The organism is Nocardioides taihuensis (genome assembly GCF_042657275.1).
Taxonomy (GTDB): domain Bacteria; phylum Actinomycetota; class Actinomycetes; order Propionibacteriales; family Nocardioidaceae; genus Nocardioides; species Nocardioides taihuensis.
This window is the reverse complement of the sequence record NZ_JBHSKD010000027.1, coordinates 848123-903751: the sequence shown is the minus strand read 5'-3', so window position 1 is coordinate 903751 and position 55629 is coordinate 848123. Positions and strand designations below refer to the sequence as shown.

52 protein-coding genes, 2 tRNA genes and 4 pseudogenes (1 of these 58 running past the window's edge) are annotated in these 55629 nt (G+C 70.2%); 35 read left to right on the top strand and 23 right to left on the bottom strand.

Annotated features, from left to right (window positions below; all coding sequences use genetic code 11):
* Positions 1-1163 precede the first annotated feature (1163 nt).
* The 3 genes from ACFPGP_RS22325 to ACFPGP_RS22315 all read left to right on the top strand — a co-directional run bounded on the left by ACFPGP_RS22325 (position 1164) and on the right by ACFPGP_RS22315 (position 2811).
* Positions 1164-1583, top strand: a complete 420-nt coding sequence (locus tag ACFPGP_RS22325; protein WP_378593548.1) for a hypothetical protein — start codon at positions 1164-1166, stop codon at positions 1581-1583.
* An 86-nt stretch (positions 1584-1669) separates the two neighbouring features.
* On the top strand, positions 1670-2401 hold the full coding sequence (locus ACFPGP_RS22320; RefSeq protein WP_378593546.1) for a hypothetical protein: 732 nt from the start codon (positions 1670-1672) through the stop codon (positions 2399-2401).
* Positions 2402-2535: 134 nt separating this feature from the next.
* Positions 2536-2811, top strand: a complete 276-nt coding sequence (locus ACFPGP_RS22315) for a hypothetical protein (protein WP_378593544.1) — start codon at positions 2536-2538, stop codon at positions 2809-2811.
* Between the two features lie 256 nt (positions 2812-3067).
* Here ACFPGP_RS22315 and ACFPGP_RS22310 read toward each other — a convergent pair whose 3' ends face one another.
* Positions 3068-3754: a hypothetical protein gene (locus tag ACFPGP_RS22310; protein WP_378593542.1), complete on the bottom strand. Its 687-nt coding sequence runs from the start codon at positions 3752-3754 to the stop codon at positions 3068-3070.
* Between the two features lie 78 nt (positions 3755-3832).
* Between ACFPGP_RS22310 and ACFPGP_RS22305 the strand changes: the two genes are divergently transcribed.
* Both ACFPGP_RS22305 and ACFPGP_RS22300 read left to right on the top strand, forming a co-directional pair.
* Positions 3833-4099 (top strand): hypothetical protein, encoded by a 267-nt coding sequence (locus ACFPGP_RS22305; RefSeq protein ID WP_378593540.1) that lies wholly within the window; start codon positions 3833-3835, stop codon positions 4097-4099.
* 234 nt (positions 4100-4333) lie between these two features.
* A complete protein-coding gene (locus ACFPGP_RS22300; RefSeq protein WP_378593537.1) occupies positions 4334-5017 on the top strand; it encodes a hypothetical protein in 684 nt (227 codons plus the stop codon).
* 33 nt (positions 5018-5050) lie between these two features.
* Here ACFPGP_RS22300 and ACFPGP_RS22295 read toward each other — a convergent pair whose 3' ends face one another.
* The 3 genes from ACFPGP_RS22295 to ACFPGP_RS22285 all read right to left on the bottom strand — a co-directional run bounded on the left by ACFPGP_RS22295 (position 5051) and on the right by ACFPGP_RS22285 (position 8083).
* Positions 5051-5788, bottom strand: a complete 738-nt coding sequence (locus ACFPGP_RS22295) for a DUF5677 domain-containing protein (RefSeq protein ID WP_378593535.1) — start codon at positions 5786-5788, stop codon at positions 5051-5053.
* The gene (locus tag ACFPGP_RS22290; RefSeq protein WP_378593533.1) at positions 5785-7176 is read right to left on the bottom strand and encodes a hypothetical protein; all 1392 of its coding nucleotides are present in this window, start codon (positions 7174-7176) and stop codon (positions 5785-5787) included. Before ACFPGP_RS22290 ends, ACFPGP_RS22295 begins: the two co-directional genes overlap by 4 nt.
* A gap of 313 nt (positions 7177-7489) precedes the next feature.
* Positions 7490-8083, bottom strand: coding sequence for a hypothetical protein (locus tag ACFPGP_RS22285; RefSeq protein ID WP_378593532.1), 594 nt, complete (start codon positions 8081-8083; stop codon positions 7490-7492).
* Between the two features lie 1323 nt (positions 8084-9406).
* Between ACFPGP_RS22285 and ACFPGP_RS22280 the strand changes: the two genes are divergently transcribed.
* From ACFPGP_RS22280 to ACFPGP_RS22265, 4 genes and pseudogenes are all read left to right on the top strand, one after another.
* Entirely contained in the window at positions 9407-11101 is a 1695-nt protein-coding gene (locus tag ACFPGP_RS22280) for an ELWxxDGT repeat protein (RefSeq protein WP_378593530.1), read from the top strand.
* A 94-nt stretch (positions 11102-11195) separates the two neighbouring features.
* Positions 11196-12239 carry a TIGR03032 family protein gene (locus ACFPGP_RS22275; RefSeq protein WP_378593528.1) on the top strand — a complete coding sequence of 348 codons (1044 nt, stop codon included), beginning with the start codon at positions 11196-11198 and terminating at the stop codon, positions 12237-12239.
* A gap of 256 nt (positions 12240-12495) precedes the next feature.
* On the top strand, positions 12496-13179 hold the full coding sequence (locus ACFPGP_RS22270; RefSeq protein WP_378593526.1) for a nuclease-related domain-containing protein: 684 nt from the start codon (positions 12496-12498) through the stop codon (positions 13177-13179).
* Positions 13079-13339, top strand: a pseudogene (locus ACFPGP_RS22265) (helix-turn-helix domain-containing protein); the annotation flags it as partial. The gene ACFPGP_RS22270 and the pseudogene ACFPGP_RS22265, both read left to right, overlap by 101 nt.
* 42 nt (positions 13340-13381) lie before the next feature.
* Here ACFPGP_RS22265 and ACFPGP_RS22260 read toward each other — a convergent pair.
* Positions 13382-14437, bottom strand: a complete 1056-nt coding sequence (locus tag ACFPGP_RS22260; RefSeq protein ID WP_378593524.1) for a LacI family DNA-binding transcriptional regulator — start codon at positions 14435-14437, stop codon at positions 13382-13384.
* 131 nt (positions 14438-14568) lie between these two features.
* On the opposite strand from ACFPGP_RS22260, the gene ACFPGP_RS22255 reads away from it, so the two are divergent.
* The 9 genes from ACFPGP_RS22255 to ACFPGP_RS22215 are packed head-to-tail and all read left to right on the top strand — an operon-like array spanning position 14569 to position 22808.
* A complete protein-coding gene (locus ACFPGP_RS22255) occupies positions 14569-15696 on the top strand; it encodes an ABC transporter substrate-binding protein (protein ID WP_378593522.1) in 1128 nt (375 codons plus the stop codon).
* Positions 15672-16547, top strand: a complete 876-nt coding sequence (locus ACFPGP_RS22250; protein ID WP_378593520.1) for an ABC transporter permease — start codon at positions 15672-15674, stop codon at positions 16545-16547. Before ACFPGP_RS22255 ends, ACFPGP_RS22250 begins: the two co-directional genes overlap by 25 nt.
* Positions 16544-17371, top strand: a complete 828-nt coding sequence (locus ACFPGP_RS22245; RefSeq protein ID WP_378593518.1) for an ABC transporter permease — start codon at positions 16544-16546, stop codon at positions 17369-17371. The genes ACFPGP_RS22250 and ACFPGP_RS22245 overlap by 4 nt, the downstream gene beginning before the upstream one ends.
* Positions 17364-18497 carry an ABC transporter ATP-binding protein gene (locus tag ACFPGP_RS22240; RefSeq protein WP_378593516.1) on the top strand — a complete coding sequence of 378 codons (1134 nt, stop codon included), beginning with the start codon at positions 17364-17366 and terminating at the stop codon, positions 18495-18497. Before ACFPGP_RS22245 ends, ACFPGP_RS22240 begins: the two co-directional genes overlap by 8 nt.
* A gap of 11 nt (positions 18498-18508) precedes the next feature.
* Positions 18509-18925, top strand: coding sequence for a VOC family protein (locus ACFPGP_RS22235; RefSeq protein ID WP_378593515.1), 417 nt, complete (start codon positions 18509-18511; stop codon positions 18923-18925).
* A 42-nt stretch (positions 18926-18967) separates the two neighbouring features.
* A complete protein-coding gene (locus tag ACFPGP_RS22230; protein ID WP_378593514.1) occupies positions 18968-19753 on the top strand; it encodes an SDR family NAD(P)-dependent oxidoreductase in 786 nt (261 codons plus the stop codon).
* Between the two features lie 3 nt (positions 19754-19756).
* Positions 19757-20557, top strand: coding sequence for a polysaccharide deacetylase family protein (locus ACFPGP_RS22225; RefSeq protein ID WP_378593513.1), 801 nt, complete (start codon positions 19757-19759; stop codon positions 20555-20557).
* A complete protein-coding gene (locus tag ACFPGP_RS22220; protein ID WP_378593512.1) occupies positions 20554-21747 on the top strand; it encodes a C45 family autoproteolytic acyltransferase/hydolase in 1194 nt (397 codons plus the stop codon). The genes ACFPGP_RS22225 and ACFPGP_RS22220 overlap by 4 nt, the downstream gene beginning before the upstream one ends.
* The gene (locus ACFPGP_RS22215) at positions 21744-22808 is read left to right on the top strand and encodes a tartrate dehydrogenase (protein ID WP_378593511.1); all 1065 of its coding nucleotides are present in this window, start codon (positions 21744-21746) and stop codon (positions 22806-22808) included. Before ACFPGP_RS22220 ends, ACFPGP_RS22215 begins: the two co-directional genes overlap by 4 nt.
* A 525-nt stretch (positions 22809-23333) precedes the next feature.
* Here the strand turns inward: ACFPGP_RS22215 and ACFPGP_RS22210 are convergent.
* Entirely contained in the window at positions 23334-23627 is a 294-nt protein-coding gene (locus ACFPGP_RS22210; protein WP_378593510.1) for a hypothetical protein, read from the bottom strand.
* A 253-nt stretch (positions 23628-23880) separates the two neighbouring features.
* Between ACFPGP_RS22210 and ACFPGP_RS22205 the strand changes: the two genes are divergently transcribed.
* From ACFPGP_RS22205 to ACFPGP_RS22185, 5 genes and pseudogenes are all read left to right on the top strand, one after another.
* A complete protein-coding gene (locus ACFPGP_RS22205; protein ID WP_378593508.1) occupies positions 23881-25287 on the top strand; it encodes a hypothetical protein in 1407 nt (468 codons plus the stop codon).
* 200 nt (positions 25288-25487) lie between these two features.
* Positions 25488-25715 (top strand): annotated as a pseudogene (locus ACFPGP_RS22200) (tyrosine-type recombinase/integrase); the annotation flags it as partial.
* 9 nt (positions 25716-25724) lie between these two features.
* Positions 25725-26540 carry a tyrosine-type recombinase/integrase gene (locus tag ACFPGP_RS22195; protein WP_378593587.1) on the top strand — a complete coding sequence of 272 codons (816 nt, stop codon included), beginning with the start codon at positions 25725-25727 and terminating at the stop codon, positions 26538-26540.
* Entirely contained in the window at positions 26540-26812 is a 273-nt protein-coding gene (locus ACFPGP_RS22190) for a hypothetical protein (protein ID WP_378593506.1), read from the top strand. Before ACFPGP_RS22195 ends, ACFPGP_RS22190 begins: the two co-directional genes overlap by 1 nt.
* 77 nt (positions 26813-26889) lie before the next feature.
* Entirely contained in the window at positions 26890-27948 is a 1059-nt protein-coding gene (locus ACFPGP_RS22185; protein ID WP_378593504.1) for a DUF932 domain-containing protein, read from the top strand.
* Positions 27949-28235: 287 nt separating this feature from the next.
* On the opposite strand, the gene ACFPGP_RS22180 is transcribed toward ACFPGP_RS22185, so the two are convergent.
* Positions 28236-28880, bottom strand: a complete 645-nt coding sequence (locus ACFPGP_RS22180) for a hypothetical protein (RefSeq protein ID WP_378593503.1) — start codon at positions 28878-28880, stop codon at positions 28236-28238.
* Entirely contained in the window at positions 28877-29146 is a 270-nt protein-coding gene (locus ACFPGP_RS22175; protein WP_378593501.1) for a hypothetical protein, read from the bottom strand. The genes ACFPGP_RS22180 and ACFPGP_RS22175 overlap by 4 nt, the downstream gene beginning before the upstream one ends.
* A 284-nt stretch (positions 29147-29430) precedes the next feature.
* On the opposite strand from ACFPGP_RS22175, the pseudogene ACFPGP_RS22170 reads away from it, so the two are divergent.
* A pseudogene (locus tag ACFPGP_RS22170) lies at positions 29431-30039 on the top strand (PGN_0703 family putative restriction endonuclease); the annotation flags it as partial.
* Positions 30040-30166: 127 nt separating this feature from the next.
* Here ACFPGP_RS22170 and ACFPGP_RS22165 read toward each other — a convergent pair.
* The 4 genes from ACFPGP_RS22165 to ACFPGP_RS22150 all read right to left on the bottom strand — a co-directional run bounded on the left by ACFPGP_RS22165 (position 30167) and on the right by ACFPGP_RS22150 (position 33237).
* Complete coding sequence (locus tag ACFPGP_RS22165; protein WP_378593499.1) at positions 30167-30745, bottom strand: hypothetical protein; 579 nt, start codon at positions 30743-30745, stop codon at positions 30167-30169.
* A gap of 66 nt (positions 30746-30811) precedes the next feature.
* Positions 30812-31408 carry an SHOCT domain-containing protein gene (locus tag ACFPGP_RS22160; protein ID WP_378593497.1) on the bottom strand — a complete coding sequence of 199 codons (597 nt, stop codon included), beginning with the start codon at positions 31406-31408 and terminating at the stop codon, positions 30812-30814.
* A 154-nt stretch (positions 31409-31562) separates the two neighbouring features.
* A complete protein-coding gene (locus tag ACFPGP_RS22155) occupies positions 31563-33077 on the bottom strand; it encodes a hypothetical protein (RefSeq protein ID WP_378593495.1) in 1515 nt (504 codons plus the stop codon).
* On the bottom strand, positions 33067-33237 hold the full coding sequence (locus ACFPGP_RS22150; protein WP_378593493.1) for a helix-turn-helix transcriptional regulator: 171 nt from the start codon (positions 33235-33237) through the stop codon (positions 33067-33069). The genes ACFPGP_RS22155 and ACFPGP_RS22150 overlap by 11 nt, the downstream gene beginning before the upstream one ends.
* 190 nt (positions 33238-33427) lie before the next feature.
* Here ACFPGP_RS22150 and ACFPGP_RS22145 point away from each other — a divergent pair, with 190 nt between their 5' ends.
* On the top strand, positions 33428-34033 hold the full coding sequence (locus ACFPGP_RS22145; RefSeq protein WP_378593491.1) for a helix-turn-helix domain-containing protein: 606 nt from the start codon (positions 33428-33430) through the stop codon (positions 34031-34033).
* Positions 34030-35130, top strand: a pseudogene (locus ACFPGP_RS22140) (site-specific integrase); the annotation flags it as partial. The gene ACFPGP_RS22145 and the pseudogene ACFPGP_RS22140, both read left to right, overlap by 4 nt.
* Positions 35131-35336: 206 nt before the next feature.
* Here ACFPGP_RS22140 and ACFPGP_RS22135 read toward each other — a convergent pair.
* Together ACFPGP_RS22135 and ACFPGP_RS22130 are read right to left on the bottom strand one after the other, a co-directional pair.
* A tRNA-Lys gene (locus tag ACFPGP_RS22135) sits at positions 35337-35412 on the bottom strand.
* Positions 35413-35477: 65 nt separating this feature from the next.
* A complete protein-coding gene (locus ACFPGP_RS22130) occupies positions 35478-36971 on the bottom strand; it encodes a phytoene desaturase family protein (protein ID WP_378593489.1) in 1494 nt (497 codons plus the stop codon).
* 118 nt (positions 36972-37089) lie between these two features.
* Here ACFPGP_RS22130 and ACFPGP_RS22125 point away from each other — a divergent pair, with 118 nt between their 5' ends.
* Both ACFPGP_RS22125 and ACFPGP_RS22120 read left to right on the top strand, forming a co-directional pair.
* Positions 37090-39060 (top strand): ATP-binding protein, encoded by a 1971-nt coding sequence (locus tag ACFPGP_RS22125; protein WP_378593487.1) that lies wholly within the window; start codon positions 37090-37092, stop codon positions 39058-39060.
* 55 nt (positions 39061-39115) lie between these two features.
* Entirely contained in the window at positions 39116-40063 is a 948-nt protein-coding gene (locus tag ACFPGP_RS22120) for a pirin family protein (RefSeq protein WP_378593485.1), read from the top strand.
* Between the two features lie 25 nt (positions 40064-40088).
* On the opposite strand, the gene ACFPGP_RS22115 is transcribed toward ACFPGP_RS22120, so the two are convergent.
* From ACFPGP_RS22115 to orn, 4 genes are all read right to left on the bottom strand, one after another.
* Positions 40089-40601, bottom strand: a complete 513-nt coding sequence (locus ACFPGP_RS22115; protein WP_378593483.1) for a GNAT family N-acetyltransferase — start codon at positions 40599-40601, stop codon at positions 40089-40091.
* 49 nt (positions 40602-40650) lie between these two features.
* Entirely contained in the window at positions 40651-40884 is a 234-nt protein-coding gene (locus ACFPGP_RS22110; protein ID WP_378593481.1) for a hypothetical protein, read from the bottom strand.
* A 103-nt stretch (positions 40885-40987) separates the two neighbouring features.
* Positions 40988-41063 (bottom strand) — tRNA-His (locus ACFPGP_RS22105).
* A 47-nt stretch (positions 41064-41110) separates the two neighbouring features.
* Entirely contained in the window at positions 41111-41752 is a 642-nt protein-coding gene (gene orn, locus ACFPGP_RS22100; protein ID WP_378593479.1) for an oligoribonuclease, read from the bottom strand.
* 124 nt (positions 41753-41876) lie between these two features.
* Here orn and ACFPGP_RS22095 point away from each other — a divergent pair, with 124 nt between their 5' ends.
* From ACFPGP_RS22095 to ACFPGP_RS22085, 3 genes are read left to right on the top strand one after another with little or no spacing between them, the layout of a single operon-like run.
* Entirely contained in the window at positions 41877-42386 is a 510-nt protein-coding gene (locus ACFPGP_RS22095) for a MauE/DoxX family redox-associated membrane protein (RefSeq protein WP_378593478.1), read from the top strand.
* Entirely contained in the window at positions 42367-43119 is a 753-nt protein-coding gene (locus ACFPGP_RS22090; protein ID WP_378593476.1) for a DsbA family protein, read from the top strand. Before ACFPGP_RS22095 ends, ACFPGP_RS22090 begins: the two co-directional genes overlap by 20 nt.
* A 44-nt stretch (positions 43120-43163) precedes the next feature.
* Positions 43164-44228: an adenosine deaminase gene (locus ACFPGP_RS22085; RefSeq protein ID WP_378593474.1), complete on the top strand. Its 1065-nt coding sequence runs from the start codon at positions 43164-43166 to the stop codon at positions 44226-44228.
* Between the two features lie 115 nt (positions 44229-44343).
* On the opposite strand, the gene ACFPGP_RS22080 is transcribed toward ACFPGP_RS22085, so the two are convergent.
* Positions 44344-47076 carry a cation-translocating P-type ATPase gene (locus ACFPGP_RS22080; protein ID WP_378593472.1) on the bottom strand — a complete coding sequence of 911 codons (2733 nt, stop codon included), beginning with the start codon at positions 47074-47076 and terminating at the stop codon, positions 44344-44346.
* A gap of 6 nt (positions 47077-47082) precedes the next feature.
* Positions 47083-48165, bottom strand: coding sequence for a DUF2157 domain-containing protein (locus tag ACFPGP_RS22075; RefSeq protein ID WP_378593470.1), 1083 nt, complete (start codon positions 48163-48165; stop codon positions 47083-47085).
* A gap of 137 nt (positions 48166-48302) precedes the next feature.
* Between ACFPGP_RS22075 and ACFPGP_RS22070 the strand changes: the two genes are divergently transcribed.
* A complete protein-coding gene (locus tag ACFPGP_RS22070; protein ID WP_378593468.1) occupies positions 48303-50807 on the top strand; it encodes a cation-translocating P-type ATPase in 2505 nt (834 codons plus the stop codon).
* Here ACFPGP_RS22070 and ACFPGP_RS22065 read toward each other — a convergent pair.
* Complete coding sequence (locus ACFPGP_RS22065; RefSeq protein ID WP_378593466.1) at positions 50770-51807, bottom strand: zinc-dependent alcohol dehydrogenase family protein; 1038 nt, start codon at positions 51805-51807, stop codon at positions 50770-50772. The two genes, ACFPGP_RS22070 and ACFPGP_RS22065, sit on opposite strands and share 38 nt — an antisense overlap.
* A gap of 132 nt (positions 51808-51939) precedes the next feature.
* Here ACFPGP_RS22065 and ACFPGP_RS22060 point away from each other — a divergent pair, with 132 nt between their 5' ends.
* Entirely contained in the window at positions 51940-52191 is a 252-nt protein-coding gene (locus ACFPGP_RS22060) for a dsRBD fold-containing protein (RefSeq protein WP_378593464.1), read from the top strand.
* An 89-nt stretch (positions 52192-52280) separates the two neighbouring features.
* Here the strand turns inward: ACFPGP_RS22060 and ACFPGP_RS22055 are convergent, their stop codons facing one another.
* Positions 52281-53141: a class I SAM-dependent methyltransferase gene (locus ACFPGP_RS22055; RefSeq protein ID WP_378593462.1), complete on the bottom strand. Its 861-nt coding sequence runs from the start codon at positions 53139-53141 to the stop codon at positions 52281-52283.
* Between the two features lie 136 nt (positions 53142-53277).
* A complete protein-coding gene (locus tag ACFPGP_RS22050; protein ID WP_378593460.1) occupies positions 53278-54387 on the bottom strand; it encodes an alpha/beta fold hydrolase in 1110 nt (369 codons plus the stop codon).
* Between the two features lie 106 nt (positions 54388-54493).
* On the opposite strand from ACFPGP_RS22050, the gene ACFPGP_RS22045 reads away from it, so the two are divergent.
* Together ACFPGP_RS22045 and ACFPGP_RS22040 are read left to right on the top strand one after the other, a co-directional pair.
* Complete coding sequence (locus ACFPGP_RS22045) at positions 54494-55282, top strand: UbiA family prenyltransferase (protein ID WP_378593458.1); 789 nt, start codon at positions 54494-54496, stop codon at positions 55280-55282.
* A gap of 271 nt (positions 55283-55553) precedes the next feature.
* On the top strand, positions 55554-55629 hold the start of the coding sequence (locus tag ACFPGP_RS22040) for a geranylgeranyl reductase family protein (protein WP_378593456.1). Its footprint extends 851 nt past the window's final position; 76 of the gene's 927 nt are visible here — the first part of the coding sequence; it begins with the start codon at positions 55554-55556; its stop codon lies off the right edge, out of view.

The window sequence follows — 55629 nt, the reverse complement described above, 5'->3', positions numbered from 1 at the left end:
GCGCACTCGGAGGCAAGCCACCAATCAGTCGACTGCAACCAACCTGACGGCCGGGTACAGCTAGGCGCCTCTTAGTCGTCGGTGCAGACGTAAGGGCGCCAGTCGCTCGGGCCGGTCCCGGCTGGGCCAGCCATCACCGTGAACTCCTTGGGGCCCGTCTGTTCTGCGTCAGACCACCTGAGGTGTGTCTTCTTGCCGGACCGAAGGTCGAAGTCCCAAACATCAACTACCTCGCCCCCTTGCACCGTGGCGGCCGGACCCGGGAGGGCGAGAGGATTGCCTTCGGAGCAGCCGTAGTCACCGTCTTGAAGTGGCCTCCCTGGCTGCCCCATCGCCCACCAGCCCAAGACCACCATCCCCGCGAGGCCGATCCCAATGAACCAGGCATGGAGATTCGGCGTCCGCGCCTCGGTGCTACGGCGAGAGGAAGCTGATGGCCCGGTCTCCGGCAGGGGAGGAAGTATCCGGGCGGTCGAGTCATGTGCCTGCGACGCGATCCGCAAGCCACACGCCTTGCAGAAAACTGCGTCGGCATCGTTCACGTGACCTTGCTGACAGAGCATGGCCCTCCCTCTGGGCCTCGGTGCGGCCTCTAGCGGGAGCACGCTACAACCCGTGACGCGCGGGAAGGTCGAGATCGGCACGACTCGCCGGGCACGCCAACGTCTGCTGGACCTTGTGCTCGCCCGGTCGTTGCCCCACCACGAGCAGACCGAGGGCGCCCTCATGGTTGGGCGTAGTCGAGCCATCGGCGCAGCCCACAGGGGTGGCTGGACGGCATCGTTCCCATGGGATCAAGACGCACTCGAAGTCTGAGTGGAGCCTTCGCCCCGCCGGTGTCCAGGAGCGCCGCACCGGCAGAGCGGGAGAGACAACCCGCCGAGTCGACAGACGGAGACGAAGGACGTGGCCCGCGCTAGGTCCTGGGGAGAATCCAGGCTCGGCAACTGAGCACGATGTTGGTAGAGATTCCGACCGTCAGCGAGTGGTCGTCGCAGGACGCGATACCGAAGCCGACTCGTGCGCAAGGAGGTGCGAGACCTCCCCGCAAACCAAGGCGGAGCCGCTGTAGTCCCTATCGAACGGGTAGGGCGCAGTGTGCCCGCTTCACCAAGCCCCACAAGCGCGAGCTTGAAGACCAACAGCAAGTTGAGGAGGCGAGTGTGAAGCCGAAAGCGCAGGCGAGACTGAAGCGTCTTCGAGCCGTTGAACTGCTAGCGGAGGGAAAGTCCTACGACGAGATCGCGACCGAGGTCGGGTTCGCACACCGGGGTTCGGCTCACCGAGCCGTACACAAGGCGCTGTCCGAACGCGAGATCGAGAACATCGACCTGTGGCGGACGCTGGAGTCGGAGCGCTTGGACAGCCTGCTGAACGCCTTCTGGGAGGACGCCCTGCACGGTGACCCGACAGCAGCCAGGACGGTTCTCCGGGTGATCGACCAGCGGTGCCGACTCCTTGGTCTGCACCCAGACTCGTCGAGGAAGAAGACCGACGACGGTCCGGCCTATCTCGTGGTCGGTCCCGTCGATGCCGAGGAGCTAGTTCGACGAGATGATCAGCATGAACTCGACCCCCCGTAGGCAACCCAGGGGAAGCAACCGGCCTCGTCGGCCTAACCTCCAAGCAGGTCCCCGGCTCGGCCTCACAGATGCCGCACAATGCAGTCATGGACGAGATGACCAACAGCTCAGTGGTGGGTCGGCTGCTGGAGGAGATCTCGTGGGAGGGGAACGCGCGCAGGTACAGGGAGGGTGGGCGTGGGCGCGAGAACGTGCTGACTGCCGAGGTGTTGATGCCCCTGGCGTACCTGCCCCGTAATCGCTTCCTGGGTGAGCTGTTTCGGCGTGCCCATGGCGCCGACGCCGCACGGGGAGTTGTCGCTGACGAGGTGGAGAAGGCTGAGTTCACCCTGCTTCCCGGCGATGTCTTCGTCGGCCCCGAGGGCGCTGTCCAGGTCCAACCCGATGGCTATCTCAGCTCGGAGTCGGCGCTGGTGCTGGTGGAGGCGAAGCGGATCCGGTCGGCGTCGTTTCAGCAGAAGCAGTTGGCCAAGGAGCTGCTGGCGGTGGTGCAGGAGGCGGGGGAGCGCACGCCACTTCTCCTGCTGATCCTTGGCTCGCCGCCACCGGTCCGGGTGAAGCGCACGGGTCCGGTGGAGCTGCTCGAAGCCGTGGTCGGCGACCTGGAGGCAGTGGCCGAACGAGCCGACTGGACCGGCCCGCCGGTCGCGGACCTGGTGGAACGAGTGCCCGAGATCGTCGCCTGGCTCACGTGGGAGGAGATCCGCAACCTGGTCACCGAGCAGCGTAGGGCCGGTCCCGAGCTGCCCCCCGAGATGGAAGGGACTGTCGAGCGTCTGTGCGAGGCGGTCACCAGCGCCATCGACTGGCACTCCTGACCCCATGCCGGAGCTGGTGAAGATCAGCAGGTGTGCGATCACCCCAGTCGAGAACCCCTGGGCCCTCCCGCTGCGAGAGCAATCGACTTAGGCTCTGATCACCGCCCTGCACTGCGCTTGGACAGGAGACGCCGGTGGAATCAGACGAAACCATGACGGACGAACCGGCCGCGCAGAGGGAGCCCAGACACCTGCGGCGGATTGCCTGTCCCGTCCAGCGCTGCGATTGGACTGGAAGCCACTTCGCCCACCACATGCGCGAGAGCCACTACAACCTGACCTTGCAGATCCTTTGGGCGTGGGCTGACCTCGCGCATCAGGAAGGCACCGGCGGCGCGCTCGCTAGAGCCATGACTTCGTACACAGACGAGCGGCTCGATCTCATCCCTGCCGCGCCCGAGCCGAATTAGCCCCGATCCGAAGGCGCGTGCGGGACATCGAGAGTTGACGCTCCCGCGCCGCGACCCAGACGCCGGTGGCCGCGACCCTCACGTGCGCGAACCGCCACCGCACAGATGCTCCGTCACGCGAATCAGTATCAGATGATCGAGGTCAGATCCCCACTGACCGGCGCGTCCTTGGGCGCCCCGGCGGCGAGGTCGTCTTGGACATCGAACGAGTGGCCTCGCCTGCTGCCGTGGTCACACCAAGAGGTGGAGGGGGGTCCTAGTAGGGAGGCTCATCCAAGTCGGGAGGCTCGTCCTCAGGCACCTCATGCCACCATGGGACTTCTTGCCCCAGGCGACCCGGGTCGCGGGCGGCTTCCCGGAGACGGGCAGACTCTGCAAGCAAGTCTTCGAGCCGTGGAGCACCGTCCCAGGTGACCCCTCTACGCAATGCCTCCGCTTGATTGCATAGCTTGTGGGCCGGACCGAGGTAGTCGTAGCGGCCGCCCGTTGAGTGGTCGTGCGCCAAGTCCCAAGTGTCCCAAGCCGCTCCCGCTTCTATTCGACGGGACGGCATGAGGCAGTCGTGCTCCAGGCACTCTGCGCCATGTAGGCGGATGATGTCCTTCCACGCGGCGCGCAGCTTCTTGTGGGCCTCTCCGTATCGGTCACCGGTCCTGTCCTCGATCGTGCCGCGATGCGGCTTCGGTCTTCGGCGGGCGTCATCGGCGCCGTCATCGTCTTCGGGCCATCCGTCGACCGGCTCGTAGGTGTACTTGTATCCGAACTGCTGGCCGAACTTCCCCGGCCATTCCATCCGGCGTCGCACGTATCCGCGGCGGCGCATCTCGCGCTTCTCGCGCCAAGATTCGATGCCGTCCATGATCCCCACGATGAACGGCGTGAGGGAGAACAGCACGAGGGCAACCAGCAGCAAGGTGAAGATCGCCTGGCCGATGAACTCCATGGGCCGATTATCCGGCGCGGCGAGTGTCATGTCGCCGTCTTGTCGAACGCTGCCGACCAGAAGAACTAACGTGTGATCGTGCGCGAGGTCGCTGATCAGGACAAGGTGTGGGTCCGCTACAAGGACCGCTGGTATCCCGGCGTCCTAGAGACGTGGAACCGGGAGAAGGGCGCCCTGCGCTGCTGGGTCAGCTACGCGGTCCCAATCAACGGTTGGCCGGGAGGCTGGTACCAGTTCGGCGAGGTCCTGCATGATCTGGACGGCGATCCCAACGACGAGGCCCAAGGCTGGGTCGCTCGGGTAGAGGCAGCGGCGAGGCGCACACCGACCCCATCGAGCGACTGAGGACCTCGAAGCCTTGATTAACATCATCCAGATCACGATCTGCTGCTGCCACTGCCTCTGGCAGGACGCGGGGATGCCGTGATCGAGGTCGATCTGCCGGGGACGCGCAGGCGCCGAGCACGATTACGCCGCTACTTGGAGAAGAGCCTCCTCCGGGACGACGAATTCCTTTGCTCGACCTTCAGCGAGTGCTTTAGCTCCCGTCGCGATGGGGACACCTTCCGGGAGGGGACCATGAGCCACGTCGGCCACCGCTACGACCTCGTGCTCGACGACAAAGCGCTGCGTGTTGTCGTGGTCGGCCAGGAGTCGGGCTGGCCAAAGAACCCGCGCTTTGCCCAGCGGGTCTCGCTGGCTGATCGCTATCAGCAGGTCCACGGAGTGAGCGGCCTCGCGCGCCACTACTACACCGATCCCGGCTACCCGGGACGTAACCCTCACATGCGCGGCACCACGTCCGCGCTGAGGATCATCTTCGGCCTGGGGCTCGGCACCGATCACGAGGCCGAGTTCGTCAACCCCGTCAACGGGAAGCCCTTCCACCTCTTCGACGGGTTCGCGCTCGTGAACCGCCTCCTCTGCTCTTCCAGCTCACCAGAGAGCAGCAAGGGCCGCCCCACGCGGACGATGTGGCAGAACTGCGGCACCCACTTCCGGGCCACGATGAAGATCTTGGAGCCAACCCTCGTCGTCGTGCAGGGCCACTCGGTGGCCAAGGCCGTGAACAGGGACCTCCCAGTCAGTAGGCAGCTCGGCGATCACCTGTACGAATCAGACACCGATCTCGGCCGCATCCTCGTGGCCACCTTCTCGCATCCGTCGGCTCACGGGTCCCTGCGCTGGGGAGACAATCCGAAGGCCATCTACCTGACGGAAGTCGTAGAGCCGACGCTGACCACCGCCGTATCCCTGCTGTGACTGCCGTGCAGGCGCGCCACGAGCGACCGGGATCTACGCCGAGTCCTCGTCCAGCGGGGGAAGCCCTCGTCGTGCTCGGACCCGATCATTGGCAGCGCGTGACCTGGCCTCAAGGTCAGCGAGCGCGTCAGCCCAGACGGGCTCTTCAAACATCGAGTGGAACAAGCCGGTGGACTCCAACAAGAAGTCGGCGGTCATCTTGAGGTTGTCGGTCTCGTCGTCAGATCGGTCCCGGAACGCATTGCGTTCCAAGTCCGCGTAGTCGATGGCGGACTGGTAGGTAGCGTGAACTCGTCCCACTTCCACCAAGTAGAAGACCAGCTCACTCTGCCCTGGGTTCTGCTTCGAGAAGTACTTCATCTCTTCCCTGCTGCGGTCCCAAGACTGCTCGTCGATGTCGTCGATCACGGCCTGCATCGCGTCTGGGTCGACGGATGCCCAGTTCGCCAACGTTGTGGCCGTTCTGAGTCGCTTCAGGCGTGCGACGTGTTCCAACGCCATCACGTCCATCACGGCGTCCCCATCCCTGGCTAGCCACCTCAGTGCCACGGTGTGCTCGATCACGGTGCGCCTGATCGGCGCGGCCTCTGAGTCGTACCCAAGTTGATCCAGGGCGACGATTGCCAGGCAGCTCCTGCGCACCCGCTGGTACCAGCCGTGGGCCAGGTTTGAAGAACGTCGGTGGCCATCTCGGAGATGGAGTGCTGTCATTGCGGGGTACAGACGCAGCAGGTCCTCCAGAATGGGACCGAAGTCGTCGTCGGAGATCACGGGGTTTCACCCCGGTGGGTAGCGCTGGCATCAAAGCTGGGCGATAGGCGACCCCGAGCCGCCCACATGACAGCCCGGGCTTCGCTGGCTGTCATAGCACCGGTACGGACGCGGATCGCTAGAGCGAACAGCGTCCTGGAGTCGATCAACAGACCGCCGTCCTCGGCGAACAGCGCGATGTCTACGTCTGCCCCTTGCAGCACTTCAGGGCGCTCATCAGGGTCCTGCTCAGCAAAGTGGTTGAGGATCAGCCAGCACCTAGCGGGCGAGTCACCAGCGTGCTCCACGGCGTACCGGAGCTGATGACGCTGCGCCTGGGTGATGGAACCACCGCCACCCTTGGCATCGCCCTTGACCTCTACAAGGATCACTTCGCCTTGATGGTCCGGGTCTTCGAGCGTGAGATCGTGCGCCCTTGCCCTTCCCTCACTTGAGCGTCGTGCATCCTCATCAATCGCGGTGAAGCCGAGGTCGGTGATCGCCTCGGTCACACCGTCCACCAGGTCCTCACCCTTCGACGTGATCAGTCTGCGGAGTCCGGCGTCCGCGCGAGCGCGGGCAGACTGCGCATGAGCTTCTAGGGCTTTCCGTTCGCGAACATAGTCAGCCTCCCATTCCTCACGTCGGCGCTCCAGCAACGCGAGGCGGGTGACTGCATCTGCTTCCTCTGGCGTCTGCCACGCGGAGCGGCTCGACCACGAGACCGCAAAGGGGAGTCTGTCCGGGGTCAGCTCGTGCCACTCCCGCATCGCGGCTGCGAGCCAAAGCTCAGGGTGGGGAGAGTCGTGTGGCAGCATCCATACGACCGACTGGTGGCGCTCAAGGCGGCTGTACTTCCTGAAGGCGCCTGCGATGACGTTGCCGTCGGCGTCGAAGAGGAACGGGACCATCAGGTCCTCCAGATCTTCACGCAGGCGCACGGGCTCATCTCGGGCGTTGTAGGTGCCTCGGCCGGGAACTACCAGGAACGGTCGTGACGCACGGTCCTGCAGTGCGGGAACCAACTCGTGCCTGACAAGCCTTGCTACCTCAGAGGGCAGATTGTCCGCCACCCGCATCGTCCGGCCGTGGTTCGTGGACCCGTATCGCAGCGAGCAGCCGCCGCCCTGACGCGCGATCATGGAGAAGCGCTCAACACCGAAGGTCAGTGCGTGCATGTGCTCGGGCGGGGACGCCTGGCTGCCGAGGAACTGGGATGAGTCTCCGACGCCAGGCCCGCGCTGAACCCAGAGATCCCAGTCGAGCTCGCGATGGCCAGTGAGATCGTCGGACTCCGTCAGTACCAGCGTTCCCTCCACCATCGAGCGCATGGTGTGGAGGCGAGGATCATCTTCCTCGTACCCCACGACGACTGCCTGGGGATGCACAACGGCATCGATCTCGACCACGTCACGGAGGGTATGTGACGGCGCCGACGGTACGGTACGGAGTCGGCGACGGGAGGGTCTGCTCGTCAGCGAGCCGAGTTCTACCCCTGGGTCTCCCGCAGACTGGGACGGCATCGGATTGGTAATCCGGTGCCGGAGCCGTGGGTCGGACTGCAACCTTCCATCTCGCCGTTCGTGGTCGACCTTCGTGGCCGTTCACCCCAGGCTCCTCAGGACCGCCGCGTTGATGTCGGGGTCTTGGGCCGCCCAACGTCGCCGGTCTCGGCGTCCCGTCCCGATGTCAGCATCAGAGCAGAGGGCATGGCGGCTCCCTTCAGACCACCGCGTCGGGAAAGGACAGCCCCTCGATACTCATCGCCGCCGCGCGCACTACATCCGCGCGGCCCTCAGCAAACTCGACCCACTTCGCGTTGTCGCCCTGCGCGATCCCCTTCGCCTTCTCCACGAGAGAAGTCAACAACTCAACCGTGAGCCCAAGCGCGGTCCTCGCGTGCTGCGCCGAAAACGTGACAAAGCGCGGCTCGACGCCTGCATCGATGTCAGGCCGGTAGACCGTCTCTTGAAACTGCGCGTGCGGATGCACAGCCAGGTCTCTGAATCTGAACAGCTCGCTGAGGAACTCGCGGACCGTCGGCATGGCTGAGCTCTTGATCTTCAAGTGGTAGTGAAGCGTCGCAGCAATCTGAGCGTGTCGAGCCGTTCGGTTCCTTTTCCAGGCTTGGGCGTCGGGATGGGGCCCGAAGCGCTCCACGATGGTTGTGTAAAAGGCGTCCACCGCGAAGGCGCAGGCTGCGATGGCAGTCATGGCAGCGCGAAACTCGGCTTCCATGGCGAGCGCCTCTAGGTCACCCAACCCCGCCTCGGGAGTTCCCTGGACCACGTGGCCGTGCAGGGTGCTCTCCTCCATGCCCGCAAGTCTTGTGTTGTCGCATCCCACCAACATCCAGTGATGCCAAGTGTCTACGCGAACTTTCAGTGTTACGGGCGGCGGAGCTGATCCGTCCAAAGGGATCTTGATGTTGGTTGCTCGGACATCCATGCCCTTGGTGATGAAGATTCCTGGCATCGCGCGCCCTTCAGGTTGCCAAACGCTCAGCCACATGCGTATCACCCGCGCGCCGCCCAGAAGGTAGATCGCGACGAACGGGACGGTGTTTCCGCGAGGGCGCCACGCGGCCTTCGGCGTTGCGCCCGCTCGCGATTGGCGTCGGCCCCGGGGCAGCAGTAGACCTGTTTCGCGTGTGCGAATGTTCGCAGCGGTGGGACGGAAGGGTCGAAACCGGCTATCTGGCAGCCCAGCCTGCCAAACTGTCAGAGGTCCCTGGAGTTGAAGTCGAGCTCTATTGGTCAGGCCCTGGCCCGGGGGGCCGCTGAGGTTGAACATTCGATACGTGGGCATTGTGGCCGGAGCGTAGGAGTTCGTCCGTGCCACGCCTGCCATCGGCATGACATGCGTCAGCTCGGAGGGAGCTAGCTGATCACCTTGATGTCGGCCTGATCTGCCAGACCCATTGGCCGAGTCCCGAATGGGAGCAACGCATAGATAGCCCTATCACCGTCGCGGTCACGTCTCGGATCAGCTCCTGTAGGCGTGGACTTGAAGATGATCATCTCCTTGGGCCCGCCCGGCGAGGCTTCAAGCCCACCGCACGCTCAGCGGCAGTGAGCGGATGGGTCCAGGAGTGCTCTTCCGCCTGAGTCGTCCTCCCTCCCGGAAGGGACGGAGTGGAGGCATCGGGCCCTAGGACCCTGGCGGCGAGGTCGACCGGGGGCGCACGCTGGAGGGCAGCGGATCGCCGACGAGGTCGAGCACCAGCGGCCGACCCTCGAGCGAGCCGAGCCGAACTGAGAGCGAACGACGGGGGCCCACATGCGGTGCCCAGACGAGAACCGGGAACTTCCAGCGTCCGCGTTCGAAGACGACCCCTTCGAGGTCAGGTGCTCCAAGGTGCCACCGGCCAGCACGCCGTCATCGGCCCGGTGGACGCCAGATCCCTGCACCCGTCGGAACGCAGTCATGAAGCGAGGCCACCTCTGAGCAGGAGGAAGGGTGATGAGCAGTCGACGACGCCGCGCGCGGTACCAGGTCGAGAGGGCGCGTGTTGCCAGGAAGAAGATGATCCGTCGTGGTGCCCGTCGGGCGCGACCCGGAGCCGGAACCCATACGGCTGCTGCCGCCACCGCAGCTGTGTCTGTGGCGGCGATGGTCACAGCGGGTTTGGGGACGCCGGTGGCCGCAGCACCCCTGGCCGCCGACGCCGGGGCGGCCCCGGCTGGTCCCTGCGGGACAGCGGCTGCTGGTTCCGACGCTCTGCGGGCGCTGTGCGACAACCCGCACACCCCGGGAAGCCTCCCCAACCAGCTGGTCGACGTCGGCGGGACCATGTTCTTCCAGGCCGAGGACTTGACTGACGGCGGCGGGAAACTGTGGAAGTCCGACGGCACGGCGGACGGCACGGTCCTGGTCAAGGACTTCCACGGGGGCACCTACAGCTACATCTCCGACATGACCAGCGTCGGGGACACCTTGTTCTTCACCAGGTACGACTACGACCAAGGCAAGGAGCTGTGGAAGTCCGACGGCACTGAGGCCGGCACCGTCCTGGTCAAGGACATCGTTCCGGGTGACGCCGGCAGCTACCCGAGGGGCTTGATCGAGGTCGGCGGGACCCTCTTCTTCACCGCTTCCGACGAAAACGGTTGGGAGCTGTGGAGATCGGACGGCACCGAGGCCGGGACGGTCCTGGTCAAGGACACCCGCCCGGGCCGGTTCTCCAGCTACCCGAGCTTGCTGACCGACGTCCAGGGAACCCTGTACTACACCGCCCAGGACGGCGTTCACGGTCAGGAGCTGTGGACGTCCGACGGCACCGAGGCCGGCACCGTGCTGGTCAAGGACATCCTTCCGGGCCGGCACGAGAGTTACCCGTACTCACTGACCGACGTCCAGGGAACCCTGTACTTCACCGCCGCTGACGGCGTCCACGGTCGCGACGTGTGGTCCTCGGACGGCACGGACGCCGGCACCATCTTGGTTAAGGACCTTGCGGGCAGCGCTCGCCCCGGCGCGCTGACCGACGTCGGAGGAACGCTTTTCTTCCGCGCCACCGATGCGACCACCGGCCGCGAGCTGTGGACCTCGGACGGCACCGAAGCCGGCACCTTCATGGTCAAGGACATCTGCCGGGGCCAGGACTCGAGCCGCCCGGGCTGGCTGACCGACGTCGGGGGCAGTCTGTTCTTCACCGCCCGGGACGGCGTGCACGGCGAGGAGCTGTGGACCTCGGACGGCACCAAGGCAGGCACCGTCCTGGTCAAGGACATCACCCCCGGACGCGACGGAGACAGACCGCACTCCCTGACCGCGGTCGGCGAGACGCTGTACTTCAGCGCCGACGACGGCGTGCACGGCAAGGAGCTGTGGACCTCGGACGGCACCAAGACAGGCACCGTCCTGGTCAAGAACATCACCCCCGACCGCGTTCGCGATGGCGGGCCGTACAACCTGATCAAGGTCGGCGGGACCCTCTTCTTCACCGACGACAACGGGCGCCTCGGTTACGAGGTGTGGAAGTCCGACGGCACCCGGGCCGGCACCACCATGGTGAATGACATCAACAAGGGGGGCTGGTTCCTTGTCGGCTACAAGACGCCCAACACCCGAACCGGCACGATGAAGATCAGCGTGGACGTGGATGCCACGGGGCGGGTCACGGTTGCCCCCGTCGGCGACTCCCAGTTCAAGACGGCGGCCGCGTCCAGTGCCGTCGGAGAGCCGGTCTGGGTCACGCTGGCCCCCACAAGGGCAGGGTTGAGGCAGCTCAAGCAGACCGGGAGGCTCCCGGTCAGGGCGCGGTTCACGTTCACCCCCTGCGACGCGCCCGACCGCAGCTACGCCCACCGCTACGTCCTGCGGATGCGGTGATGTGGCGATGAGGCCCGCTGAGGAGGTGCCGGGTCCGATAACCACGAGCGACGAGGGAGCAGGCGTCGGGGGAGCGAACGCCGAGGGGACGGAGGTGCGGTACTTCCACAGCGACCTGTTCCCGCGCCTGCTGGAGGAAGCGGCGTGCTCGCTGCTCATCTCGACCTACCAGGCCGGGCAGCTCGTCGCGGTCGGTGTCGCCGACGGGCAGCTGAGCTTCTCCTTCCGCCGGTTCGACCAGGCGATGGGCATCGCCCTCGGCGCGGAGTGGCTGGCCGTCGGAGGCAGGGCGGAGGTCTGGTCGCTGCGTCAGCACTCCGACATCGCGCCCGCGATGGCGCCGGCGGGCCGTTTCGACCGCTGCTGGTTGCCGCGAGCCTCGACGGTCACGGGCGCGATCCAGTGCCACGAGATGGCGTGGGGCACCTCCGAGACCGGTGAACCGGACCTGTGGATCGTCAACACGCTGTTCTCCTGCCTGGCCGGCCTCGACGGCCGCCACAGCTTCGTCCCGCGCTGGCGGCCGCCGTTCATCTCCGGGCTCGCCGCGCAGGACCGGTGCCACCTCAACGGGCTGGCGATGCGAGACGGGTCGCCCGCGTTCGTGACCGTGATGGCGCGCACCGACGAGCCGCGCGGCTGGCGCGCGGTTCGCAACGACAGCGGGGCCGTCATCGACGTCGCTTCCGGCGAGGCGGTGACCACCGGCCTGTCCATGCCGCACTCACCCCGCTGGCACGAGGACGACCTGTTCGTCCTCAACTCCGGCCTGGGCCGCCTCGAGCGCGTCGACCCGGCCACCGGAGACCGCGACCCCGTCGCGGCCCTCCCCGGGTACGCCCGCGGGCTCGCCATCCATCGCGGCCTGGCCTTCATCGGGCTCTCCAGGATCCGCGAGACCGCCATCTTCGGCGGCGCACCGATCGCGGCCCACCACGACCAGCTCAAGTGCGGCATCGGGATCATCGAGCTCGCGACCGGCAACACGGTCGCGACGCTGCAGTTCGCCAACGGCGTGGAGGAGATCTTCGACGTGCAGGTCGCGCCCCGGACGCGCTGCCCGACCCTCGGCGGGGGACCTGACACCGGAGACGAGGTCTGGGTGCTACCCAGCGAGCGACCTCCAAACCTCGCGTGAGCGCCCCCGCCGGCCCGGCACCGAGTGGGCACCTGCCACAACGTTCCCCGACGCGCCGATGCAGCACCGCATAAGGAGTCCGAAGACGTTTCTTCCCTTTCCCCCGGGGCCGGTGAGTGGCATCACGATCAGCAGCCCGACGCCAGCACGCCATTCGAAGGACCGATCAACAAGCTCAACCAGTCCCGGCGCTGGTTACCTTGGTCCGTGGGCGAATCGGCGGCCAGGCGATCCTCTGGCGGCTACCGTCGCCGATGTGGGTGACTCGGTCCCGGACGAGAAGCGGATGCGCTTGAAGTACACCGGCAACTGTCGCGGGTGCGAGCACGAGCTCCCCGCAGGCGCCGAGGCGATACATGAGCGCGGCAACAAGACGGTCCGGTGCCTGGAGCACCCCCACGAGACCGTGACCGACGCGGAACAGCCCGAGGTGCTGCATCCGGGAGTTCCGGGTGCGTCGGCGCGCCGTGAGTTTGAACGGCGCCACCAGCGCCGCGAGCGGGAGATCCGCACCAAGCACCCCAGGCTGGGTGGACTCATCCACGCCTTGAGCGAAGCCCCCCAATCCATCGTCGCGTGGGACACCGGAGCCGTGGGGGAAGAGCGGCTGGGGCGACGGCTCAACCAACTGGCCTCCGACAAGTTGCTCGTCCTCCACGACCGACGGATCCCTGGCAGTCGCGCCAACATCGACCACATCGCCATCACCCCCAGCGGGGTCTACGTCATCGACGCCAAGCGGTACCGAGGCCGACCCGCCGTCGAATCGAACTCGGCCTTCTCCGACCTCGAACCGAGAAGCTCCTCGTGGGCGGACATGGACGAGATTCTGGTCGCGGCTGCGGGCCGGGCTTGCGGTGAAGCCAGCGGCTCGGGCGTTGGGCTTGTCGACCGGCACGGTACGGGCCTACCTGGTGCCGGGCGGTGGGATCAGGCCTGACCCACGGCCTCGTGGGGTGGGTCGGCTGAGTTTGGAGGAGCGTGAGGAGATCAGTCGCGGTCTGGCCGCGGGTTGGTCGCTGCGCCGGATCGCCGCGGACCTTGGCCGCTCACCCTCGACCATCAGTCGCGAGGTCGCCGGCAACGGTGGCGCTCGGCGGACGCAGTTCTTCGTCGACGAGACTACGTGCCGTCGGCCGTACTCAGCGGCGCGTCCTCGTCGAGGCGCGCTCGATGAGCCGAGCAGGCACGACGCGGGACCTTTCGGTCGAGCCGTCGAGGATGATGTCGGCGAGCAGCTCGACCGCCTCACGGCCGAGCGACTCGGCGCCGAGGTCTACGGCGGTGATCGGAGGGTCGCTGTTGCGGGCCTGCTCGGCGTCGTTCCCGGCGGCGATGAGCAAGTCGCGCGGGACCTCGAGGCCCATCTCGCGGCAGCGGTATGCGAACCCGCCGGCGTGACGGCCGGTCTGGCAGAACACCGCGTCGGGTGCGTCGGGCTGCCCCATGAGCTCCGTGGCCAGCCGGGCACCGGCCTCGACGCCCCCGTCCTCGGGCAGCCGGAGCACGCGAGGGGTCCGGCCGTGCTCCCTGGCCCAGGCACGGTAGGTCCGGCGCGCCACGTCGTTCCACGAGTTCGGCTCGGTGCCGGACACGAACACGATGTCGCGACCGCCTCGGGCGGCCAGAAGGTCGAGGACCTGCCGGGTGGCGGACTTGTCGTCGTTGGAGACCCATGCGGTGCGCGACTTGTGGGCGGGGTCCCACCCGATCGTGACCACCGGGATGCCGTCCATGACCAGACGCTCGACGAGGGGGTCGTTGGACCGGGGGTCCTCGATGACGTAGCCGTCCGCCCACCGGGGATCCTCGTCGCCGGGCGCGTCGGTCGACGGCACGAGCATCAGGCGGAAGCCCCGGTCGAGGGCGGTGAAGGCGGCGGCGCCGGCGACGCGGCTGAAGTGGTCCACACCCTCCGGCCGGTAGCTGCCTCCGAAGTCCAGCGAGCGGACGCTCAGCGCCAACACGTTGGTCCGGCCCGCGCGCAGGCCGCGTGCCATCGGGTGCGCGACGTAGCCGACGCGTGCGGCCTCGGCGACCACCCGCTGGCGCGTCTGCTCGGAGATGGTGCCCTTGCCGTTGAGGGCGAGGGACACCGTGGACAGCGAGACGCCGAGGTTGGCAGCCACGTCGTGGATGGTCGGACGGCGGGCAGCGCCTTCCTCGTTGTCGTCCGTGCGGGGTGCGCGCCGTGCCATGTCCGGAACTCTAGGCGATGGCGACGCGCAGGACGGCCATTGTCATAAAACGTTTTATGCACTACCGTCCGGAACCACGTCAGGTGGGTGACTGGCGTCACGTTCGCCCCCCGTCCCGAGAGGAACCGCAGATGAGCAACGACTCAGTCCCTCAGCTCCTCAGGCGCCGCACCGTGTTGGCCGGCCTCGCCGGTTTCGCCGGCGCTGCGGCCTTCGCGGGCTGCGGCGGCAGCTCGAGCAGCAGCTCGCCGCAGGCGAGCAAGGCCACGGTCGCGCCCGAGGCCGACGGCGACCTGACCTGGTTCACCTGGGAGGGCTACGTCGAGCCCTCGATCGTGAGCGACTTCGAGAAGAAGTACGGCGTGAAGGTCTCGATCGTCCCGTACGACTCCAACGACACGATGCTGCAGAAGCTCGCCGCGGGTCAGCCCTACGATCTGGTCACCAACAACAGCGCCTACATGCCGCAGTCCATCCTGGGCGGCCTCCTCATGCCTCTCGCGCTCGACGCGCTCGACAACGGGGGCGAGGTCGTCGACTACTTCCAGAAGCCGGCCTACGACAACGGCGACAACCTCTTCTCGGTGCCGTACTCGGGCGGCCCGACCGGCATCGTCTACCGGACGGACAAGATGTCCCCCACCCAGTCGTGGAACGACCTCTGGGACAACGACGAGGCGGCCGGCCACGTCTTCGTGCTCGACTACCAGCCGGACACGATCGGCGCCAGTCTCCTGCGCAACGGCGAGGACCTGAACTCCGACGACCCGGAGGCGGTCACCGCCGCGGTCGACGGCCTGATCGCGTTGAAGCCGAAGCTCGGTGGCGTCTCGAACGACTCGCGCACCAACGTCGGCAACGGTGACGCCTGGATCCACCACGCCTGGGTGCCCGACGCCTTCGCACTGATGAAGGACTCGAAGTACGCCGACCAGCTCGACTTCGAGGTCACCACGACGGAGGGCGTGCCCTTCGGCATGGACCTGCTGACCATCGGGGCCAACGCGAAGGCGCCCGGCACGGCCATGCTCTTCATCGACTGGATCCTGTCGCCGGAGATGTCGGCACGCAACGTCGGCTACACCGGCCAGCTGGCCGGCACCAAGGCCGGCGACGCGGCTTACGACGAGGTCATGAAGGACTTTCCGTCGCTGATGGTGGGGGAGGACTACTACGAGAACGCCCTGTGGCGCGAAGCAGCCACAGGGGCACGCAAGGACCTCTGGACGCAGCAGTGGAACCGGTTCAAGGCGGCGTAGCGGCGTCGCGCCGGCAGTGGACGCTGCTGCTGCTGCCGGGCTCGATCACGCTGGCACTCCTGTTCCTCGTCCCGCTCGGGATGCTGGTCGTCTTCTCGTTCGGGACGACCGACATCGTTGGTCGTCCGCAGCTCGGGTCGACGCTGGACAACTACCGACTCGTCTTCCAGGACTACAACGCGGCCGTGGTCCTGCGCACCGTCGAGTACTCGGTGGCGGCCACCGCGTGCTGCCTGGTGCTCGGCTACGCGGTGGCCTACACCGCGGCCCGCTTCGCCGGCCGCTGGGGCGGGGCGATCATCGTCCTGGTCACGGTGCCCTGGCTGGTCGACTACCTGGTCCGGATCTACGCCTGGAAGCAGCTGCTCAGCGACGGCGGCCTGCTCAACCAGACCCTCGACCGCCTGGGCGCGGGGCCGGTGTCGATGACCGGGACGTCGTTCGCGGTCGTGGCCGGTCTCGTCTACGGCTACCTGCCGCTGATGGTGCTGCCTCTCTACGCGTCGTTGAAGGACCTCGACCCGTCGGTGATCGACGCCGGGAAGGACCTCTTCGGGAGCCCGCGTCAGACCTTCTTCCACGTGACGCTCCCGGCCACCCGGCCGGGCGTCGTCGGTGGCTGCCTCCTCGTCTTCCTGCCGGTGCTCGGCGACTTCGCAACGGCTCAGTTCCTCGGCGGTCCCTCGAACACGATGATCGGCAACATCATCTCCGACCAGTTCGTGGCGTCGGGATCGCAGACCTTCGGGTCCGCCCTCGCCGTGACCCTGATCGTGCTGCTCGTGCTGTGCGTGGCGCTCACCGCTGTGGTCCAGCGTGGTCGCGGCAGGGTCACGGAGGTGCTGCCGTGAGCGGCTCGGGAAGCATCGACCGTCCGCGGTTCCTGTGGGTCGTCACCGGGGCGACGCTGGCATTCCTGTTCGCACCGCTCGTCGTCGTGGCGGTCTTCTCGTTCAACTCGTCCGCGTCGCTGACCACGCTCGACGGCGCGAGCCTGCGGTGGTACCGCGCATTCTTCGACGACGCCGACCTGCTCGCCTCGCTGCGGCTGAGCGTGGTGATCGCCGTGATCGCCTCGGTCGCCTCCGTCGCGCTGGGGACCCTCGTCGCTGTCGGCATCCGCCGCGGCAGCCGCCGGGTCGGTGGTGCGACGAACGGCTCGGTCTTCCTGCGCGTGCTGACGCCGGAGACCGCGACCGGCGTGGCACTGCTTCTGCTGTTCACCCAGCTGGGCATCCCCCTCTCGACCACGACCGTGGTCGTCAGCCACACAGTGCTGTGCCTCGCCTTCGTGGCGGTCGTGGTCGGCAGCCGGCTGGCGCTGCTCAACCCCGAGGTGGAGGACGCCGCGATGGACCTGGGCGCCACGCGGTTGCATGCGTTCCGGTTGGTCGCACTTCCCGTGCTGTGGCCGTCGATCGTCGCGGCCGGGTTGCTGTCGTTCGTGCTCAGCTTCGACAACTTCATCACCAGCTTCTTCACCTCCGGCGTCGGCGTCCCGCCGTTGCCCGTCCGCATCTACGGGATGCTCAAGTTCGGCGTCACGCCCGTCGTCAACGCCATCGGGGTGCTGATGCTGCTCGCCACGGTGCTCGCCGTCGGTCTCTCTCTGCTCCTCACCGCCCAGGTCCGCAAACTGCGCGGCAGCCGCCCCGAGGAGGTCGCTCGTGGTTGAACCGTCCGTCACCGACGTCGCCGCTGTCGAGATGCTCGGCGTCACCAAGAGCTTCGGCAGGGCCACCGCCGTGGACGCGGTCAGCCTGTCGGTACGCCGGGGCGAGTTCTTCTCCCTGCTCGGCCCGTCGGGCTGCGGGAAGACGACGTCGCTGCGGATGCTCGGCGGGTTCATCGTCCCCGACGAGGGCACGGTGCGGCTCGGTGGCAAGGACGTCACCCGCGTGCCGCCCTACAAGCGCGACGTCAACACCGTCTTCCAGTCCTACGCGTTGTTCGCCCACCTCTCGGTGGCCCAGAACGTCGCGTTCGGCCTCAAGCGACGCAAGGTACCGCGCGCCGAGATCGCCCGACGGGTCGACGAGATGCTCGCCCTGGTCGACATGGGCGACCGGTCGCGGGCGATGCCCGCGGAGCTCTCGGGCGGGCAGCGCCAGCGGGTCGCGTTGGCGAGATCGCTGGTGACGATGCCGCAGGTGCTGCTGCTCGACGAGCCTCTCGGCGCACTCGACCTAAAGCTGCGTCGGCAGATGCAGGTGGAGCTCAAGCGCATCCAGCGCGAGGTCGGCATCACCTTCATCTACGTGACCCACGACCAGGAGGAGGCGCTGTCGATGTCGGACCGGATCGCGGTGATGAACTGCGGGCGGCTCGAACAGGTCGACACTCCCGACGCGCTCTACGCCCGCCCCTCGTCGGCCTTCGTGGCGGGATTCATCGGCAGCTCGAACCTGCTCCGCGTGCGCCGAACCGGTCCCGGGGCCGAGACCGCCGCGGGCGTGCTCCTGCCGCTCCCCTCGGACGCCCCCGCCCTCCCCGACGGCTCGGCGTTCGACCTGCTCCTGCGTCCCGAGCACCTGCTCCTCGACCCGACCGGCGACGTGGCCGCGCGCATGGAGGGCACGATCACCGACACCGTGTTCCTCGGCTCGGTCACGCAGTACCGCGTGCGCTGCGCCAACGGCCTCGAGCTCATGGTCAGTGAGCCGAACACCAGCAGCCACCACGCGCACGTCCGCAGCCCCGGCACCCGGGTCACCGTCGGCTGGCACGCGGACGACGCCGTCGCCCTGCCGACCGGGCTCCCGGACCCCGCGCCGGCCGAGAACGCAGCCACCTCCCAGTGAAAGGAACGCACGTGGGCCTGGTCATCGGCATGGACAACCACGACATCGCCTGCCTCGACATCGAGGCGATGTACGACTTCTACGTCAACACGCTGGGCATGGTCCCGGCGTACCCCTTCGACCCGCGCGAGCAGTGGTTCGCCGCGACCGCGGGCAGCACCACCCTGTACTTCTTCCGCGGCGAGGGCGAGCACCTGCCGAAGGCGGGGCCTGACATTGAGCACAACCGGCCGGGCCTGGAGTCGCTGGCCTTTCTCGTGGCCGACCTCGACAAGGCGATCGCGGAGCTGGACGGACGCGTCGAGTGGTGCGGCGACGCCGAGACCTGGCGCCACCCGAACGGCTCGTGGTTCTACTTCAGGCACTTCTACGACGTCGAGGGCAACAAGCTGAGCCTCAGCGAGGCACACGACATCAGGTGGAGCTGAGGCTCCCTCTGCACGCAGAGCACCCATCGAGGAGAGAACACCATGCAGATGCAAGGACGAGTCGCCGTCGTAACCGGCGCCGGACGCGGGAACGGCCGCGCGATCGCGGAGCGGCTGGCGACCGAGGGCGCCACCGTCGTGCTCGGGGACCTCAACACCGACGACCTTGACGACGTGGTCCAGGCGATCGAAGCGGTCGGTGGCAAGGCGGTCGCGCAACGCTGCGACGTGTCGCAGGAGGCCGACGTCGAGGCGCTCGTGGCCACCGCCGAGGGCCTCGGGGGTCCGCACGCGATGGTGGCCCAGGCCGGCGCGATGCACGAGGGCACGCTGGAGTCCACGGCGCCCGAGCAGTGGGACCGGTTCCTGTCGGTGGACGTGCGGGGGAGCTACCTGTGCGCCCGCGCGGCGATCCCCCGGATGCGGAAGCTCGGCGGTGGGTCCATCGTGCTGATGTCGGGCACCTACGCCTACATGCCGGAGTACGCCATCGCCGTCCAAGCCGCGGCCAAGGGCGCGATCATGTCGATGACGCGGGCCATCGCCGTCGAGGTCGGCCCGGACAACATCCGCGCCAACTGCATCGTGCCCGGCTACATCGAGACCCCCATGGTCACCAACTGGGCCAACATGCACGCCGACCCGGACGCCGCGCGGGCGGCCGCTGCTGGCCTGCACGCGCTGCGACGGATTGGCAAGCCCGAGGAGGTCGCCGCAATGGCGCTGTTCCTCTGCTCCGACGAGTCGTCGTTCTCGACGGGGCACCCCTACCACGTCGACGGCGGGCTCGCCGCAGGCATGAACTACGCCCAGCACACCGGTGACTGACCGGTGACGACGCCCCCGCCCGGCACGACCTCCTCGGCCTCCTTCACCTTCGATCTGGACGCCGAGGAGGTCTGGCTCGCCGAGGACCCGACGGCCTCGCGCCGTCCGGTCCTGCTGTCCCAGGGCGCCTACGGCCCCCGCGTGGGGCTGCCCGCCGTGCTCGGGCTGCTTCGCGCCCACGGCGTCCGGGCGACGTTCTTCGTGCCCGGCAGGGTGGCCGAGACGTACCCGGCCGCGGTGGAGTCGGTGCTCGAGGCCGGGCACGAGGTCGCCCACCACGGCCACACGCACCGGGCACCGGCCGAGCTCAGCCTCGACGAGGAGGTCGACGAGTTCGAGCGAGGCCTGGCTGCCCTACGACACGTAGGAGTGGTGCCGACGGGCTACCGCGCACCGTCCTGGGACTTCAGCCCGCACACGCTCGGCCTCGTCGCGGACCACGGGTTCGACTACTCGTCGAACTTCATGGACGAAGTGCGCCCCTACGTCCACCCGTCGCGAGACGTCGTCGAGCTCCCGGTGCACTGGACTCTCGACGACGCGGCGCACTACTGGTTCGCCGCGGACACCTGGACCAAGAAGATCTCCACCAACGGCGAGGTCGAGCAGATCATGGTGGCCGAGGCGGACGGCATCGCCGCCATGCACGGGTGCGCCGTCTACACACTCCACCCTCAGATCATCGGACGGCCGGGTCGGCTGCCGCTCCTCGACGAGCTGCTGCGGCGTGCGGCGTCCGACCCATCGGTCTGGGTCGCCACCGCGGCAGAGATTGCCGCCCACACACGGAAGCAGGAATCGTGAGTCGAGCAGTGCCGTACCGGCGGATCCGGGTCAGCGGGACCGCGCACGAGCGAGGGGTCCAATACGGGCAGCAGGCGCGGGAGGAGGTCCTGCACTGCCGCACTGCGTACGAGGAGGCGTTCCAGAAGTCCGTCGGCTGGACGTGGGCCCAGGCCGTCGAGGCCACTTCCCACCTCGTCGCCCCGGTCGAGGACGCCTTCCCGCAGTACCTCGATGAGATGCGGGGCATCGCCGAGGGGACCGGCGTCACGTTCGAGGACGTCTTCACGATGAACGCAAGGACGGAGGTGATCTGGGCGGCGACGGTGCGCCAGTCGGAGGCCGAGCGGGCCTGGCTGGCGCGCGAGTGCAGTGCGTTCGCGCTGCTGCCGTCGCGCACCGAGGACGGCCATACGCTGGTCGGTCAGAACTGGGACTGGCTGGTGCACAGCTTCGACAGCCTGGTCGTGCTCGAGGTCGAGCAGCCCGACCTCCCCAACTTCGTCACCGTCGTCGAGGCGGGACTGCTCGCGAAGTCGACCATGAACTCCGCCGGGCTCGGGGTCGCGGTGAACGCGCTCGTCACGTCCGCCGACACTGCCCAGCCCGGGATCCCGTTCCACGTGCTGATCCGGGCGTTCGCGGACTGCGAGTCGCTGAGCGATGCCGTCTACATCGCCTCCCACCACGTGCGTTCCTCGTCCGGCAACTACCTCATCGGGCACGCGGACGGGATCGCCGTCAACCTCGAGACGGTTCCGGGCGACTACCGCGGCATCACCCCGATCCTGCCGGTGGACGACGCCCTGGTGCACACCAACCACTTCGTCCGCGACGTCCCCGGGAGCCGGGACGTCGCGCACTACGCGATGGCGGACAGCCTGGTGCGCCTCCAGCTCGTCCAGCGATCCATCGCCGAGTCGATCGCGCCCCTGACTGTCGACGCGTTGCGCTGTGCGCTCTCCGACCACGCGGACTTCCCAGCGGCGGTCTGCTGCCACCCCGATCCCCGCGAGCCGCGGTGGCAGCAGTGGGCGACCGTGATGTCGGTCGTCCTCGACCTCGATGCCCGCACGATGTACCTCAGCGACGGGAACCCCTGCCAGAACGAGTACCGCTCGCTGACCTTCGAGGGGCTGCTTGACAAGCCGTCGCGACTCGCGGTGCTGCGCGAGCAGCTCGAGGGCGGTTCGCGGGACATCGCGTCGTGACGACCTACGACATCGCGCTCGTCCCCGGGGACGGCGTCGGTGGTGAGGTGGTGGCCGCCGGCCGGGAGGTGCTCGATGCCGTCGCCCGGACGAGCGACGCCGACATCGGGTTCGCCTGGACGACGTACGACTGGGGCAGCGGCTACTTCGCCGAACACGGTCGAATGATGCCCGAGGATGGCCTCGACCTGCTGGCCCCGCACGACGCGATCTACTTCGGGGCGGTCGGGTCGGCGCAGGTGCCCGACCACGTGAGCCTCTGGGGGCTGCGCCTGCGCATCTGCCAGGGGCTCGACCAGTGGGCCAACGTCCGACCCGTGCGCTTCCTCCCGAACGTGCCGACGCCCCTGCGCACCACCGGTGCCGATCTGGACTGGGTGGTCGTCCGGGAGAACAGCGAGGGCGAGTACGCCGGCCTCGGCGGCCGCAACCTGTCCGGGCGTGGGCCGGGGAACGAGGTCGCCGTTCAGACCTCGCTGTTCACCGAGAAGGGCTGCGAGCGCATCATGCGCTACGCGTTCGAGTTGGCACGCACCCGGCCGAGGCGGCGGCTGACGAGCGTCACCAAGAGCAACGCGCAGCAGTACGGCATGGTGCTGTGGGACGAGGTGTTTACGCGGCTGAGGGCCGACTACCCCGACGTGGAGACCGACTCCTGCCTGGTCGACGCGATGGCCGCACGATTCGTGCTGCGGCCCGCCTCGCTCGACGTCATCGTGGCGAGCAACCTCAACGCCGACATCCTGTCGGACCTCGGCAGCGCCATGGCCGGCAGCCTCGGGCTGGCGGCGAGCGCCAACCTCGATCCCGAGCGTCGCCACCCCAGCATGTTCGAGCCGGTGCACGGATCGGCACCCGACATCGCCGGGCTCGGTGTCGCCAACCCGGTCGGCGCCATCGAGAGCGGAGCGCTGATGCTGGAGCACCTCGGCCAGGACGCGGACGCCGCCCGTCTCCGTCGTGCGGTGGACGCTGCCGCCGCGGCCGGCGTGCTCACCCCGGACCTGGGCGGCACGGCCTCGACGGCGGACGTGGTCCGCGCGGTCCTCGACCATCTGTGACCGACCTCGTGCCCACCACGGACTTCACCAGCGGACAGCTCAGCGAGGTCCGCTACACCCGGGCGAAGGTGATCGACATGATCTTCTTCATCGAGGGTGGCTACACACACAAGCACTGAGGTGCGTCGTGCCGTGGCCGTAGCCGGTTCCATGGATGGCGGTGAGCACACCGATCGTCGAGATGGCACCCTGATCCGCATGTGGACCGATCTCGACCAGGCGTACCCGGAGATCTTCGGTGAGTACCGGGATCTGTCGGAACGGGCACCTAGGCTCGCGGCCGTGCCAGATCCCGTCGTACCACCCGCCAGCGAACGTCCCGACGTGGAGGTCCTGGTTGACGATCAGTGGCGCCCGGGCGAGATGAGGATGCAGACCCGACTCGATGACGGATCTTGGCTCGTCCAGGTGCAGTGGCAGCCCGTTGGCAGTCACTCCCGCCGAATCGACACCTTCTCCTCCGACCGTGTTCGCTCTGCCGACTCTGATTCAACTGGCCGCTGACCGCGCGACCGAGAGGCAGGTCTACACCTCGCGGAAGAGGACGTAGCGGGCCGAGTGTCCCTGATCCTTCTCCGCCCAGCCGAGCTCGGCCATCCTGAGCTCGGCCTCCTTGCGGATGGCGTTGTTCAACGGGTGCATCGTGTCGCCCACGGGCACGCCAAACAGGTCGTTGAGCAGCCGCTTCACAGCGCGCACCTGGCTGCTGTTGCCGTGGAAGATCCGCTCGCCGTCCTCGACCACGGACTGCTCATACATGGCCCGGTAGAGCTGCTCCAGGTCGATCCGGTAGCCCTCGGCCTCGAAAGCTGTGCTCATGTCTCCCCGATCCTCTGGTGCGCTCAGATACACGCCGACCTTCACCCATCTCCTGGCGGTCGGGCAAGCGCTGGGGAAGGTACGGGGCATCTCGTGCCGACCGGGAGGCTCTTGACCTTCGGTCCTAGCTCTGGATCAGCATCCCTTGGCAAGCGGCATCGCTGTACCGCGCGGCAAGACTCAAGAAAGCGTCAGGGCTGGCTAGGGTGTTGTTCGGTCATCGTTCGAGCAATCGTTTCACCGGGGGTTTCGCATGTCCGAGGAGTCGTGGCATCAGGCTCGCCTCATTCCCACGTCCGGGATCTCCGGGGCCGAGGAGCAGGAGCGCAGGGCGACCTCCGCCTACCTTGCGGTTCTCGGCGCCGTCAAAGAGTTCGCTAGGGCGGTGCTCACGCCACTGGGAGCCCCTGCCGGAACTATCGAAACCTACGTCGAGGTCCCCTTTGTGGTCGGGGAGAAGAAGGTGATTCCCGACGGACTAATCCGAGTGCGCCGAGGCAATCGATCCTGGACCGCGCTGGTCGAGGTAAAGACCGGTCGAAACGAGTTGCAGACCGAGCAGTTGGAGAACTATCTAGATGTTGCCCGCGACCAAGGTTTCGATGCTCTGATCACCATCAGCAATGAGATCCCAGCTATCGCGGGTCAGCATCCAACCAAGGTGGATAAGCGGAAACTGCGCAAGGTCGAACTGCACCATTGGTCCTGGACGTACTTGCTGTCGGCCGCAGTGATGCAAAAGGAGCACAGAGGGATCAGTGATCCCGAACAGGCGTGGATTCTGGGCGAGCTAATCCGCTACTTGGAGCACCCCCGGTCCGGCGCCATGGAGATGGAGGACATGGGATCGAACTGGGTCACGGTGCGCCAAGCAGTGACCGAGGGGACGTTGAGGGCGACTGACAAGTCCGCCCCAGAGGTTGCCGCTCGATTCGATGCCCTCCTGCGCTACGCCAGCCTGCGACTTGGCAGGCAACTGGGCACTGAGGTGGTGCACGTCGTCACTCGGAAGGAGCTGGCGGAACCCAGCCTTCGCACTCAATCCTTGCTCACGGGGCTGGTCTCCACTGGCTCCCTGTCCGGTGCCATACGCATCCCAAACACCGTTGCGCCGATCACGGTCACCGCCGACCTTCGCGCTGGTCGCATTACTTGCCACCTTGACGTAGACGCACCGAAGGAGGGGCGTGCCACAACCCGAGTCAACTGGCTGCTCCGCCAACTCAAGTCGGCGCCCGACGGTGTTCGAATCGAGGCTTTCATCGCCAACGCCCGGGGCGACGGAGCCGCCGAGCTCCTTGGCGCCGTGCGACAGGAGCCAGGCGCCCTGATCCACGACCCAAAGAAGGAGCTGCGGTCCTTCCGCATCGCAATGAGCGTCCCGATGGGCGCAAAGCGAGGACGAGGCAGGGGATCGTTTATCGACTCGGTACTGGATCTAGTCGATTCGTTCTACGGCGATGTCGTGCAGTTCTTGAAACCTTGGGCCGCCGCGCCGCCGAGGATGCGGGAACCCGAGGTCGTGCCTCACGAGGAACCAGTCGCTCTGGCCTCGACGGCCATCTCTTCTCAAGACGGTGCCGAACCCGTCGCCCAAGTGGGCCCAGGCGAAGGCAGCAGTTCGCCAAGTCGTACGGGGGAGTACAACCCTGGGCGGTAGGTGCTGCCTGATAGAACGTGGCAATCGGATCCCTATTGGTGGCCATTCCGTGAGATAATGAAGTATCACTTAGGAGACGTGAGCCCTTAGTTGGCCCTGACTGAGTGACTGATTCAAGTCCCGGCAATAGGCCGGTGACTCCTAGCCCGCATCTTTCGACATTCGTGTCGGGATGCGGGCTTTTTCTATTCCGAGGAGGAATGTCTATGTCAATCACGCCAAAGCAATCGCGACGGCTCGCATTGGTGGGTCGCGACCAAGCTGACCACCTTGAACCTGAGGTCTCGGTGGCGGAGTTTTTGCAGGAGTGGTTGTGGGGCAAGCAGGCCCTGCGGCCCTCAACTCACGCGAGCTACGAGGGCCATGTCCGGAGGTACTTGGAGCCCTACCTGGGTGGCCTGCCCCTGAGCGCCCTGGGCCCGGCCCACGTGGACCGCATGTACCGCGAGATCGCGATGCTCAACGACAGCCGTGACCGACCGATCTCGGCGGCGACCCTGCGGCGCATCCACGCCACCTTGATGAGCGCACTCAACACCGCCGTCAAGCGCGGGCTGATCGACCGCAACCCTGCCAGCACCGTCGAGCTCCCACGCGCCGCGAAGCCGACCACCACCGCCTGGACGGCAGAGGAGCTTGCACGCTTCCTGGACGCGATCAGCGACGACCGACTGCACACCCTCTACCTCGTGCTCGGCCTCGTGGGACTACGCCGGGGAGAGGCCGTGGCCCTCCGCTGGGATGACCTCGATCTGAACCGAGGTCTCCTTCGGGTCCAGCGCTCTGCGGTGCGCACCGGCAAGGTGCTGATCGAGGGCCCACCGAAGTCGGCCAGCGGGTCGCGGACGGTCGCCATCGACGACGAGACCTGTCGCCGCCTCCACTGGCACGGGTGTCGACAGCGGCTGGAGGTGCTCCGCGCCACCGGTCTGGCGACCTCGCCGACCCTGGTGTTCACCACGCCCCAGGGGACGCAGCTCGACCCCACCTACGTCTCCCGGCACTTCGACCGCCTCGTGGCCAAGCAGGAGTTGCCGCGCATCCGGCTGCACGACCTGCGCCACACCAGCGCCTCCATCGGTCTCGCATCGGGGGAGTCCCTGGTCGAGGTGAGCAGGCGCCTTGGGCACAGCTCGATTACCGTCACGGCGGACGTTTACAGCCACGTCGCGCCGGTCGTGGCGAAGGAGTCCGCCGAGCGGCTGGCCCGGCAGGTCTACCGCTCCGCAGCCGTCTCGGGGGAGGAGCAGTAGTGGAGGGGATCCGCAGGGGCTGTCGACGGTTCCGCGATGACCTGCACCTGTGCTGGCGTCACGTCGCGGACTGGGGACGACACATCTGGGACCGCCTCACCAGCGAGCCCGGGTACGCCGAGGCCGTCGCCGCCCTCGTCGTGGCGTCCGCCGAGCTGCTGACCCGCAGCTCCCGCGTGCGCCGACTCGCCCACGATCTGGCCAGAGTCCTGCTGGCCGTGATCCGAACCCTCGTCCCACAACCTGATCCCGGTGACGGTCTCTGGACCTGACCCTCCGTCACCCGACCACACCGAGCCTCCGGCACCACGCCGGGGGCTCTCGTCATCTAGAAGGAAGGAACCAGCTCATGTCACGCGAGACCTTGAGCCACCTCAACACCAACACGCTTATCGGGAACACCGACGCGCGCGGCACCGCCTGGCACTACCGCGCCGAGGAGCAGGGCCAGGAGTCCAACCACTACCCCGGACCGATCCCGGTCGCCGACGTGGAGCGCCGCCTCTTCCACTGGACGGCGGTCTCCCGCCGGGTCGCCGTCGAGACGCCGGTGGACGCCAGCCGGTCGGCGTCGTCCTCGGACTACGGCACGACGCACTGGCAGCCGTTGGAGGACCGGCAGGCCATCTGCCGCGACGACACCGGCGCCGTGATGGGGATCTTCGCGCCGGGCTACCAGATGCATCAGTACCGGGAGTGGCTGCTGACCACGGTGGCCGACATCCTCGACGACGACCTGTGCATCTCCTCGGCCGGAGTGCTGCGCGGCGGTGCCGTTGCGTGGGTGGAGGTCTCGGTGCCCGAGAGCATCACCACCCCAGAAGGCGTGGTCTTCCGCCCCAACCTGCTGGCGACCACGTCCTTCGACGGGTCCATCGCGACCACCTTCAAGCGGACGGTGACGGACGTGGTGTGCGACAACACCCGCGAGGCCGCGCTCGCCGAGGACGGACAGGACTACCGGGTCAAGCACTCCCGGAACTCAATGGCCCGGCTGGGAGACGCTCGGCAGGCCCTCGCCCTGGTCCACACCATGGCCGAGGACTTCGCCGCCGAGGTCGCCCAGCTCTGCGCCACCACGGTCACAGACAGCCAGTGGGACAGGTTCCTCGACGCCTACGTCCGTACCCGAGACCGGCGCACCGATCAGCCGCTCCACGGGCGGGCGCTCACGCTCGCCCGCAACCGGCGGGAGGCACTCGACCGGCTGTACCGGCGCGACCCCCGGGTCCATCCGTGGGCCGGGACCGCGCACGGCGTCCTCCAGGCCGTGAACACCTGGGAGCACCACGAGAGCACCGTCCGTGGCAGCTCCCGTGCCGACCGCAACATGCTGCGCACCGTCACCGGAGGGTTCGCCGAGCTCGACCGCCTCACCCTGCGGACGCTCCAGGGCGTCCTCGGCTGAGGTGCCGGGGAGGCGGCAGCTCGGGGCCGCCTCTCCGCTGTCTTGTCGCGCCGCACTCAGCTGTGGCCGCCGTCAACGATCCTTGGCGTGGCGTCCATGGATCTGGCGGCGGCTGCTGGAGCACAACGCGGCTGTGTCTTCCGGGCGGCTGATGCCCCCGCCGGTGTGCGTCCAAACCGTGTCATCCAGTTCCTGACCGCACACCGTGACGAACACTTCCGGGTCGCGGAGCGCGTGCCACCGGTCGTCGTAGGGGGACTTGGCGAAGAGAGCCGGACGGTGGCCGGTCACGTGGAGCCCGGGAGATCGAACCTCAGCATCCCCACACGTGGGTGGGGCGGGACCTGGCTCAGTCGCCGGTGCAGGTGCTCGAAGTTGAACCGTGGCTTGCTCCGGTTGTTGAAGATGCCGACGAACGCGAGCGGCAGGGGAGCGCCGGGGTACTGCTGCTCCGCGGCGTTGAGGATTGCCGAGAGCTTCTCGAAGTCGCGGACGACCTCGGTGTAGTCCAGACCTTCGATCTGTGTGGCGGACACCTTGAGCTCGGTGATCACCGAGAAGTCCTTCAAGCGCCCAAGCCCCGACTTCGGGTTCGGTGCCCCGTCGGGCAGTTCCACTTGGGCCAGGGCCGCACGCCGGGGGAGGTCGACCACGGGCTCGCGGAGGACCAGAAGGTCCACCATCAGGTTGCTGCCCCGGAACCGGGCGGCGGCGGCTTCTCCGAGGTGTCGGGCTCCGAAGTCGACCTCACGGACCACGTGCATCAGCCCGACCCGCTGGATCATGAAGTGCGCCAGCCACGCCTGGTAGGTGGCTTCCGGGGCCACCGTCCCGGCGCAGGTCTCGGTGAACTCGCGCCACGCCTCCTCGAAGGCGGCCGCGTGAGCCTCGGAGACGGGGTCCGGTGGCGTGGGTCCGGCCACCAGCTTCACCAGTCCTGCTGCCGGATGCGGGGGTCCATGAGGATCGCCCACGTGTAGGCCGAACCCTGTCGGTCCTTGATCGCCCCGGGGCCGTCGGCCGGCATGGCGTCGAGCGCCTTGCGAAAGTTGGTCTTCGACAGGGACCGTTTGGCACGGTCGACGAGCAGGTAGTTGCCCGGCACCTCGTAGGTGAACGGGAGTCCCGTCTTGGTGTGGAAGGTCTCCTTGGCGTGGTTGCGGATGCGCGTCCACACCGCGTCGATCTCTGGCGTCACGCCCGTCCTCCTGGTGATCTGACTGCCAAGCCTGACTCGGTGCCCGCTTGGTCCGCAAGCAGTGAATCTGGGGAGGCGGCAGCTCGGGGCCGCTTCCCCACCAGGTAGGTAAGGACGGCCTCAGAAGGGCGGATGAGCCCAGGCGGTGAGGACGGCGTCGATGTCGATGCGCGGGCGACCGGCGGTGGCGAGGTTGCGGACGGCGACGGTGTGGGTGCCCTGGCTGAGCTGGGCTTGCCAGGTGATGACGCGGTTGGTGTTGCTAGGGGCCTGGGTCCAACTTCCTCTCCGACCCGATCCGACGCGCGGCCAAGGCACGGATGGGGGAGGAGCAACCCCACGAGACGCCCTACAAGGGACGACTCCAGCACGACCTGCTGTCCTCGATGCCCATGTGCTTCAACCTCTTCGGCGAGCTCCCCGAGGACCCCGCCCGCGCACGCCGCACGGCCGAGCTCCTGTTCCCGGGCGTTGGCCCCGGCCCGGTCACGGTGCGCTTCGAGTGGTCACCGGCGCGACGCGACCCGAGGTTCACCAACGACCGGACCGCGTTCGACGTGGCCCTGGAGGTCGGCGACGGGAGCCCCAAGCAGATCATCGGGATCGAGACCAAGTACCACGAGCACGCCCTGCCCGAGAAGAAGCCCAAGCCCGAAAACGCCCAGCGGCACGCGCGCCAGCGCGAGCACTACACCAGGATCGCAGTGGCCCGGCCCGACGTGTTCAAGCCCGGCTGGCAGCAGCTGCTGGGCACCGACCTCGAACAGCTCTGGCGCGACCACCTGCTGCTGCTCTCGATGCTCCTCACCGTCGAGGAGCTCGTCGACGCCGACGTGCTGCACACCGAGGAGACCAACCGGCTCTTCCGGGAGCGCTACCTGTGGTGGCGCTGAGACCGGCGCCGCCCCAGCGGTGACCGGCGCGGGATCGAGGCGGTGATCGGACATCAAGTCCGATGCACCTGAAGGCGTCGGCTGCGCCCCCGCCTCCAACCTCGCCCATCCACGCCCTGGCTGGGAGTCACCACGACGGTAGGTCATGGTGCCAGGGGTGTTCAGGCGGCAGGCCGACCCGTGGCTCCTGGCTCTGGTCTCTGAGCTCGGGTGGCAGCAGCACGGGGACCGTCGGGGTGGGCTCCCCCAGGAGGTCCCAGCGCTCCTCGTAGCGCTCGAAGTTCTCGACCTTGATGCGAGCCTGCGCTACGGGGGCGTTGCGCTTGCCTGGTGGGGCAAGTGGATCTGTGAGCCAGTTCATGTGGACGATCCACGCGGCGGCAGCGACGTGGTCACGTGGGACGACGAAGGCGCGGGGCGGATCAGCGTGCATGGTGGGGATGGAGACCAGGACGAACCACTCGTGCCCCGAAAGGTCTGGGAGCTGCGCCTTCTCGCCCAAGAGCCATGAGATGCGGTCGCCTGCGCTCATGGTCGCCTTCACCTGAATCTCGACAGTGGGTCGGTGGTCCAAGTGAGTTGCAACCGCAAGGATGTCGGTGCGCTCCAACCCATCGCGCGTCAGCGCGGGGGCCCAGCCGTGGCGGGCGAGGGTGGCGCAGGCCCAGTGCTCGCCCACGGACTTGGTCATCTTCGTGTCGGCCATGCGCTGATCCTGCCGGAGAGCCGGGGGTCGGCAACCAGATCCGGTGCTGCCCGGCCTCCGCTTGGGCTAGAGGCGCTTCAGCAGCTCGGCCTTCTTCGCTGCGAACTCCTCGTCGGTGACGATGCCAGCGGCGTGGAGCTCGGCCAGCTTCTTCAGCTGGTCGGCGGCGTCGGGCTGAGGGGCTGCCGGAGCCGGGGGAGGCGCCACAGGGGCAGCGGCTCCGAGTGCGTCGAGGACGGCCCGGCCAGCGGCTTCGAGCGCCATGCCGGACTTGTCGGCCCGGTTCGACCAGTCCTTCTCGGTCGAGAGCGTGTGCACCTTGCGGTCGGTGGCGATGGTGAGCGAGATCGTCCGCTTCTCCTTGGAGTCGAAGGGGGTCTTGTACAGGGCCGAGCCCACCGCACTCCTGTCCTGGACCTGCTCCCGATACGTGATCGACTTCAGCTGCTCGTACGGGGTCAGGGGCGTCATGGTGTTGAGCACCTTGCTGACCCGCACGTAGCCGCCGTCGTAGATCGCGATGGTGCTGGTGCCGAACTGCTTCTCGATCACCAAGCTCCCGGCCTGGGCCTCGTTCTCCGCCGTCTGCCTCTTCTGCTTCTCGACCTGGCCCTCGATCTTGTCCACGGCGCCACGCCACCAGCTCTTCTTCTCCTCGCCCATGCTCACGATCTTGGCTGAGGAGTCAGTCTCTGCACCACCCCGACACGGCGGGGAGTGAAGCCTCGGTGGAAGGTGGGCAAGCGGAATCGGACCCGGTGGCGAGCTCAAAGTGGCACACACTTCGTACACCCCCCCAAGGTGGTAAGGATGTGTGCTACTTCCTGCCGTTCCCGCCGTCGAGTGGGCGTCCTGTGATGATGTTCCGGGCCCGTCGCTCGCGTTGGTGCTGCTCCCTCTGTCGTTGCTGGCGACCGCTCGATCCGAACCCCTTGGCAGCCACCTCAGGGGACGTGGCCCCTGGCTGCCAGCGACCACCGACGCGGTCGAGCAGTCCCGCCTTTGCGAGGTCGGTCAGTGCTTCCCGGACGGTTCGCACCGACTGGCCGGTCAGTTCTACTAGCTGGCGATCGTCGCTCTCGGGGTGAACCAGCGCCTGCAGGAGCACGAGCAAGCGATTGAGCCCGAGCGCGATGTGGTTCCGGAAGGCATCGGCCCCCAGCAGGCTGTAGACCGTCTCCATGAGGTCGACCGTAACGGCAGCCGTGTCGTCCGGCGGGGTGGCCAAGCGCCAGGTGCGACTCATCCAGAGCCGCTCGTGTGGGCGATGGGTCTGCGCCACCGGCTTCACCAGGCCCACCTCCTCCAAGTGAGCCAGTGCCCTTCTCACGGTCTCGATACTGCTCACCCCGGCGATCTCACCGAGCTCACGCACCGAGGCGTCGAAGTCGCCCCTGCCGGACCGTCGGACGACCTCCACCAAGGCGAGGTAGACCGCGAATCTGCTACCGCCTGCCCTGCCCGGCCACGGCCGCGAGAGAGCGAGGCCGACGAGCTCCCGAGCGACCCGGTCCATGCCTGACCTGACCGCGCGGGCAGGGTTCTCGTGCACGAACTCGACGGCCGCTGGCCAGATGGAGCGTTCGATCCGATCCCGCTCGCGGTCCCAGTCCCCTCGGGAAGCGAGTAACTGAGCGATCCCCAACTCCGCGCAGGTGATCACCGTGAGGAACTCATCGACCGACCACCCGGCGTTCACGGCCGCCACCGCCAAGCCGTACAAGTGGTCGGACATCGTCTCGTTGCTGCGCAGCATCGTCCGGTTGAGCGTCGCCACCGTCCAGAACGACGCACCTCGCCGGGGCAGTCGCCCCATCAAGCGGGCCACTGCCTCATCCGGGTCGGTGGGCAGGAGGAGACGGCTGACGCCGCTCCCCGACCGGTGGGGACTCAGGGGTGGGCGGATGTCTCTCCTGCGCTGACTGGCGGTGATCCCCGCCGCCCTCATCTCCATCCCGATCTCCTCGCCCGCGCGCACGTAGACGTGTCGGCGCCGCCGCCCGCCAGATGCGACCAGGACCGGGGCGTAGCCGCGCAGGCGCAGGAGGGCATACAGGTGCGCCGCCTGTGCCGGAGCATCATGGTCGTCGAAGTCGAACGCAAGGATGCCCGGCCGCACAGCCAGGAAGTAGGCGCTCCCGGACGCCACAGCCTCGCTGATCGACACCGGTGGTCCGACGACGCGGTTGTCCGGGTCCAGCAGACGTGCCTCGCCCCGCCCCACCGTCCGTGAGAGGGCGAGACGAATCTCGGGGTCCGCCACGACCTCACCCGCTCGCCGCTCCTGCTCCTCAGCCCACAGCTCCCAGGCGTCCGGCCCGTCACTCGCCACGGTCTCCCTCCTCCTCGTCGCGCCCCTCCAGAAGCGCCAGCAGGGGCCGCACCGGGACCAGGATCCGGCTGCCCAACCGCACCGTCGGCACCGGGAACTCGCCGCGACCGATCAGCTCGTAGGCCAGAGAGCGGCTGATGCCGAGGATGCTCGCCGCCACCGGCACCCTCGTGTGCAGACCGAGGGCGCGGACACGGTCGCTCGTCCATGGGACCGGCGTAGACAGGGATCCGGACCCAGAACGGTCACTGGTCGTCATGACGCCCAACCCTGCGCCGGATCGTCCAAGGATTCAACGCAAAGTTTGATCAAGATCGGTTGACCAACAGGTTGGATGCTAATGTCCTCGCATGGCCAACATTGATGTCCGCTGGTCCCTGCCCTTCATCCGCACGGACGGGTCCGGGCGCCAACCCGAGACCGAGACGATCACCGTGCCCCAGGTCGTCGCCTACAACATCGCCAGGGCGCGGAAGGCCCGGAACCTCAGCCAGCTCGACCTCGCGGGGCGCCTCGCCTGGGTCTCGGGGAAGCTCTGGTCGGTCGCCTTGGTCAGTGCGGCGGAAGCCGGGTGGGCAGGTCGCACGGGTCGGGTGCGGAGCTTCAGCGTCGACGACCTCGTCTCGTTCGGCCTCGCGCTGGAGGTGCCCGTGGCGTGGCTCCTGCTGCCACCGGCGACGACCCCGTCCGGGGAACCAGCCCCCGAGTCCGCCGCCTGGATCACGATGCGGCCCGGGGAGGAGGTCACCAAGCTGCTCGACCGCGAGGTGATGGCGTGGCTCGCGCTGACGAGGGTCGACCCCGAGGACGACGACAACCTGCTCGGGCGGCGACTCGGCGAAGAGTTCCGCGAGTTTGCGTCCCGCGAGCCGGGAGAGGAGGAGAGGCGCATCGTGAAGAAGATCAAGGACTTGCTGGGCGAGCTCGACGCGCTGGTGGAGGGCCACCAGTCGTGAGGGGGTCGGTGGAGAAGCGTTGCTCGTGCCCGCCCCGCCGGAACGCCCAGGGCCAGCGGCTGGCGTGCGCGAAGTCCCATGGCTCCTGGTACTACGTGCTCGACGTGGGCCGTGACGCCTCCACCGGCCGACGGCGGCAGGAGCGCCGAGGGCGCTATGCCACGCGCGCCGAGGCCGAGTCCGCGCTCGCCGAGGCCAAGAGACGGGTCGACACCGGGCGCTACCGATCCGACGACCGCATCACGCTCACCGAGTACCTCACCACCTGGCTGGACGCCAAGACCAGCGACCTGAGGCCCACGACTCTGCGCGACTACCGACGCCACATCGAGAAGACGCTCATCCCCGAGCTCGGCCACCTGCGGTTAGGTCAGCTACGCACGGTGCACATCACCGAGATGGCGCGCCGCCTGGCCGCCGACGGACAGGGAGCGACCACGGTGCGCCGGACCCATGCCACGCTCCGCTCCGCCCTGGCCGACGCCGTGCGCCAGCAGCTCATCGAGACCAACCCGGCCACCAATGCCCAGCTCCCGCGCCAACCCCGGCCCAAGGTCCGCCCCTGGGAGCCCCACGAGCTCGGCGCCTTCCTCGACAGCTGCGCCGGTGACCCCCTCGCGTCGGTGTTCGAGCTGGCCGCACTGAGCGGCCTGCGGCGAGGTGAGCTGCTCGGGCTGCGGTGGAGCGACCTGGACCTCGCGGCCGGAGTCCTGGTCGTGCGACAGCAGATCGTGCAGCTCGACGGGCACATCTGGCACTGCTCCGCCTGTCGAGCGTACCATCGAGGGGTGGCGCTCCAAGCACCCAAGACCGCCAGCGGCGAGGCCCGGCGGGTCGACCTCGGAGCACGGCTGGTCCAGGTGCTGCTGCGCCACCGCGCGGAGCAGAACTCCCAGCGCAGCTACTGGGGGGAACTTTACCGCGACCACGACCTGGTCTTCCCTCAGGAGAACGGGGACCCGATGCGGCCGGACTACCTGACCAAGCGGTTCCACGACCTCGTGCTCGCCAGCGGGCAACGCCCCGTACGGCTGCACGACCTCCGTCACGGCCGTGCCTCACTGCTGCTCGCCGCCGGAGCCGACATCGCGGTCGTCTCCAAGGTCCTGGGACACTCCTCGATCACTCTGACCGCCGACACCTACTCCCACCTGCTGGAGGGGGTAGGTCGGGTCGCAGCGGAGGCCGCCGACGCGCTGGTGCCGCGAGGCCGCCGTGACCAATCGGTGACCAACACGGCTCGGAAGACAGCCGAGGCCCCGCCCGAGCTGACTCAGGAAGGGCCTCTGACCTGCAAGAACTCTGGTACGCCATCAGGGACTCGAACCCCGAACCCGCTGATTAAGAGTCAGCTGCTCTGCCAATTGAGCTAATGGCGCATGCCGCAAGGGCGAGGCCAACACTACCAGCGGGGGTGGGCCGCGAGAAATCGAGGGACCCCGGTTCAGTGTGCTGCCAGCACCGCCTGTGCGGCGTTGTGACCGGCGATCCCGGTCACCCCTCCGCCCCGTCGGGCGCCCGCACCGCACACCAGGACCGACCCGACGTCGCTGGCCACGCCCCACTGCCGCGCAGGGGTGTCGAGGAGGGCACGGTTGGGGGCCCACGGCCAGTCGAGGTCGCCGTGGAAGGGGTGCCCCCCGGGCATGCCGAGCTCGGCCTCGACGTCGTGCGGCAGCCGCGCCTCGATGCACGGCTGGCCGTCGGCGTCGCGCGCGACGCAGCTCTCCAGCGGCGCGGTCAGGTGACGGTCGAGCGTGGCCAGTGCGCGCTCGACGACCAGTCCCTGCCGGGCGACGACGTCGGTCGTGAACAGCGAGACCGGGACGTGCTGGACCAGGAGGGAGAGGAGGTGCTGCCCGTCGGGGGCGTGGGCCCCGAGCGGCGAGCGGTCCACCAGGGTCGGGCAGTGCACCTCGAGCGGTGGGGCGTCGGGCACCTCACCTGCGGCCGCGGCGGCCGCCGCGGCCTCGATCGCGTCGAGGCCGCTGTCGAGACGCAGGGTGCCGGCGAAGGCGGCCGCCGGGTCGTCCCCGGAGGCCAGGTCGGGCAGGCGGTCGAGCAGCAGGTCGACCTTGACCTGCGCTCCCTCCGGCTTGGTCTCGGGGTCGTCGCCCTCGCCGAGCAGGATCCGCAGCACCCACGGCGCGACGTCGGCGAGCACCCACCGGGTGGCCACGGTGTGGAACTGCTCGCCGTCGTGCCAGGTCACCTCGGCCGCGTCGTCGGACCCCCGCACGGCACTGACCCCGGCTCCGGTGACCACCTCGACCCCCGCGTCGGACGCCGACGCCGCCAGCGCGGCGGTCACCGCCCCCATGCCGCCGCGCGGCACGCGCCAGCCGCCGCGGGCCAGGCCCAGCGCGTGGTGGAGGAAGGATCGGTTGCCGCGCAGCGACGGCTCGGCGAGCGAGAAGGAGGCGCCGGCCAGCGCCGTCGCGCCGACCAGGCCGCGGGTCAGGTCGTCGTCGATCCGCTGCTCGAGCGTCGTGGCCAGCGGCGTGGTCACGAAGTCGCGCCACAGCCCCGGGTCGAGCCGCTCGCGCACCTCCCGCTCGAGGGGCAGGGGCTCGAGCACGGTGGCCTCGACCACGTGGGCGAGGTCGACGGCGTCGGCCCACACCTCGCGCCACGCGTCGTACGACGCGGACGGCGGCGAGAGCGGGGGATAGGCCGGCTCGGGGCGCGGCAGCAGGTCGAGGTCGAGCCCGAGGTCGGCCACCACCGACGCGGGGATCGAGGCGAGCTGGGCGTGCCGCGAGACCCGGGCGGCGTGGCCCGGGAACGACGGCGCAGCCACTGCGGCGCCGCCGAGGTGGTCGAGTCGCTCGAGCACGAGCACCGCCAGGCCGGCGCGGCTCAGATAGGTCGCGGCGACCAGACCGTTGTGGCCACCTCCGGCCACGACGACGTCATATGTTGTGCGGGCAGGACTCACACGCACCAACCTAACCAACCCCCGCCTGCAGCCACCCCCGCGCCTGTCCGGCGCCTGTCCCTCGGGAGTCAGACTGGACACCGCCCGCGCCACCCGGACCGCGCTGCTGCTGGCCGCGATGACCGTGGTCGGCACCGGCGCGGTGCTCAGCCGGTCGGCCGACGCCGTCTCCTCGGAGATGTGGCCGGCCGGCCTCGGCGCGGCTGCGCTGTTCGGGCTGACCCGCCGGCAGCGACCGGTGGTGCTCGTCCTGGTGCTGCTGCTGGCCACCGGGTCGTTCCTCGCTGGCGGCCGGCCCTGGGAGCTGGCCCTGGCCCAGGGGGCCGGCGTGGCGCTCGAGGCATGGGTAATCACGGCCGTCGTCACCGACCGCGGTCGGCGCGAGGCCCGGCTCCTCGACGACGACGACTTCGCGCGGCTGGTGATCGCGATCGCGCTGGGCGGGCTGGTGGCCGCGTCGTGCGCGACCGTCGGCGCGGCCATCGTCGGTGTCGAGCACCGGTGGTTGGCGCCGGCCGGCACGTTCGTCGGCCACGCGTCGTCGGCGCTGATCCTGCTGCCGTTCTTCATGCGCACCAACCGGTTCTCGACCTTGGCCCCGCCGCTGGAGCGGGCCTGCCAGTGGGCGCTGCTCGTCGCCGTGACCGGAGCGGTCTTCCGGCCGAGCGACTTCCCGCCGCTGCTGTTCCTCGTGATCGCGGTGCTGGCCTGGGGCGCGCTGCGGCTCCAGCTCCACGAGGTGCAGGTCGAGCTCCTCTTCGTGGTCACGGCGGGCACGGTGATGACGTCGTTCGGCCTCGGGCCGCTGGCCGAGGTGCCGCAGGAGTTCGAGCTCCCCGCCGACGTGCCCGGGATCGTCCTGCAGGCCTTCTTCCTGGCCTGCGCGCTGGTCACGATCCCGATGACGCTGCTCGTCGGGCAGCAGCGCACGGCCACCCGCGAGGCCCGCATCGAGCGTGACAAGGCGGCCAGCATCGTCGACAGCGCCAATCTCGCGATCATCGGCACCGACGAGACCGGCCGGATCACGCTGTTCAACCCCGGCGCCCAGCGACTGCTGGGGTACGACGAGTCCGACGTGCTCGGCCAGCTCACGACCATGTTCCACACCCCGGCCGCCATCTCGCGGAAGGCCGAGGAGCTCGGCGTCGCCGACGACTTCACCGCGGTCGCCCTCGCGCTCGCCGAGCCGGACACCCCGGCCACCGACATGCGGTTCCTGCGCAAGGACGGCGCCGAGCGCACCCACTCGATGACGCTGTCGCGGATCGTCGACGACCGCGGTGTCGTGACCGGCTACGTGAGCACCTCCGAGGACGTCACCGACCGGGTGCGCGCCCACGACGCGCTCGTCGACGCGCTCGAGACCGAGCGCCGGGCCGTCGAGCGGCTGCGCGAGGTCGACCACGTCAAGGACACCTTCATCTCGACGGTGAGCCACGAGCTGCGCACGCCGATCACGAGCATCACCGGCTACCTCGAGCTCCTCCTCGACGACGGCTTCGGCCCCCTGACCGAGGAGCAGGCCGACGCGGTGCGCCGGGTGGACGGCAACAGCCGGCGGCTGCTCTCGCTCATCGACGACCTGCTCACCCTGTCGCGGGTGCACGAGGAGGGTCTCGGGCTCGTCCGGCGCGAGGTCGACCTCGTGGCCGTGGTGCGCACGGCGTACGACGACACGGCGCCGACCTGGGCGCTGCGCGACCTCGACGTGACGCTCGAGGTGCCCGAGGAGCCCCTGCCGCTGACCGGCGACGAGGACATGCTCGAGCGGGTGGTGGTCAACCTGCTCTCCAACGCGGTGAAGTTCACCCCCGACGGCGGCCGGGTGACCACGCGCCTGCGCGCGGGCGACGGCGAGGCGGTGCTCGAGGTCGAGGACACCGGCATCGGGATCCCGGTCGAGGAACAGGGCCGGCTGTTCACGCGCTTCTTCCGCGCCTCCACGGCCCAGGACCGGGCGATCCCGGGCAGCGGCCTGGGGCTGTCGATCGCCGGCGCCATCGTGGAGTCGCACGGCGGCCGGATCGAGGTCGAGTCCGGTGAGGGTGCCGGCACGACGATCCGGGCGCACCTGCCCCGCGGCTAGCGTCGGGACGGAATATCCAAGATTCAACTACTGTTGTGCGGGCCGAGGAGGAAACATGCCCGCCATCACCGTTGACGACCTGACCGTGCTCGACCGCCTGCGTTCCCCGGGGCTGGGTGACCAGCCGCGACCCGTGTGGCAGGTCACGACCGCTCCGCAGGGCTTCGAGGGGGAGGGGTTCCCGGTGCGGCGCGCGTTCGCCGGCATCGACCTCGCGCACCTCGACCCGTTCATCATGATGGACCAGATGGGTGAGGTGGAGTACGCGCCGGGCGAGCCCAAGGGCACGCCGTGGCACCCGCACCGCGGCTTCGAGACCGTCACCTACATCATCGACGGCGTCTTCGACCACCAGGACTCCCACGGCGGCGGCGGCACCATCACCAACGGCGACACCCAGTGGATGACCGCCGGGTCGGGCCTCCTGCACATCGAGGCGCCGCCGGAGTGGCTTGTGCAGCAGGGCGGCCTGTTCCACGGGATCCAGCTCTGGGTGAACCTGCCGCGCGACGCCAAGATGAACAACCCGAGGTACCAGGACCTCCGCTCCGGTGAGGTGGCACTGGTCGCTTCCGCCGACGCCGGCTCGCTGGTGCGCGTCATCGCCGGCTCGGTCGACGGGCACCACGGTCCCGGCTCGACGTACACGCCGATGACGCTGGTGCACGCCACCATCGAGCCCGGTGCGCGTCTCGACCTGCCGTGGGACGTCGACTTCAACGCCCTCGTCTACGTGCTCAACGGACAGGGCACCGTCGGCACCACCCAGGCGCCGATCCACACCGGGCAGTCCGCCGTGCTCGGCGCCGGCGACTACCTGACCGTGGCGGCGTCCGGGTCTCAGGAGAGCCGCTCGCCCCGACTCGACGTGATCGTGGTCGGCGGCAAGCCGATCCGCGAGCCCCTGGCGTGGGCCGGCCCGTTCGTCATGAACACCAAGTCGGAGGTCATGCAGGCCTACGAGGACTTCCAGCGGGGAGCCTTCGGCCACATCCCGGCCTGACGTCGGCCGGTAGGGCAGGGGCCGGCTACAGGTCCTTGGCGAACCACGCCTGGGCGTAGGGGTTGTCGTTGTAGCGCTCGATGCTGACGTAGCCGGCCCGCTCGTACATCGCGACAGCCTCGAGGAGCGTCGCGTTGGTGTCGAGCAGCACCCGTCGGTGGCCGAGGTCGCGGGCCTGTTGCTCGAGGTGGCGCAGCAGCCGCGACCCGAGGCCTACCCCGCGCCAGGCGGGGTCGACCCACATCCGCTTGATCTCGGCGGCCTCGGTGGGGGCCCTCCCGTCGGTCCCACCCAGCGGTACGACGCCGCCGCAGGCGACCGGCTGCCCGTCGTGGGTGGCGACCACGAAGACGCCCGGGTCCGCGGAGGAGCCGGCGTACCCTGCCTCGCCCGGGTCGAAGCCGCCCGGGAACCGCTCGTCGAGCTCGGCGAAGTAGCGTGCGACGGCGGCCCGGGCCACCGGGTCGTCGGGCGGCACCACGCGCAGGTCCACGGTGGCAGCCCGGCCCCTCAGGTCGCCGTCCGTCGTGCGGGCCATCCGCCGACCCTAGTCAGCGGACGGGTCCCGTGTCACCGCCCGCGCGCGGTCAGGCGACGCTGCGCGGGCGTGCTCGCTCACCGATCGCGTCGGCCAGCGCCCGGAGCATCGCGTCGCGCTCGTGCGTGCGCACCTCCCGGACGATCTGCCCGACGAGGTCGACGAGGCGGTCGACCGCCTCGACGCCGTGCGGCTCGTCGAGCGACGTGGTCGTGTGGACGCGGCGTGCCGCGATCCGCAGCGCTGCCAGCTGGACGTCGCTGAGACATTCCCCCGTGCTCACCCGTTCTCCCCCAAGCTCGTGGTGTGCGTGGCGGCCACCCTAACCCGCGGTCGCCGGATGCACGAGACCCCCGGCCGCACACGGCGACCGGGGGTCCGATGACTGGGGTGAGCGACGGGGCTTGAACCCGCGACCCTCGCGACCACAACGCGATGCTCTACCAGCTGAGCTACGCCCACCAGGGAGCCCCGGGGATCGCCCGGAGCCGAGGGAGAGTCTAACCAGATCAGGCGGTCGGGCCGGAATCGGGATCGTCACCCGACAGGCCGGTCAGCGACCCGCCGTGCCGGGCCGCGATCGCCCGGGCGGTGTCGCTGTCGGGGCCGGGCGGCGGGACGAACACGGCGTCGCGGTAGTAGCGCAGCTCCTCGATGCTCTCCTGGATGTCGGCGAGGGCGCGGTGGTTGCCGCGCTTGGCCGGCGCCTGGAAGTACGCCCGCGGGTACCAGCGCCGCGAGAGCTCCTTGATCGAGGACACGTCGACGATCCGGTAGTGCAGGAAGGCGTCGAGCGTCGGCATGTCGCGGGAGAGGAACATGCGGTCGGTCGCGACGGTGTTGCCGGCCAGCGGCGGGCGGCTGTGCTCGGGGCAGTGCGCCCGGACGTAGGCCATCACCTGCTCCTCGGCCTCGGCGAGGGTCAGGCCCTGGTCGAGCTCCTCGAGCAGGCCCGACTTCTCGTGCATCTCGCGGACGAAGTCGCCCATCTGGTCGAGCGCCTCGGGAGCCGGCTTGACCACGAGGTCGACACCCTCGCCGAGCACGTTCAGGTCGAAGTCGGTGACCAGGGCCGCGACCTCGATCAGCGCGTCGGCGCTCGGGTCGAGCCCGGTCATCTCGCAGTCGATCCAGACGAGTCGTTCGTTCACGGTGGCCCACCCTAGACCTGTCGCGCCGCGGCGTGGGGGCGAAGGTCCCGACTCCCCGGGACCAACGGCTCGACCTGGTCCCGTGCTCAGGAATTGCTCAGTCCCCGCCCCTAGAGTCGATCGGGTGAGGGACTGGCTCGGTCTGGTGGCGCGCCTCGTCGTCGGTGGCGTCTGGATCGTCGCCGGTCTGCTCAAGCTCCCCGATCCCGCCGGCAGCGTCCGCTCGGTGCGCGCCTACCAGCTGCTCCCCGAGGCCGTCGTGCCGACCGTGGGGCACCTGCTCCCGGTCCTCGAGGTGACCCTCGGGGTGCTGCTCGTGCTCGGCCTGCTCACCCGGGTCGCGGCCGCGGTCTCCTCGCTGCTCCTCGTCGCCTTCATCGTGGGCATCTCCGCCGCCTGGGCCCGCGGGCTCGAGATCGACTGCGGCTGCTTCGGGAACGGCGGCTTCCGCGCGGACGCGACCGACGCCTACCCGTGGGACATCGCGCGCGACGTCGGCCTGCTCCTGCTGTCGGTGTGGCTGGTCGTCCGCCCACGCAGCCGCTTCTCCGTCGACGCGCTGCTGTTCCCGGCGCGCCGCGCGACGTACGACGTGAACGACGAGAGGACCCCCGATGTCGAAGAAGTCCGCTGAGCTCTCCCGCGCCGAGCGGGCACGCGCCGAGATCGAGCGCCAGCAGGCTGCCGACCGACGCCGCAACTGGGTGGTCGGCGGCATCGTCGCCCTGCTCGTGGTGGTGGTCGTCGTCGTGGGCTTCGTGCTCACCAGCTCGAACGACCAGACCGGCAAGACGGCCGCCGCGGTGCCGGGTGGACTGTCCAGCGATTGGACGGTCACGCTCGGCGACCCTGGCGCGCCGACGACCGTCACGATCTACGAGGACCCGCAGTGCCCGATCTGCGCCCAGTTCGAGGCGATGTCGAGTGACGCGCTCGAGAAGGCGGTCGAGGACGGCCGGGTCAAGGTCGACTACCGCATCGTCTCGTTCCTCGACACCCACTCGCAGAACGAGTACTCCTCGCGCGCGGCCAACGCCCTCATGGTCGTGAACGAGGCCTCGGGCAGCGAGGTCTTCAAGGCCTACCACGACCTGCTGTACCAGCGGCAACCCGCCGAAGACACCGCCGGCCCGAGCAACTCCACGCTCATCGACTGGGCGGTCGAGGCGGGCGCCGACCGCGCCGCCGTGACGCCCGGCATCGAGGACGACGTGTACCAGCAGTACGTCATCGACGCCGCCGACCAGATGTCCAAGGAGGGCATCACCGGCACGCCGACGATCATGATCGACGGGGAGATCGTGGGTCGCGGCAACCCGCAGGAGGCGCTGCAGATCCTCCTGGCGAAGCTGAAGGAAGGCCAGTAGCCGGGGATTCCCCCACCCGGCCCGCCGCTGCCACACTGCGACGGGTGAGTGCCCCGGACCTGACCCCTCCCTCCACCCTGCCCTTCTCGGCGTTCGTCGCCGGGCTGCCCAAGGCCGAGCTGCACGTGCACCACGTGGGCTCCGCCTCGGCCCGGATCGTCGGCGAGCTCGCGGAACGGCACCCGGGTGTGGTGCCATCGGACCCCGACGAGCTGCGCGCCTTCTTCGCCTTCCGCGACTTCGCGCACTTCGTCGAGGTGTACCTCGCCGTGGTCGACCTGGTCGCGACGGCCGAGGACGTCCGGCTGCTCACCTACGAGGTCGCCCGCGAGATGGCCGGCCAGCAGCTGCGGTACGCCGAGCTGACCTGCACGCCGTACACCTCGGTCGTGCGGGGCATCCCGATCGAGGCCTGGACCGAGGCGGTCGAGGACGCGCGGGTCGCGGCCGAGCGCGACTTCGGGCTGGTGCTGCGCTGGATCTACGACATCCCCGGCGAGTCCGGGATCCCGGCCGCGGACGCCACCCTCGACTTCGCGCTGCACCACGCACCCGACGCCCTGGTCGGCTTCGGCCTCGGTGGGCCGGAGATCGGGGTGTCGCGTCCGCAGTTCCAGCCGCACTTCGACGCCGCCCGGGCCGCCGGGCTGCGCTCGGTCCCGCACGCGGGGGAGACGACCGGCCCCGAGACGGTGTGGGACGCGCTGCGCCTGCTCGGCGCGGAGCGGATCGGCCACGGCACCAGCGCCGCCCAGGACCCCGCCCTGCTCGAGCACCTGGCCGGGAGCGGGGTCCCGCTGGAGGTGTGCCCGTCGTCCAACATCGCGACCCGGGCCGTGGCGGCGCTCGACGAGCACCCGATCGTCGCCTTCCGCGACGCCGGCGTCACTGTCACCGTGAACTCCGACGACCCGCCGATGTTCGGCACCACGCTCAACCGCGAGTACGAGATCGCCGCCGACCTGCTCGGCCTCGACGAGCGCGGGATCGCCGACCTCGCGAGGGCGGCCGTCACGGCGTCGTTCGCCCCGGAGCAGGTGCGCTCGTCGCTGCTGGCCGAGATCGACGCCTACGTCGCCGCCCGGGCTGACCGGGCTGACCGGGGCTGACCGGGGCTGACCGGCAAATGTTCAGGGCCCCGCAAACTCATACTTTGCGGGGCCTCACCCTTTTGTACTGGGCCCCGACGGCGTGGCCGGGGACCTCGGAGGGCGTGTCGCACTCCTACCCGGCGTGCTCGGCGGCCATTCCTGTGACCTGGGCCGCTCCAGACCGGCGCCGCCCGACCGCCTTGACCGCCTCGTCGACCAGCCAGACCACGACCGGGAAGGGCACCAGCACCAGGAGTTCCTGCCACCCCAGCGGGCGGGTGCCGAGCCAGTCGTTGACGGCGGGCACGTAGATCACGAACGCCGTGAGCGTCACCTCGAAGAGGATGCCCCACAGCAGGAGGCGGTTGGAGAGCACGCCCACCCGCAGCAGCGACACCCGGTCGGTCCGCGCGGCCATGGCCGTCCCGATCTGGCAGGCGACGATGCCGGCGAAGAGCATGGTGGTCGCGGTCAGGTAGGTCTCGTGCAGGGGCGACCCGCTGCCGACGTCGTCACCGAACGACCACCCGTGGGCCAGGAGCACCCACAGGAAGCCGCAGGTCGACAGGACGGCCGAGGGCACGCCGAGGACGCCCCAGGCTCGCGCCAGCATCCGCCCGGTGATGAGGTTCTCGCCGCGCGGACGCGGCGGCCGCTGCATGTTCCCGGGCTCCTCGCGCTCGCGACCGAGGGCCAGGGCCGGCAGGGTCTCGGTGCCGAGGTCGATCAGCAGGATCTGGGCCACCGTCAGGCCCAGGGGGATGGCGCCGCCGGACAGCGCGAAGAGCAGGAAGGGGGCGATCTCGGGGATCGCGTGGGCGAAGATGTAGACGATGAACTTGCGGACGTTGTCGTAGACCCGGCGCCCTGCCCGGATCGCGGCGATGATCGTGGCGAAGTCGTCGTCGGTGAGCACCATCGTCGCGGCCTCGCGCGCCACGTCGGTGCCCGAGGCGCCCATCGCCACCCCGATGTCGGCCCGGCGCAGGGCGGGCGCGTCGTTCACGCCGTCCCCGGTCATCGCGACCACGTGCCCGAGCGCCTGCAGCCGGGTGGCGATCCGCAGCTTGTCCTCCGGGGTGCTGCGCGCGAAGACGGTCTCGCGGCCCGAGCCGAGCACGGCGTCGAGCGCGGCGTCGTCCATCCGCCCGAGGTCCTCGCCGGTCACCAGCACCGGGGGCCCGTCGCCGGCGCTGATGCCGGCGTCGTGGGCCACGGCCACCGCGGTCCGGCCGTTGTCGCCGGTGATCACGTGGATGGTCAGGCCCGCGCCGTGGGCCTGGGCCACCGCGTCCGGGACGGCGTCGCGCACGGGGTCGGAGAGGGCGACGAAGCCGAGCAGCGTCAGGTCCTGCTCGACCTCGGCACGGTCGGTCGGAGCCGGTCCGTGCCACGGCCTCGAGGCGCAGGCGATCAGTCGGACGCCGTGCCCGGCGAGCACGTCGAGACGCCGGACGATGTCGTCGCGCACGGCCTGGTCGAGCGGTACGACGGCGCCCTGGCTCAGGGCGGTGGCGCAGCGGGAGACCACGCTCTCGGGTGCGCCCTTGGTGCTGGCGGTGGTACCCCCGTCGGTGTCGCCGTCGCCCGGTGCGAGCACGGTCATCAGCCGCAGCCGCGGGTCGAAGTGGAAGGTGGCGGTCCGCTCGGCGGGGTGGTGACCGGGGCTGAGCCGGTTCGCCGCCTGGAGCAGGGCGATCTCCGTGGGGTCCCCGAACCCGGTGGCCAGGTCGGCGCTGGTGCAGGACCGCAGGACCGCCGCGATCGCCGTTGCGCTGGTAGCGCTCGGCCGGTGGTGGGCCGAGGCGTCCCAGACCGAGTGGACGCCCATCCGGTTCTGGGTCAGCGTGCCGGTCTTGTCGGTGCAGATGACGTCGGTGGAGCCGAGGGTCTCGATCGCGCTCAGCCGCTTCACCAGCCCGCCCTGGCGGGCCATCTCGGCGACGCCCACGGCCAGGGCCAGGGTGATCGTGGGCAGCAGTCCCTCGGGGACGTTGGCCACCAGCAGGCCGATCGAGAACATCGCGGCGTCGGCCAGGCTCAGCCCCGCGAGCATCCCCAGCGGCAGGAAGGCGACGCCGACGCCGATCGCCACCGCGGCGATCAGCCACGCCACGCGGCGGACCTGTCGCTCGAGCGGGCTCGGCTCCTGGGTGGTGCGGCTGCTGAGCGCGGCGATGCGCCCCAGCTCGGTGGCCATGCCGGTACGGATGACGAGCGCGGTCGCCTCGCCGGAGACGCAGCTGGTGCCGGAGAGCACGACGTCGGGCGTCTCGAACAGGCGCACGCCCTCCGCCGGCGCCGGGGCGCCGGCCTGGCGCAGCACCGGCGCCGACTCGCCGGTGACGGCGGAGAAGTCGCACTCGACGGTGCCCGTGACCAGCTTGGCGTCGGCGCAGATGGCGCCACCCTCCTCGATGAGGAGCAGGTCGCCCGGCACCACCTCGCGGGCCGGCACCTCGCGGCGCACGCCGTCGCGCACCACCATCGCGTGGGGCGGCAGGAACTCGGTGAGGGCGGCCACGGCGTGCTCGGCGTGGCGCTCCTGCACCAGCGCGAAGGCGGCGTTGAGAGCGATCACCGCCACGATCGCGACCGACAGGGCGGTGCTCTGGGTGGTGGCGAGCACGGCGGCGAGCCAGAGCAGCAGCGCCAGCGGGTGGACCAGCTGGCGCACGAGCAGGCGCCAGAAGCTGGTGGCGGCGCGGCTCACCAGCTCGTTGGGGCCGGTGTCGGCCAGGTGCTGCACCGCCTCGTCGGAGGTCAGCCCGGCGGGGTCGAAGCCGGTGTCGGCCGTGAGCTGCGCGAGCGGCTCGAGCAGGAGCTCCTCAGGTGCCGGGACGACAGGCCGGGCGGTCGACGTCACCGGCCATCACCCGGTCAGGGCGCCGACGACGGCGACGGCCGGCACCGCGAGGACCGCGACCACCGTGGCGGCGACCACGGCGGCGCGACGCGGCAGGACGGCCAGCCGGGGCTCACCGACGGCGGGACCACGGCGCACCACCCGCACGGCCAGGCCGACGAGCACGAGGCCGAGCACCACCAGGGCGATCGGGACCGCGAGGCTGTCGGGGAACCACTCCGACACCGCGGCCGGCAGGGACTGGAAGGCGCCGATGGCACCCACGGCGAGCAGCAGCGGGTCGCGGGCGAGCAGAGCCATCACGACGATCAGCGTCGCCGTGGCCAGCGCGAACACCAGCCCCGCGTCGTACTGCAGCGTGAACATGGCGCCGAAGATCATCGCCGCCCCACCGAGGGCGCGCACGACGATCCGGGGCTGGAGCAGCTCGCCCCACCCGAGCAGGACCCAGACGACACCGCCGGCCCACACGGCCACGCCGGGCGCGGCTTCCGGCCCGGCGACGACGGAGGCGAGGGTGCCGGCCGTCGCGAGCGCCGCGACGCCCGTACCGATCTGGAGCAGCAGGGCGCGATCCACCAGGAAGAGCAGCACGCCGAGGACGGTCGCGGTCCCGGCGGCGACCAGTCCGACCTCGGCACCGTCGAAGTCGAGGACCTCGACGGCGAACACGCCGAAGGTCGCGGCGGTGGCGCCGAGCGACGCCGTCCACAGCACGGCACGCAGGCGCTGGCCCGGAGGGCCGAGGCGGGTCGGCACGGCGGCGCCGGCTGCCACCAGCAGCGCCGCGGCGAGGCCGAGCACGGCGAGACGACCCGGGGTGTCCAGCTGGTGCCAGACACGCGCGCCGATGAGGATGGCGCCGACCAGCACGACGACGCCGCCGAGGTAGCCGAGGGCCTCGGCGACCACCGAGGTGGCGGCCGGACGGTGCGGTGCAGGGGGAGCGGCGACGGGGCCGCGGGCGAGGAGCCGGGCGCCCTGCTCCTCGGTGATCAGGCCCTCCGCCACCCAGGTCGTGACCTCGGTGGACAGCCGCTGTTCGGCGGGGCGGGGAGCGGGTGCGTGCGCAGTCGACGGAGCAGACATGACGGCCTCCTTCTCCACTTCCCAGTCATCCGCATGCCGGCCGCCGAGCGTAGGGCCGAAGGTCAGCAGGGGGCGGGTCACAGGGCACTACGGACCAGTCCGGACAGCGGGTTGACTCGGCTACGGACGCTGAGGAGGTGACCCCGGTGGTCGACGTCCGCACCGGTCTGTCCGAGGCCCGGGCTGCGGCGCTGCTCGAGGAGCACGGCCGCAACGAGCCCCCGGTCACCCCGCCCCCGACCGTCCTGCACCGCATCCTCGGTCAGCTCCGCGACCCGATGATCCTGCTGCTGCTGGCGGCGTTCGTCGTGGTCGTCGCCATCGGTGACGGCGCGGACGCACTGATCATCGCGGCCGTCGTGATCGTCAACACCACGATCGGCGTCGTGCAGGAGGTGCGCGCGGAGAACGCCGTGGCGGCACTGCGCTCGATGGCCTCGCCGCACGCGCTGGTGGTCCGCGACGGGCAGGCGCGGCACGTGCCGGCCGCCGAGGTGGTGCCGGGCGACCTGCTGCGGCTCGACGCCGGCGACGTGGTGCCCGCGGACGCGGAGCTGGTGGAGGCGGTCACCTTCGAGGTCGACGAGTCGGCGATGACCGGCGAGTCGGTGCCCGTCGGCCGGGCCACCGGTGACGAGGTGCTCGCCGGCACCGTCGTCACGCGCGGGCGCGGCCTCGGCGTGGTGCGCCGTACCGGCGCCGACAGCGGGCTCGGCCGGATCGCCGCAGCCGTCGTCGCGGCCGGCACCCGCCCCACCCCCCTCCAGCAGCGCCTGTCGCGGCTGTCGCGCCAGCTCGTCGTCGCGGTGGTCGTGATCGCGGTGCTGGTCATGGGGCTCGGGGTGGCCCGCGGGCAGGACGTCGTCGCCACGATGGTGCTGGCGGTCAGCCTGGCGGTGGCCGCGATCCCCGAGTCGTTGCCGGCCGTGGTCTCCGTCGCGCTGGCCATGGGCGCCTACCGGATGGCCCGGCGCGCAGCCGTCGTGCGCTGGCTGCCGTCGGTGGAGACCCTCGGCTCGGTGTCGGTGCTGGCCACCGACAAGACCGGAACCCTCACCGAGGGCCGGATGGTCGTGGAGCGGCTGTGGGTGCCGGGGCACGAGCTCGAGGTCACCGGCCGGGGCTACGAGGTCGCGGGCACGGTCGAGGGCGCGCGTGCCGCCGAGCCGCAGCTCGGGCGCCTGCTGCGCGACGCCGTGCTCTGCAACGACGCCGAGCTGGGCGGCCCCGACGACGGCACCTGGCGTGTCGTCGGCGACCCGCTCGAGGGAGCGCTGCTCGTGTGCGCGGCCAAGCGCGGCCTGCGTGCCGACGAGCTGGCGGCGATGTGGCCGCGCGTCGGCGAGGAGCCCTTCGACGCCGTGCGGCGCCGGATGACCACCGTGCACCGGACCGGCCACGGGCGCCATCTGACCGTGGTCAAGGGCGCGCCGGAGTCGCTGCTGCCCGAGCTCGCCGACCCGCCGCTGGAGCTCGACGCGGCGCGGGAGACGGCCCGCGACCTCGCCGGCCGGGGCTACCGGGTGCTGGCCGTGGCCGACCGCGAGGAGGACGGCGGGCTGCACCTGGCCGGGCTGGCCGCGGTGGCCGACCCGCCGCGACCCGGCGCCGCCGACGTCGTGGAGGCCTGCCGGCGCGCCGGCGTGCGCACCGTGATGATCACCGGTGACCACCCGGCGACCGCGCACGCGATCGCCGAGCGGCTCGGCATCACCCGCTGGGGGCCCGACGTCGTCGACGCCGAGCACGACGCGCTCGACCCGGGTGCCTCGCTCGAGCGGGTCGGCGTCTACGCCCGCGTGCGGCCGGACCAGAAGCTCGACATCCTCCGCGCCTGGCAGTCGCACGGCCACGTGGTCGCGATGACCGGGGACGGCGTCAACGACGCCCCTGCCCTGCGGGGCGCCGACATCGGCGTGGCGATGGGCGACCGCGGCACCGAGGTGGCCCGCCAGGCCGCCTCGCTGGTGCTCGCCGACGACGAGCTCGGCACGGTCGTGGTCGCGATCGGCGAGGGGCGCCGCATCTACGCCAACATCCGCACCTTCCTGCGCTACGGCCTGGCGGGCGGGCTCGCCGAGGTGCTCGTGCTGCTCGGCGCCCCGTTCCTCGGGCTGGCGCTGCCGCTGACGCCGGCGATGATCCTCTGGATCAACCTGGTCACCCACGGCGTGCCGGGCGTCGCCTTCGGCGGCGAGCCGATGGACCCGGCGGTCATGGCCCGACCGTCGCCACCGCCCAGCGAGTCGGTGCTGCACCAGGGCCTGGCGCGCCAGATCGCCTGGACCGGCGCGCTGATCGCTGCCGTCTCCACGGCCGCCGGCCTGCTCGCCGACGCCCACGGCGTCGACGCGCAGACCGTCGTCTTCCTGGTGCTGGGCCTCTCGCAGCTCACGGTCGCGCTGGCCCTGCGCACCCCCCGTCCCCAGCGCTTCTCGCTGGCCGGGCGCGCCCTCGAGCTGTCGGTGCTCGGCGCCGGGCTGCTGCAGGTGCTCGGCGTGTGGTGGGCCCCGCTGCGCGGGCTCCTCGGCACCGAGCCGGTGAGCGCGACGGTGCTGCTCGCGGTGGCGGCCGCTGCCGCGCTGCCCGGCCTCGCGGTCGCGGTCAGCCGTCGGCGACCCGCACCACGGCCGACCCCGTGACCCGTCCCTCGGCCAGGTCGCGCAGCGCCGTACCCGTGTCGCCGAAGGCATAGGACGTGGTCCGCACGTCGAGGTCGAGCACCGCCGCGAGCCGCAGCAGGTCCTCCCCGTCGGCGCGGGTGTTCGCGGTAACGGTGCGCAGGTCGCGCTCGAGGAAGAGGTGGCGGGCGTAGTGGAGGGAGGGCACGTCGGTCATGTGGATCCCGGCCAGGGCCAGCGTGCCGCCGCGGTCGAGCGCCTCGAGCGCGACCGGCACCAGCTCCCCGACGGGGGCGAAGACGATCGCCGAGTCGAGCGGCACCGGCGGCCGGTCGGTCGCGCCCCCGACGGAGGCGACGCCGAGCTCGCGGGCCAGCGCCCGGCTGCCCTCGTCTCGGGTGAGCACGTGCACCTCGGCGCCGCCCGCCATCGCCACCTGCGCGGTCAGGTGCGCGCTGGAGCCGAAGCCGTAGATGCCGAGGCGACCGCCCGGCGGCAGGTTCGCGCGCCGCAGGGCGCGGTAGCCGATGATGCCGCCGCACAGCAGCGGGGCGAGGTGCTCGTCGTCGAGCCCGGGGGGCAGGGCGTAGGCGAACGCGGCCGGCACGACGGCGCGCTCGGCGAAGCCGCCGTCGGCGTCCCAGCCGGTGTAGGTCGAGGCGGGGCACAGGTTCTCCTCGCCGCGGCGGCACCATCGGCAGCGCCCGCACGTGCCCCGCAGCCAGGCGATGCCGACGCGGTCGCCGACCGCCGGGGTCCCCGAGGCTGCCGGGTCGCCCGACGGGTCGGCCAGGTCGGCGCCCAGCGCCTCGACGACGCCGACGACCTGGTGGCCGGGGACCACCCCGTGCCGGCGCGGCGCCAGGTCGCCCTCGGCGAGGTGGAGGTCGGTGCGGCAGACGCCGCAGACCAGCACCCGCAGCAGCAGGTCGCCCGGCCCGGGCTCGGGGTCCGGGCGCTCGCCCAGCGCCAACGGGTGGGTCGCGATCGGCCCGGGCTGGTCGACGTACCACGCGCGCACGGGTCCAGCCTGCCCCCCGTCCGGGGCGCGCCGGTAGTGGGCCAAGGGCCCGCACGGCGATGACTTCCGGCCCTCGTCCACCGTGGGGGAGCGGACGAGGGTGGAGGCACAGCCCCCGAGGGAGGAACGACCATGAGCGAGCACGTCACCCGGTGGTCCGTGGACCTGTACCTGGGCGAGATCGACGGCCGGACCCACGCCGAGGCCCGGCTCATCACCGACGACACGTCGTCGGTGACCGCGACCGGCGTCGCCACGCTGTCCCCGCACGACCAGTACGACGTGCCGGAGATCGGCTACGAGCTGGCGGCCGGCCGCGCCCTGGCCGCGCTGGCCGAGCAGCTGCTGTCCACCGCCCTCGACGACGTCGAGGCGCTCAACTGACCCGACCCCCACGCTGACCCGCCGTTGGTTGACAGCGGGTCAGCGTGAGGTGTTCGCGGGTCAGCGCCGGGGCTGGCGGGCGCGAGCCGTCAGGCGCGGTGCGCGGTGACCAGCAGGTACTCCCACTCCATGACGCCGTCGGTCAGGTGCCGGTCGCCCAGGTCGGCGAGGGCTGCGTCGAGCTCGGCCGCCCGCTCGGGCTGCTCGGCCAGCGAGCGGTAGACCGCGATGGTCGGGCCGTAGTTGGCCTTGAAGTAGTCGCGGAACTCCGCGCCCGAGGCGAAGTGGTCGACCCGGAGCGTGGCCTGCTGGGCCTCCAGTCGCTCCACGCGGCCGCCGAGGAGTCCGCGCACGTGGTCGAGGTCGCCCCACAGCGGCGCCGGGGAGGCCCCCGGGGGCGGAGCCGGGGCGAAGGGCTTCATCGCGGCGAACATCTGGCCGATGAACCCGGCCGGCGTCCAGCTGAGGACGCCGAGGCGGCCGCCCGGCGCCAGCACGCGCACCAGCTCGTCGGCGGCGAGCTGGTGGTGGGGCGCGAACATCACACCGATGCACGACAGCACGACGTCGTGCTCGGCGTCCGCGAAGGGCAGCGCCTCGGCGTCGGCGGTCCGCCAGTCGATGGTGAGCCCCTCGGCCTGCGAGCGGCGGCGCCCGACCTCGACCAGCTCGGGGGTGAGGTCGGTGGCGACCACGTCGGCGCCGGTGCGGGCGGCGGGAAGCGCGGCGGCGCCGCTACCCGCGGCGACGTCGAGGACCCGCTGGTCGTCGCGTACTCCGACGGCGGCGACGAGGGCCTCGCCGAGGCTGCCGACCAGCTCGTCGGCGACGGCGACGTAGTCGCCGAAGGCCCACATGGCGGCGTGCTTCTGCTTGAGGGCGCGGTCCTCGGGGGTGGCGGTGACCGGGGCGGTGCTGGTGGTGGTGCTGGTGGCGGCCGTGCTGGTCATGGTGCTTCCTTCCGGTGCGGTCAGGTGTCGTCACCGTAGGAATCGCCGACGGTGCGCGGCATCGGTGCCAGCGCGCAACCCGCGCCCGGCGGCAGGCGCCGGGTGACGGCCGACGCGTAGTCGCTGCGCAGCGGTGTCAGGCGCCGGCGAGCAGCCGGGCGACGGCGGCGGTGCGGGCGGAGCGGCCCTGCAGGCCGAGCTTGGCGTAGACGTTCTGCAGGTGGCGCTCGACCGTGCGGACGCTCAGGTGCAGCTCTGCGGCGATGGTGTCGTTGTCGCGGCCGAGGGCCGCGGCGCGCAGCACGTCGAGCTCGCGCGCGGACAGCAGCCCGGTGACGGCCTCGGCGGCCGGCTTGGTCGCGGTCGGCGCGGCCGCGCGGTCGTCCTCGAGGAAGGCGTCGACCTCGTGCACGAAGTGCGGCCACGCGGGCTCGTCGGCGAGCAGGATGTGGTTCTTGCTCTCGAGCGCCACGAGCCGGGCGCCCTCGATGTGGGAGGCGAGGTGGCGGGCCTGGGCGAAGCTGTTCATCTTCTCGTCGCGGCACTGCAGCACCAGGGTCGGGACGTCGAGGAGGGGGAGCAGGTGGCGGACGTCGGCGGTGCGGCGCTGGGCGCGGGCGACCACCGCCGTGTCGGCCGTGACCGCCATCCGCTGGAGCTCGTCGAGCCAGCGCATCTGCTCCTCGGTGGCGTCCGGGATCATCAGCGAGGTGAAGACTCGGCGGAACTCCGGAGTGGGTCGCTCCCAGCCGACCTTGATCAGCGAGTCGAACGTCGCGTCGAGCTCGATCTCCTCCGGGGTGGCGTCGGCCAGCGCCCCGGCGTAGCTGTTGTGGAAGATCAGCCGGCTCACCCGCTCGGGGTGACGCACGGCGTACTCGATCGAGACCGGACCGCCCTGCGCCATCGCCAGCAGCGCGAAGCGCTCGAGCCCGGCGTGGTCGACGACCGCCTCGAGGTCGGCGATCCGCAGCTCGAGGCTGTGGTCGGTGACGTCGCGGTCGGAGAGCCCGTGGCCGCGCTCGTCGAAGCGGATCACGGTGGCGATCCGGCCGAGCTCGACGAGCCAGTGGCGCCACACCGGGCTCTGCCAGTCGAACTGCAGGTGGGAGAGCCAGCACGCGTCGATCACCAGCGGCGGACCCGAGCCGTGCACGGCGTACGCGATGCCGGTGCCGTCGGCGGACCGGCAGAACCTGATGTCCTGCACCGGCGTCGCGCCGGGGGTCTCCCGCTGCGCTCCCATCCCGGGATCGTACGGCGCGGCTTCGGCCGCGTGCCATGATCGCCACGACCGACGAGAGGCCCCTGCGATCGCCGCCACCACCTCATCCCCCGCCCCGGCCGCGCCCGTGCGCGCCGTGCTGCGGGCCGCGCACCCGGGGCCCGCGCTCGCGGTGACCCTGGCCGGTGGCCTGCTCGCCGTGGCCGCCGGGCTGGACGCGCTGTGGGTGGCCCTGGTCGTGGCGGCGGTGTTCGCCGGCCAGCTCTCCATCGGCTGGAGCAACGACCTCGTCGACCTCGCCCGCGACCGCGCCGCCCACCGGGGCGACAAGCCGCTGGCCAACGGCCAGGCCTCGGCCGCGCTGGTGCGCGGTCTCTGCGCGGCCGCCGTGGTGCTGTGCGTGCCGCTGTCGCTGGCCTGCGGGCTGGTGGCGGGGGCGGTGCACCTCGTCTGCGTGGCGGCGGGCTGGGCCTACAACTTCGGCCTGAAGTCCACGGCCTGGTCGTGGGCGCCGTACGCCGTGGCGTTCGGCGGCCTGCCGGTCTTCGTCGGCCGGGTCGACGGTGGCTCCGGCTTCGCGCGGTGGGTGCCGGTGGTCGGCGCGCTCCTCGGGGTGGGCGCGCACCTGGTGAACGTCGTGCCCGACCTCGACGACGACGCTGCGACCGGGGTGCGGGGGCTGCCGCACCGGCTCGGCGCACGCGTCTCGGTGCTCCTGGCCTGTGCGCTGCTCGCGACCGGCTCGGTGGTGGTCGTGCTGGGTGCCGGCCTCGACCTCGTGCTCGCGGTGGTGGGCCTGGTCGTGGTCGCCGCGCTGGTCGTCGTGGCCGCCACCTCCGGCGGACGCACGGCCTTCCGGGCCGCGATGGCGATCGCGCTCGTCGACGTCCTCCTGCTGGCGGCGGCGCTCCGGTGACCGAGGACTGGGACCTCGTCGTCGTCGGCGCCGGCCCTGCCGGCGCCGGCGCGGCGCTGGGCGCCCTGCAGCGCGACCCGGCGCTGCGCGTGCTGCTGCTCGACCGGGCCGCCTTCCCGCGCGACAAGTGCTGCGGCGACGGGATCGCTGCCCACGTCTTCGACGAGCTCGCGCAGGTCGGCGTGACCGACGCGGCCGACGGGTGGGAGCCGCTGCAGCGGCTCGCCCTGACCCGCGGTGAGCTCGGGTCGAGCGGCCGATGCGCCGGTCGGTGTGGGTCATCCCTCGCGAGGTCTTCGACTCCCGCCTCGTCGACGCGGCGGTGGCCGCGGGCGCGGTGCTGCGCC

Coding starts and splice junctions, on each gene's coding strand:
- ACFPGP_RS22165 (WP_378593499.1), bottom strand. CDS start 30,745: ATGGCCGACACGAAGATGACCAAGTCCGTGGGCGAGCACTGGGCCTGC.
- ACFPGP_RS22195 (WP_378593587.1), top strand. CDS start 25,725: ATGTACCGCGAGATCGCGATGCTCAACGACAGCCGTGACCGACCGATC.
- ACFPGP_RS22145 (WP_378593491.1), top strand. CDS start 33,428: ATGGCCAACATTGATGTCCGCTGGTCCCTGCCCTTCATCCGCACGGAC.
- ACFPGP_RS22320 (WP_378593546.1), top strand. CDS start 1,670: ATGGACGAGATGACCAACAGCTCAGTGGTGGGTCGGCTGCTGGAGGAG.
- ACFPGP_RS22160 (WP_378593497.1), bottom strand. CDS start 31,408: ATGGGCGAGGAGAAGAAGAGCTGGTGGCGTGGCGCCGTGGACAAGATC.
- ACFPGP_RS22210 (WP_378593510.1), bottom strand. CDS start 23,627: ATGAGCACAGCTTTCGAGGCCGAGGGCTACCGGATCGACCTGGAGCAG.
- ACFPGP_RS22310 (WP_378593542.1), bottom strand. CDS start 3,754: ATGGAGTTCATCGGCCAGGCGATCTTCACCTTGCTGCTGGTTGCCCTC.
- ACFPGP_RS22090 (WP_378593476.1), top strand. CDS start 42,367: ATGTCGAAGAAGTCCGCTGAGCTCTCCCGCGCCGAGCGGGCACGCGCC.
- ACFPGP_RS22185 (WP_378593504.1), top strand. CDS start 26,890: ATGTCACGCGAGACCTTGAGCCACCTCAACACCAACACGCTTATCGGG.
- ACFPGP_RS22115 (WP_378593483.1), bottom strand. CDS start 40,601: ATGGCCCGCACGACGGACGGCGACCTGAGGGGCCGGGCTGCCACCGTG.
- ACFPGP_RS22230 (WP_378593514.1), top strand. CDS start 18,968: ATGCAGATGCAAGGACGAGTCGCCGTCGTAACCGGCGCCGGACGCGGG.
- ACFPGP_RS22125 (WP_378593487.1), top strand. CDS start 37,090: ATGACCGTGGTCGGCACCGGCGCGGTGCTCAGCCGGTCGGCCGACGCC.
- ACFPGP_RS22205 (WP_378593508.1), top strand. CDS start 23,881: ATGTCCGAGGAGTCGTGGCATCAGGCTCGCCTCATTCCCACGTCCGGG.
- ACFPGP_RS22285 (WP_378593532.1), bottom strand. CDS start 8,083: ATGGAGGAGAGCACCCTGCACGGCCACGTGGTCCAGGGAACTCCCGAG.
- ACFPGP_RS22255 (WP_378593522.1), top strand. CDS start 14,569: ATGAGCAACGACTCAGTCCCTCAGCTCCTCAGGCGCCGCACCGTGTTG.
- ACFPGP_RS22120 (WP_378593485.1), top strand. CDS start 39,116: ATGCCCGCCATCACCGTTGACGACCTGACCGTGCTCGACCGCCTGCGT.
- ACFPGP_RS22075 (WP_378593470.1), bottom strand. CDS start 48,165: ATGTCTGCTCCGTCGACTGCGCACGCACCCGCTCCCCGCCCCGCCGAA.
- ACFPGP_RS22055 (WP_378593462.1), bottom strand. CDS start 53,141: ATGACCAGCACGGCCGCCACCAGCACCACCACCAGCACCGCCCCGGTC.
- ACFPGP_RS22060 (WP_378593464.1), top strand. CDS start 51,940: ATGAGCGAGCACGTCACCCGGTGGTCCGTGGACCTGTACCTGGGCGAG.
- ACFPGP_RS22050 (WP_378593460.1), bottom strand. CDS start 54,387: ATGGGAGCGCAGCGGGAGACCCCCGGCGCGACGCCGGTGCAGGACATC.
- ACFPGP_RS22300 (WP_378593537.1), top strand. CDS start 4,334: ATGAGCCACGTCGGCCACCGCTACGACCTCGTGCTCGACGACAAAGCG.
- ACFPGP_RS22260 (WP_378593524.1), bottom strand. CDS start 14,437: ATGGCACGGCGCGCACCCCGCACGGACGACAACGAGGAAGGCGCTGCC.